This is a genomic window from Mongoliimonas terrestris, from assembly GCF_001927285.1.
Classification (GTDB): Bacteria; Pseudomonadota; Alphaproteobacteria; order Rhizobiales; family Pleomorphomonadaceae; genus Chthonobacter; species Chthonobacter terrestris.
This window is the reverse complement of the sequence record NZ_MSIG01000013.1, coordinates 57,672-115,342: the sequence shown is the minus strand read 5'-3', so window position 1 is coordinate 115,342 and position 57,671 is coordinate 57,672. Positions and strand designations below refer to the sequence as shown.

Below are 57,671 nucleotides of genomic sequence, written 5' to 3'. Positions count from 1 at the left end.
GCGCCTTGCCGCGCTCCTCCATGCGCAGGCGACGCTCCTCGGCGACGCGGATCTGCTCGTCCTTGCGGGCGGCGATCATGATGGCGCGCTCCTCGGCGGCCTTCTTCTCGCCCTCCAGGCGGGCGGCGATCACCACCGCCTTCTGCTCGTCCTCGGCGGCTTTCCGCTCGGCAGCGACGCGCAGCGCCTCGGGCACCTCCAGCACGGGGCAGTCGGCCACCGGGCTCATCTCCACGCCTTCCTTCGGCTTGGCGTTGAACACGTAGCGGCGGCCGCACACGTCCACCTTGGGCTCGGCCCGGGTCAGCTCGAAGTGGTCGTAGCCCACCTTCAGCATCTTCCAGAAGCCCATATTCGGGTCGTTCCAGTGCCGGGCCATGTTCTCGGGCGTCGGCCGGAACGGAAAGGCTTGCAACTGGAAGGACTTCTGCCCGCCGCGGAAGGCGTCGCGGGCGATCGCGTAGATCTCCTGGATCTGCTCGTCCGTCATGGCGTAGCAGCCGCGCGAGGAGCAGGCGCCGTGCACCATCAGGGCCGTGCCGGTGCGCCCGTGCGCCCGGTCGAAGGCGTTCGGGAAGCCGGTGTTGAAGGCGAGGTAGTACTGGGAATTCGGGTTCATCAGGGCGGGCGTGATGGTGTAGTAGCCCTCCGGCGCCTGCCGGTCGCCTTCCTTGATCTTGGGGCCGAGGTTGCCCGACCACTTGCAGATCTCGTAGGACTTCACCAGCACGTAGCGGCCGCTGCGGTCCTTGCGCCAGACCTCGAAGGCGTTCTCCTCCTTGAAGATGCGCATCAGGACCGGCGCCGTGGTGGCGACGTCGAGCTTGACCATCTCGGCCTTGGTTTCGGCCGAGACCTGCCTCAGGTGCTTCGGCCCGTAGCCGAGTTCGTCCGCCTGGCATCCGGCCAGGAGGGCCGAGACCAGAACCGCGCCGAGAAGACGGGTCGCTGCCCGCGAGAAGTTCGTGGAAGCCATCGTATTCCTGCCTGATCGCCCGGTCGCCGAAAACAGAGCGTCGCCCCCGCGCCCTCGGACAAGCCTGAAGTCATCCTTGACGGATACCGTTACCGAACCGTTACCAGAAAAGCTCGTATGCGGCTTCACGTAGAGGACGTCACCCACCCTGGAAGCATCGACCGAAACGGCCGCTCCACGCAACCCCGGATTTCCGCAGTGCGGTCGTCACTCGCTCACGGCTTGAGGTCGCGGCCGATCGCCAGGAACTTGTCGCGCCGGGCCTTCTTCACGTCGGCCGGCGACAGGATCAGCAGTTCCTCCAGCGCGCTATCGAGCATGTCGCCGGCAGCCGCCATCACGGTGTCCGGGTCCCGGTGGGCGCCGCCGGTCGGTTCCTTGACGATGCCGTCGATGATGCCGAAGCGCATCAGGTCCTGGGCGGTGATCTTCATGCCGGTGGCCGCGTCCTGGGCCTTGGCGCTGTCCTTCCAAAGGATGGAGGCGGCGCCTTCCGGCGAGATCACGCTGTAGATGGAGTGCTCCAGCATGTAGACGCGGTTGCAGGTGGCGACCGCGATGGCGCCGCCCGAGCCGCCCTCGCCGATGACGAGGGCAAGGTTCGGCACCGTCAGCTTCAGGCAGGCCTCGGTGGAGCGGGCGATGGCCTCAGCCTGGCCGCGCTCCTCCGCGTCGACGCCCGGATAGGCGCCGGCGGTGTCGACGAAGGAGATCACCGGCAGGCGGAAGCGCTCGGCAAGGTCCATCAGGCGGATCGCCTTGCGGTAGCCTTCCGGGCGCGCCATGCCGAAATTATGCTTGATGCGGCTCTGCGTGTCGTGGCCCTTCTCCTGGCCGAGCACGGCCACGGGCCGCCCCCGGAAGGTGCCGAGCCCCGCCAGGATGGCGGCGTCCTCGCCGAACGAGCGGTCGCCGGCCAGCGGCGTCCAGTCGCCGATCAGGCTGGCGATGTAGTTGGCGGCGTGGGGCCGGTCCGGATGGCGGGCGACCTGCGTCTTCTGCCACGGCGTCAGCTTGGCATAGATGTCGACGAGAGCCTGGGCGGCCTTGGCCTCCAGCTTGGCCACGTCGTCGTCGATGGCCACCGCCTCGCCGGACTGGGAGAGCGCCTTCAGCTCCTGGACCTTGCCTTCCAGGTCGGCCACGGGCTTTTCAAATTCGAGATAGCTGCGCATCCGTCTTCCAAAATGGTCACGCGCCGGCCGACGCGACGTCGGCTTCGGGCCCGCCGGCCACCGGAGGCGGCCGTCGCCCGGGCGGGGGGATCGCGACGGCGCGGACACTGGCGTCTGACCCTGCCGCTGTCAAGCCGAGGCGAAGCGGGGCTGCCCACAACCGGGCGCCGTGCTCGGCAGCCACCAAGCGCTTGGCCTGGCAGCCACCGGGCGTCCCGCCCCGGCAGGGGCGGCGGATCAACTGCGGGCGAGCGGGTGGTGGTCGGCGACGAGGCGCGCGAGGCGCTCGTCCTGCACGTGGGTGTAGATCTGCGTCGTGGCGATGTCCGCATGGCCGAGCAGTTCCTGCACCACCCGAAGGTCCGCGCCGCCGGCAAGCAGGTGGCTGGCGAAGGCGTGGCGGAGCACGTGCGGCGACACCTTGGCGGCCGGAATGCCGAGCCGGGCCGCGCAGTCCTTCAGGTCGCGGGCGAAGGCCTGCCGCGTCACGTGCCCGGCCTCGCTCGACGCCGGGAAGGCATAGGGGCTACCCGCGTGCCGGCCGGCCGCCTTCTGCAGCGCCCGGTGGTGCAAGACGGCGGTCCGGGCCCTGGGCCCCAGCGGTACCAGCCGCTCCTTGCGGCCCTTGCCGCGCACGGTCATGGCGCGGGTGTCGGCCCGGATGGCGTTCGCCGGCAGGCTCACCAGTTCGGAGACGCGCAGGCCCGAGGCGTAAAGCACCTCCAGCATGGCGGCGAAGCGGGCGGCGCGAAGCGTGTCGGCGGGCTTCTCGGCCGGTGCCGCCGCGGCCGCGTGGGCGGCTTCCAGCATGCGGTCCACCTCCGCCACGGTCAGCACCTTGGGCAAGGGGCGCGACGCCTTCGGCCGGTCGACCGTGGTGGTCGGGTCGTCGGCGCGGTGGCCCTCCGCGTAGAGGAACTTGTGGTACTGGCGCACCGCCGACAGGCGCCTTGCCTGCGACGAGCGGGCAAAGCCGCGGCCGGCCAGATGCGCCATGTAGGCGGTCACGTCGTCCCGGCCGGCGGACAGCCCGTCACGGCCGCGGCCGGCTAGGTGGTCGCGATAGTCCTCAAGGTCGCGCGCATAGGCGGACAGCGTGTTGAGGGCCGCCGCGCGCTCCACGCTCATCGCCTCCAGGAAGGCCTCCACCAGATGTCCGTCAGCCATTTCGACCCAATTCCTCCGCCCGTTCCGCCGGCGCCCGGCCCGCGTCCCGCAGGATGCGGCTCTCCACCGGTTCGCTCATCGGCCGCGGGCGCGGCTCCACCAGGGTCGCCAGCGACCACAGCACCGCGTAGACGAAGCCCACGGCGAGAACGATGGTGCGAACGAAACGGGTGAGCGTCGGCATGAGGGCGAGGATGTCGGCCAAGGGTTAAGGATCCGGCAAGGATGATGCGCCGGCCGCGCGGCGCTCGCCAAGTGCGAACTTCGCGCCCGCCAAGCCCGACCGCGCAACCGGCCCGCAACCCGGCGCCTCGCTTGACAGAGCGCGCGGATCCGCCTCAAGAACAGCCCATGACGGACAACCACGACGGCCTCGACGCCGATCCGATGCCGGCGGACCCGGCCCATCCGCCGTCGCCCCCGGATCCGCGGCGGGCAGCGCATATCCTGACGACGCTCCGGCGCCGGTCGATCGTGCTCGTCGGCATGATGGGCGCGGGCAAGACCAGCGTCGGCAAGCGCCTGGCGATCCGCCTCGGCCTGCCCTTCGTGGACGCCGACCACGCCATCGAGGCGGCCGCCAACAAGACCATCCCGGAGATCTTCGCCGAGCACGGCGAGGCCTATTTCCGCGCCGGCGAGCGGCGGGTGATCGCCCGGCTGCTGCGCGAGCGCCAGCAGGTGATCGCCACCGGCGGCGGCGCCTTCATGGACCCGGAGACGCGCCGCGCCATCGCGGCCGCCGGCGTGTCGGTGTGGCTGAAGGCCGACGTGGCGGTGCTGTTCGAGCGGGTGAAGCGCCGCTCCAACCGGCCGCTGCTGCAGACCGCGGACCCGGAAGGCACGCTGCGCCGGCTGGTGGAGGACCGCTACCCGGTCTATGCCCTCGCCGACCTGACGGTCCCGTCCCACGACGTTCCCCACGACCAGGTTGTCGAGGCCGTGCTGGAGGCGCTGGAGGGCCGCGCCGCCACCGCCTCGGCGGAGGAGAGCCGATGACCCCGACCCCCGTTCCGCCCGCCTCGGCCACTGCCGCCGCCGGCACCGCCGACGACCCGGTCCGGGTGCCCGTCGCCCTCGGCGACCGGTCCTACGACATCCTGATCGGCGCCGGCCTGATCGGCGCGGCCGGCGGGCTGATCGCCGGGGTGCTGCCGAAGGCGCGGGTCTGCGTCGTCACCGACGCCACGGTCGCCGGCCGGCACCTCGACGCCCTCGACGCCAGCCTCGCCGAGGCGGGCATCTCGGCTTCCGCGGTCATCATCCCGCCGGGGGAGGGGTCGAAGTCCTTCGATGTCCTGGAACAGGTGGTCGATCAGGTGATCGGCGGCCGCTTCGAGCGGGGCGACGCGGTGGTCGCCCTCGGCGGCGGCGTCGTCGGCGATCTCTCCGGCTTTGCCGCCGGCATCGTCCGGCGCGGCATGCGCTTCGTCCAGGTGCCGACGTCGCTGCTTGCCCAGGTGGACAGTTCCGTCGGCGGCAAGACCGGCATCAACGTCAGCCACGGCAAGAACCTCGTCGGCGTCTTCCACCAGCCCGACCTGGTCCTCGCCGACACCGACGTCCTCGACACCCTGTCGGAGCGCCACTTCCGCGCCGGCTACGCCGAGGTCGCCAAGTACGGCCTGATCGACGACGCGCCCTTCTTCGCCTGGCTGGAGGACAACTGGCCGGCCGTGTTCGCCGGCGGCCCGGCCCGCACTCACGCCATCGCCACCTCGTGCCGGTCCAAGGCCGCCATCGTCGCCCGCGACGAGAAGGAGACCGGCGACCGGGCCCTCCTCAACCTCGGCCACACCTTCGGCCATGCGCTGGAAGCCGCCACCGCCTATTCCGACCGCCTTGTGCACGGCGAGGCCATCGCCATCGGCATGGTGCTCGCGCACGATTTCTCGGTGCGCATGAACCTGATGGGGCCGGAGGACGCCGCGCGCGTGCGCCGTCATTTCGACGCCGTGGGCCTGCCCACCCGCCTCGACCAGGTGCCCGGCGGCCTGCCCGACGCCGGCGGCCTCCTCGCCCTCATCGCCCAGGACAAGAAGGTGAGCCGCGGCGCCCTCACCTTCATCCTCACCCGCGGCATCGGCCAGAGCTTCATCGCCAAGGACGTGCCCGGCGAGGCGGTGAAGAGCTTCCTGGCGGACGAACTGGCGGCGGGGTAGGGGTACTTCTTACCCACCACCCCCGTCATGGTTCGCGCAGGCGGACCACCCACGCTTAGGTCCACTGGACCCGCTCTCGTCGTCCCGTTCGACCGCCCACCGCCGCAAGGCGTGGCTGGTCCGCCTGAAGCGGACCATGACGATCAGAGCGCGGTCGTGCCCTCGTCACCTGACGGCAATCCATCCTCACGCACCGCGCCGCATGCCCTCAGGGCGCGCGCGCCTCGATCGCCAGCGCGTGGAGGCCGGTGCCGAATTCCTCCGCCAGGGCCTCGTTCACCAGGCGGTGGCGGGCGAGCGCCGTCTTGCCGGCGAAGGCCTCGGCCACGATGCGCACGGTATAGTGGGTCTCGCCGCCGGGCGCGGCGCCGGCGTGGCCGTGGTGGCGGGCGCTGTCGTCCTCCACCTCCAGGCGGATCGGCGTGAAGGCGTCGGTGAGGGCGCGGGCGATCCGGTCCTTGCGGGTCGTCATCGGTCGGGTCTCCGGGTGAATAGCGACAGGGTTCTGGAATGACGGGAATGCCATGTGACGGGCTCGAGCGGTCCGGTGTCTCTGGCCGCTTGCCGCGGGGGGTGTGCCACCCCATACTCCACCGACCATGAAAATGAACTCCAAGCTGTTCGACAAGATCCGGATCAGGCCCGACGCGGCCGACGAGGCGCGGGAGCAATTTCCGCGCTGCGAATGGGAGGGGTGCGATCTGCCGGGCGAGCACAAGGCGCCGAAGGGGCGCGGCCGCGAGGGCCAGTACCACCGCTTCTGCATCGACCACGTGCGCCTCTACAACAAGTCCTACAACTATTTCGCCGGCATGGGCGACGACGCCATCCAGGCCTACCAGAAGGACGCCCTCACCGGGCACCGGCCGACCTGGAACATGGGCGTCAACCGCTGGGGCCAGACCACCGATGGCCCGCGTGCCGCCGGCCCGTCGCCGGAGGCGGCGGTGCACGACCCGTTCGGCATCTTCCACGGCGCCCGCCCGTCCGGCGCCCACGCGCGGGTGGAGACGCCCAAGCGCAAGGTCTCGTCGGCCACCCAGAAGGCGTTCGACACCCTCGGGCTCGACCTGGAGGCCGACAAGGCCGACATCAAGGCCCAGTTCAAGGTGCTGGTGAAACGCCACCACCCGGATGCCAACGGCGGCGATCGTTCGTCCGAGGAACGGTTGCGGCAAATCATCCAAGCCTATAACTACCTCAAGGCGGCCGGCTTCTGCTAACGTCGCCGCGATCCCGACCAGCCCCGCCGTCCGACGGCGGCGTTGATCGGGCACGGAATTTGCCTGTCCGATCGGGCTTTCACCGGTTCGGCGGGAAAGGCGGGCGGCCACCCTCTGCGGTGCCGTCCGATCGTCGCCCACCCGGGGTCCCGCATCCCGCGATCCGCGTTCGGCGCGCGCCCTCTACGCCTGTGGCGCGCCTCCTGGAGGTTCCATGGTTCAGTCTGCGATCGACGCCGCACCCCTTCCGGACCTGAAGATCTCGGTCCGTCAGGTGTTCGGCATCGACAGCGATATCGAGGTTCCGGCCTACTCGGAAGCCAACGAGTACGTGCCCGACTACGACCCCGACTATCTCTTTGACCGCAACACCACGCTCGCCATCCTGGCCGGCTTCGCCCACAACCGGCGCGTCATGGTGTCCGGCTATCACGGCACCGGCAAGTCGACGCACATCGAGCAGGTGGCGGCGCGGCTGAACTGGCCGCTGGTGCGCGTCAACCTCGACAGCCACATCAGCCGCATCGATCTCGTCGGCAAGGACGCCATCGTGATCCGCGACGGCAAGCAGGTCACCGAGTTCCGCGACGGCATCCTGCCCTGGGCGCTCCAGAACAACGTGGCCCTGGTCTTCGACGAGTATGACGCCGGCCGGCCCGACGTGATGTTCGTCATCCAGCGCGTGCTGGAGGTGGCCGGCAAGCTGACACTGCTCGACCAGAACCGCGTGATCCGCCCGCACCCGGCCTTTCGCCTGTTCGCCACCGCCAACACGGTCGGCCTCGGCGACACGTCGGGCCTCTACCACGGCACCCAGCAGATCAACCAGGGCCAGATGGACCGCTGGTCGATCGTCACCACGCTGAACTATCTGCCGCACGACAAGGAAGTCGACATCATCCTGGCCAAGGCCAAGCAGTACAAGGGCGAGGAGGGGCGCCAGACCGTCGGCAAGATGGTCCGCGTCGCCGACATGACCCGCTCGGCCTTCGTCAACGGCGATCTCTCCACGGTGATGAGCCCGCGCACGGTGCTCACCTGGGCGGAGAACGCCGCCATCTTCGGCGACCTCGGCTTCGCCTTCCGCGTCACCTTCCTCAACAAGTGCGACGAGATGGAGCGCACCCTGGTGGCCGAGTTCTACCAGCGCTGCTTCGGCAAGGACCTGCCGGAGAGCGCGGTGAACATGGTGCTGGCCTGAGGGGGAGCGGACGATCGTTCCCGGTCACCCGTCACCCGTCATCCCGGCGGAAGCCGGGATCCAGCCGACGGCGGCATGCTTGATCGCGGCGGACAGGGTTCCGCCGATTGGATCCCGGCCTTCGCCGGGATGACGGCTCGGGACAACACGCCGCCGTCACTCCCTCAGGACCGAACCGACCCATGGCACGCGACCCGAATCCCGCCCGCACCCAGCCCCAGACCGAACCGCTGAAGAAGGCGGTGGGCGTCGCCATGCGGGCGATCTCGGGCGATCACGAGTTGGAGGTGGTCTACGCCACCGACCGGCCGTCCCTCTCCGGCCATCGGGCGCGGTTACCGGAGCCGCCCCGCAAGCCGACGGCCCACGACGTGGCGGTCACCCGCGGGCTCGGCGATTCCATGGCCCTCCGGCTCGCCTGCCACGACGCGACCGTGCACCGCGACTACGTGCCCGAGGGCAAGACCGCCCGGGCGGTGTTCGACGCCGTCGAGCAGGCGCGCTGCGAGAGCCTTGGCGCGCGCGCCATGCCCGGCGTTGCCCAGAATCTCACCACCATGCTGGAAGACCGCTATTTCCGCGGCAACTACCACGAGGTCACCGACCGCGCCGATGCGCCGCTGGAGGACGCGGTGGCGCTTCTCGTGCGCGAGCGGCTCGCCGGCCTCCCGCCGCCGCCGAGCGCCGCGCCGGTGCTCGCCCAGTGGCGCGACTGGATCGAGGAGAAGGCCGGACCGGACCTTGCCAACCTGGAGACGGTGATCGGCCGGCAGAAGGACTTCGCCAAGGCCGTCCGCCACCTCCTCGCCTCCCTCGACATGGCCGACGAGCTCGGCGGCGAGCCGGAGGAGCCGGAGGACGACGGCGAGGGCAAGGAGAACGAGGCGACGTCCGAGGAGAACGCGGGCGACGCCGCGGACGAGACCGCCTCCGACCAGGCCGCCCCCCAGGAGCAGGAGGCCGAAGGCGAGGAGCAGGAGGCCGGCGAGACGGAGGTGGACGCCGATGCCGCCGAGGAGACGCTCGACGAGGACGCCGCCGACCAGGCGCGCGACGCCGGCGAGAGCAAGCGCCCGGAGCTGCCCTTCACCAACCAGCCGCCGGAGAACGACTACAAGGTCTACTCCCTGAAGTACGACGAGGTGACCCGCCCGGAGGATCTCTGCGACCCGGCCGAGCTCGATCGCCTGCGCGCCTATCTGGACAAGCAGCTCCTCCACCTCCAGGGCGTCGTCTCGCGCCTCGCCAACCGGCTGCAGCGCCGCCTGATGGCGCAGCAGAACCGCGGTTGGGACTTCGACCTGGAGGAGGGCTTGCTCGACACCGCCCGCATCACCCGGGTGGTGACCGACCCCATGCAGCCGCTCGCCTTCAAGATGGAGCGGGACACCACCTTCCGCGATACGGTGGTGACGCTCCTCCTCGACAATTCCGGGTCCATGCGCGGCCGGCCGATCACCGTTGCGGCCGCTTGCGCGGACATCCTCGCCCGCACCCTGGAACGCTGCGGCGTGAAGGTGGAGATCCTCGGCTTCACCACCAAGGCCTGGAAGGGCGGACAGGCGCGCGAGGCGTGGCTCGCCGCCGGCAAGCCGGCGCAGCCCGGCCGGCTCAACGATCTCCGACACATCGTCTACAAGGCGGCCGACGCGCCCTGGCGGCGGGCCCGGCGCAACCTCGGCCTGATGATGCGCGAGGGGCTCCTGAAGGAGAACATCGACGGCGAGGCGCTCGACTGGGCGCACCAGCGTCTGCTCGCCCGGCCGGAGAACCGCAAGATCCTGATGATGATCTCCGACGGTGCGCCGGTCGACGACTCGACCCTGTCGGTGAACCCGGGCAACTACCTGGAGCGGCACCTGCGCGCCGTCATCAAGGAGATCGAGACCCGCTCGCCGGTGGAGCTGATCGCCATCGGCATCGGCCACGACGTCACCCGCTACTATCGCCGCGCGGTCACCATCGTGGACGCGGAGGAGCTGGCCGGCGCCATGACCGAGCAGCTCGCCTCGCTCTTCGAGGAGGAGCGCGCCCGCGACCGGGCCGGCCGGGCCACGGTGAGCCGTCCGGCCGGCGGCGGACGGCCGGCGGTGCGGGTCGGGGTCCGGTGAGAGGCCGGACCAGGCTCGCCGTCGTCTCCGGCCTCCTGGCGCTTCTGGCCGCCGGCACCGTGCTCGGCCTCTCCGCCGGGGCCGCCACCCTGTCGCCGTCGGTGCCGGTCACGGTCCAGCGCATCGCCGCCTTCCAGATCGGGGACCCGGAGGTCACCCGGTTCGGGGCGCTGGAGTTCGTCGGCGGCCTGCAGCTCTCCAGTCGCCACCGGGCCATCGGCGGTCTCTCCGGCCTCGTCATGACCGAGGCGGACGGATCCGCCTTCCTGGCAATCACCGACGACGGCCTCGCCTTTCAGGCCCGCATCCTCAGGGACGCCGCCGGCCGGCCTGTCGATCTCGCCGAAGGCCGGGCGGCCCCGCTGCGGGACCGGCGCGGCAAGCCTTTCCGCGGCAAGCTCGAGGCCGACACCGAGGCCCTCGACGTCCGCGACGGCGCCGTTGTGATCAGCGTGGAAGGCCGTCCCCGGATTCTCGCCGGCCGTTTGGAGCCGGACGGGTTTCCCGGTCCGCTGACGGAGATGCGCCTGCCGCCCGCCACAGCGGCGCTGAAGGGCGGCAAGGGATTGGAGACGGTCGTCATCGGCCGCCCGGGCGGGCCGTTCGCCGGCGCCGTGGTCACCATCGGCGAGGACGCGCCGCGCAACGCCAAGTCCCGGGACAATCCGGGCTGGCTCATCGGCGGGCCGGCGCCCGGCGCCTTCCGGGTGGCGAACGACGGGACCTACAGCATCACCGACGCGAAGTTCGGGCCGGGTGACGACCTCTTCATCCTGGAGCGCGCCTATTCGTGGCGCGACGGGGTCCGCTGCCGCATCCGCCGCATCCGGGCGGCGGACCTGAAGCCCGGCGCCCGCATCGACGGGCCGGTTCTGATGGAGGCGAACCTCTCGCACCAGATCGACAACATGGAGGCGCTCGCCCTCTGGACAGACGGTGAGGGGCGGACCCGGCTGTCGCTTCTGTCCGACGACAACCGGTCGTTCCTGCAGCGCACCGTCTATCTGGAGTTCACCCTCACAGGCCCTTGAGGGCCGCGGGCGTCAGCGGGCGAGGGCGCCGCTCGGCTTCATGGCGTTCATCAGGCCGGCGTAGGGCACCAGACTAACGAGGGCCATCGCCATCTTCACGGCGAAGTCGCCGAGCGCCAGGGTCACCCAGGGCACGTCGGTGCCGACGAAGGCGAGCGAGAAGAAGACGGCCGTGTCGAGGGCGGAGCCGAGCGAGGAGGAGACCAGCGGCGCGCGCCACCAGGAGCCTTCGCGCAGGCGGTTGAACACCGTCACGTCCACCAGTTGGGCCGTCAGGAAGGCGGTGCCGGAGGCGAGCGCGATCCGCGCGTCGGCGAGCACGAGCGACAGCACCACCGCCACCGCGAAGCCCACGTAGACCACCTGCCGGGTCTTCGCGGGGCCGTACCAGCGGTTGGTGAGGTCGGTCACCAGGAAGGCGAACGGATAGGTGAAGGCCCCATAGGTCAGCACGTCGCCGAGCCCGAACGGCGTGAACGGCACCTGGACCAGGATGTTGGAGGCGATCACGATCACCGCCATGGCGGTGATCGACGGCAGCAGGCGGGTGCTGAGGAGGGTCATGGGGCGAAACCCTTCGCGGACGGTGCGGACCGCCTCGCTCGAAGGCGGCCCCAACGGGTGGGACGCATTCAGAAATGGCAAGGCCGCCGAAAGCCGAAACCCGAAGGGACGGCGTTCGGCGGCCGATGATCGGGCCGGTCTGTCCGGCCGGCAGGCGTCAGGCCGTGGCGGCTTCGCTCTGCTTCTTCTCGATCTGCTTCTTCAGGAGGCGCGCCCGGGTGGACAGCTCCTCGCCGGCGGACTTCGCCAGGAAAGCGTCGAGGCCCCCGCGATGCTCGACCGAGCGCAGCGCGTTCGCCGAGATGCGCAGGCGCACGCTCTGCCCGAGCGCGTCGCTGAGCAGCGTCACGTTCAGGAGGTTCGGCAGGAAGCGCCGCTTGGTCTTGTTGTTCGCGTGGCTGACGTTGTTACCGGTCAGGACGGCCTTACCGGTCAGTTCGCACCGCCGAGCCATGGTGATCTTCCTTCTGTTCTTCATCGACGGGAGGTCTCGCGCCAGGGCGGACCGTCCCGTACAAGCACCAGCGCCCGCTCCCTTCAGGAACGGCGCGCCCTGTCTCAAAAGTCGCTCGTCTATAATGAGCCGGTCGTGCCGCGTCAACCCTGGTGGTCGGTTCCGGCGGGCGGCCGGCCGGATCCGCCATGCGGTTGATGGCAGGGTGACGGGCGTTAACGAAGCGGTTACCATATCGGCACGAAGATTGTCGAAGCGGGCCGGGATCGAACGAAACGGATTCCGGATCGCCGCACGAAAGATCGCACGCCGCCATGGAACCGCCGCACGTCCGGGATCGTCTCCCGGGACGACGCTTCGGATTCCGCTTCGGGCGGAGTGCATCGTTCTGGCGGCCCGCCCGGCGTCCTGGAGGCAATGCCCGTGTACCTGCTCGGTAGATCCCCTGTCACCAAGGCCGCACGGACGGCCTTCGCGGCCGTCTGCGCCGCTGTCCTCGCGTCGGCGCCGGTCGCCGGCGCCGCTCCGTCCGCCGCCGGAGAGAGCCGGGCGCTCTACGACGTCTCCTTCATGGGGCTCGGAATCGCCAAGGGATCCCTCGCCGTGAAGGTCGAGCGCGGGTCCTACGCGGCTAAGCTGCACATCTCCACGTCGGGTCTTGCCCGTATCGTCTCCTCGGAGGAGAGCATCGCCACCGCCAAGGGGCGGATCGGCCGCGGCCTCACCCCGGCGGCCTACGAGCTGATGTCGCGCGGCGACAAGGTCACCCAGGTGTCCATGGGCCTTGGCGGCGGCGCCATCAAGTCGCTGCGGGCCATCCCCGAACTGATGCAGCGGGACGACCGGGTGCCGGTCACGGCCGCCCACAAGCGCAACGTGGTGGACCCCCTGTCGGCCGCCCTCCTTCCCATCCCGAATCGGGACAAGGGCAGCGTCGGCCGCGAGGTCTGCGACCGCACCCTGCCGATCTTCGACGGCTGGACGCGGTACGACATCAAGCTCAGCTACAAGTCCACCGAATCCGTGAAGGTGCCCGGCTACACCGGGGAGGCGGTCGTCTGCGGCGCCCGCTGGGTGCCGGTGGCCGGCCACCGCGAGGGCAAGGAGAGCACCCGCTTCATGGAGGACAACAAGGACCTGGAAGCCTGGTTCGTGCCGAGCGAGGACGGCGCCCTGGCGCTGCCCTACAAGATCGCCGTTCGTACCATGCGCGGCATGCTGGTCGTGCAGGCCCGCCAGTTCGGCGACGGCACTTCCGTGGCGAACGCCTCCAACTGATCGAAACCGGGCGGCGCTCTCCGCCCTCCGCGACGATCCAACATCGAGGGCGCCCGGCCGACGGGCGCCTTTGTCGTTAGAAGAAAGCGCCGTCTTCGTCCCGCGACGGGACGATCCGGTTAACGGCGCGCCGACGCCCGGCCGCTCGGGCTGCCGAAACTTGTGTCCCGCCGCGCGGCCGTCCCCACCGGTGGTGGAGGCCGAAACCGGAACACGCCCTGATCCGCGATTCGTACCGCGTCCGTTCGGGCTCCGTTGAACCCGTTAACGCGACAGTCCTATGGAGGCCTCGCCCGAGTAACGGGTCGTGAACCACTTGGCCTGCCGAGTCGAAGGTAAGAATCACCTTGACAACGACTCGGCCGCTTGAGTCGAGAGACTCGCCGTCCGAGTCGAACGATTCAACAGGCTGCGTCCAAGACTCTCCGATCCACAAGATGATGTGAGAACGAATCCTGAATCTCTTGCCTCGTTCGATTCGGTCTTGCTCTGTTCATGGTTGATTCCCATATGCGTGCGGTCGGTCCGGATCCGCGGATCCAGGCCGCAGCCGCCGGGGCGGTCCCTCAGAAAAGGCAAGCACGCCTCAGGACCCTGTGTTACAGACGGGGTCCTGTTCGGCCCCTGATGGCGGGTCGGCATCCGCCCCCGTGCCCCTCGAGACGACGTTTTCCAAAAGCGCCGGCCGAAGTCCCCAGAATGACCTTTTCGCCCCACGCGCCGACGCCGGCGACCGCCCGCAGCCGCTCCGTGACGGCGGTGCTCGGTCCCACCAACACCGGCAAGACCCATCTGGCCATCGAGCGCATGCTCGGCCACGACACCGGGGCCATCGGCCTGCCGCTTCGCCTTCTCGCCCGCGAGGTCTACACCCGCGTCGCCGCCCGCGCCGGCATCGGTCAGGTTGCCCTCATCACCGGCGAAGAGAAGATCGTGCCGCCCGGCGCGCGCTATTTCGTCTCCACCGTGGAGGCCATGCCGCGCGACCTGGTGGTCTCCTTCGTGGCGATCGACGAGGTCCAGCTTGCCGGCGACCTGGAGCGCGGCCACGTCTTCACCGACCGCATCCTCAACGTGCGCGGCCGGTCCGAGACCCTGCTCCTCGGCTCCGCCACCGCCCGCCCGCTGATCGAGAAGCTTCTCCCCGGCGTCACCGTCACCAGCCGGCCGCGGCTCAGCCAACTCGTCTACACCGGATCGAAGAAGATCACCCGCCTGCCGGCGCGCTCGGCCGTGGTGGCCTTCTCCGCCGACGAGGTGTACGCCATCGCCGAGCTCATCCGCCGCCAGCGCGGCGGTGCGGCCGTGGTGATGGGCGCCTTGAGCCCGCGCACCCGCAACGCCCAGGTGCGCCTCTTCCAAGACGGCGACGTGGACTTCCTGGTGGCGACCGACGCCATCGGCATGGGGCTCAATCTCGACGTGGACCACGTGGCCTTCGCCCAGGCCCGCAAGTTCGACGGCTACCAGTACCGGGGCCTCACCCCGTCCGAGCTCGGCCAGATCGCCGGCCGTGCCGGGCGCCACCTCAACGACGGTACCTTCGGCGTCACCGGCCGCGTGCAGCCGTTCGACGAGGATCTGGTCCAGGCGATCGAGAGCCACCAGTTCGAGCCGGTGCGCACCTTCCAGTGGCGCAACACCGCCCTCGACTTCGCCTCCGTCGACGCGCTCCGCGCCTCGCTCGACAAGCCGCCGGGCCTGGAAGGCCTCGCCCGCGCGCTGCCGTCCGACGACCTCCGCGCGCTCGAATACGCGCTCCGCGATTCCGCCGTAAAGGATGCCGCCGTCGGCGCGCTGAACGTGCAGCTTCTCTGGGATGCATGCATGGTGCCGGACTTCCGGAAGATCTCGCCGGCCCATCATGGCGACCTCATCGTCGCACTCTACCGTTTCCTCACCGGCCGCGGAGTGATACCGGACGAGTGGTTCGGGCGGCAGGTTTCCAATTGCGACCGGGCGGACGGCGACATCGACGCCCTCTCGGCGCGGCTCGCCGACATCCGTACCTGGACGTACGTGGCCAATCGTCCGAACTGGCTCGCCGATCCTGTCCATTGGCAGGAGCGCGCGCGCCAGATAGAGGACCGTCTGTCGGATGCGCTCCATGAACGGTTGACGCAGCGCTTCGTAGACCGTCGTACTTCCGTCCTGATGAAACGCCTGAGAGAGAACGCCATGCTCGAAGCCGAAATCACAGAGACCGGCGCCGTGCTCGTCGAGGGCCAGCACGTCGGCGAGCTCCACGGGTTCCGGTTCGCACCCGACCAGTCCGCCAGCGCGGAAGGGCCGGACGGCAAGGCCGTGCGCGGTGCCGCCGCCAAGGCGCTCGCCAGCGAGTTCGAGAAGCGCGCCGAGCGCCTCTCCAAGGCGCCCAACGACGACATCGTGCTGGCCTCCGACGGCGCCATGCGCTGGCTCGGCCAGCCGGTCGCCAAGCTGGCGGCGGGCGACGACGCCCTGGCGCCCCGGGTCATGCTGCTCGCCGACGAACAGCTCACCGGTCCGGCGCGCGACAAGGCGCAGGCCCGGCTCGACCTGTGGATCGGCGCGCACATCCAGACGCTGCTGAAGCCGCTCCTGGACCTGAAGACCGCGCCGGACCTGGAAGGCATCGCCCGCGGCGTCGCCTTCCGCCTGGTGGAGGCGCTCGGCACCCTGGAGCGCCAGGAGGTGGCCGAGGACGTGAAGGCCCTCGACCAGACCGCCCGCGCCGCCATGCGCAAGTACGGCGTCCGCTTCGGCGCCTACCACATCTACGTGCCGGCCCTCCTGAAGCCGGCTCCGGCGGCCCTCGTCGCGCATCTCTGGGCGTTGAAGCACGGTTCCATGGACATGCCGGGCCTTGCGGAACTGCCGCAGCTCTCCGCGTCCGGCCGGACCTCCATCAAGCTGGACCCGGCCTTCGACCGCACGCTCTACAGGCTTGTCGGCTTCCGCGTCGCCGGCGAGCGGGCGGTGCGGCTCGACATCCTGGAGCGTCTCGCCGACATCATCCGCCCGCTGATCGCCTGGAAGCCGGTGGGTGACGCCACCCCGCCGGACGGCGCCATCCCGCAAGGGGGCGGCTTCACCGTCACGGTGGCAATGACCTCGCTCCTCGGCTGCTCGGGCGAGGACTTCGCCTCCATCCTGCGCGGCCTCGGCTACCGCATGGAAAAGCGCACCGTCCGCGTCCCGGTCCGGACCGCGCCTGCACCGCTCGAGGCGACAGCCGCCGTGACCGGCGCCGACGCGGCGGTCGAGGCGATCGCCGCCCCGCCGGCGGACGCGGCCCCGCTCGGCGCCGACCCGCTGGTGACCGTCGACACCGACCGCACCGTCCCGGAGCCTGTCCTCACCGATGCGCCCCTCAGCGACGTGGAGCCGGCCGTGGCTGCCGCCGCGGACGCGGCGGCGCAGCCGGACGCTCCCGAGCCTGCAGTCGTCGAGAGCGAGCCCGTGGACGCCGAGGTGGCCCTCGCCGGTGCCCCGGAAACCGCGCCGGTGGACCCGGAGTCCGAGACCGCCGCCAGTCTGGCCGACGCGGTCGCGGAGACGGCGGATGCAGCCGCGGAAACATCGGAGGACGCCGCATCCGTGGCGGACGCGCCGACCACCGAAGCACCGGCGTCCGACGAACAGCCGGCCGACACGGACGCGACGGCTGCCGTCGCGGCCACCGCCGAACCGGCGGTGGAGGAGCGCGAGGTCGAGGTCTGGCGGCCGGGCCGTTTCGACCGGCATCGTCGTCCGGAGGCCCGTGGCGGCCGCGAGCAGCGTGGCAACCGTCCCGAGGGCCAGCAGCGCTCGGAAGGCAACCAGCGCTTCGAGCGCCGCCACGGCGGTGGCGGTCAGGGCGCGGGTGCCCAGGGCGGCGGACAGGGCGCTGGCGGGCCGGGAGCCGGTGGGCAGGGTGGCGGCGGGGCCGGCGGTGGCCAGGGCCAGCGCGGACCCCGCGGTCCGCAGCAAAGCCCGCGCGAGGACCGTGGTCCCCGTCGGGACGATCAGCGTCCCGAACGCCGCGACGACCGCCGGCCGCCCCAGGCCGACCGGCCGCGCCGCCCGGAGAAGCCGGTGGATCCCGATTCGCCGTTCGCCGCGCTCCTCGCCCTCAAGGCGGACCTGGAGCAGAAGCAGAAGAAGAAGTGATCGACCTCGCCGGCCGCGTCCCCCGGGCGCGGCCGTGCGTCGACCGGGGAGGCCGGCATCGGTGGCCGACGACCGCCAGCGCATCGACAAGTGGCTGTGGTTCGCCCGCATGGCGAAGACCCGGCCGGTGGCCCAGACCCTCGCGGAATCCGGGCACGTGCGGGTCAACGGCCGCAAGATCGACGCGTCCGCCCACCCGGTCCGGATCGGCGACGTGCTCACCATCGGCCTTCGCGGCGAGGTCCGGGTGCTGAAGGTGCTCAGCTTCGCGGCCCGGCGCGGCGCCTATCCGGAGGCGCGCCTGCTCTACAAGGACCTGGCGCCCCGTCCGGACGCCACGCCGGCGGGCGACGCGCCTGACCTTGAATCCGACGATGACGGCGGGCCGGCCGGCTCTCCGTCTCCCGTTGCGCCGATCGCGGCCGGCGGCGAGAAACCGCGCCCGGTACGAGGCGAGGGCCGCCCCACCAAGCGCGACCGCCGTCGGTTCGACAGGTTCGACCCGGACGGGTCGTCCTGAGACATCCCCTCCACAGGATCCTGTCCCCCGCGTCCCGTCCGGATGTTCCCGGCCCGTGGCGCCGTGTTCGGCGCTGCGGCATCTGCCTCTTGCGCCGCCTTGCGAAGTCCGCTACCCACCACTTCGCTTGTCGCCGCCCGCCGCCGCGGGTCGTCATCCAAGAGTTCGACCATGACCTATGTCGTCACCGACAACTGCATTCGCTGCAAGTACATGGACTGCGTGGAAGTCTGCCCGGTGGACTGCTTCTACGAGGGCGAGAACATGCTCGTCATCCATCCGGACGAATGCATCGACTGCGGGGTCTGCGAACCGGAATGCCCGGCGGAAGCCATCAAGCCGGACACCGAGTCGGGGCTCGACACCTGGCTGAAGCTCAACGCCGACTACGCGTCGCAGTGGCCCAACATCACCACGAAGGGCACGCCGCCGGCGGACGCCAAGGCGATGGACGGGGTCGGCGACAAGCTGGCCCAGTTCTTCTCGCCGAACCCGGGGAAGGGCGACTGACGCCGCCCGGATTGCGACGCTGACCATTGGCCCCTGACGACCATGTCGTTTCGGGATGGTTGTCATGTCGGCTTCGCACAAGAGCCTGTGAATAACGCGGACGGACCGTGCAAATTCGGCACGCCGGCCGTCGAAGGCTTTGAACTTGCGCTCTTATGTGCTATATAAGCAAACGACAGTCGACATATAGTCCCGATCGCGCGAAAGGTCCCCTCCGGGGGCTTTTTTGTGAATGGCCTCGTTCCGGATCCTCCCCCGGAACCTGTTCACCGGCCTCGTTTCCCGGTCTCACGCGCCCTTGGGTCATCACCCGGATCGACTGAAACAACGCGAGAGCGTGCCGGCAGGACGGACCGTCCGGTCCGTCGACCAAGACGCATTTTTGGCGGGACAGGCCGGTCGTGGAGCCGGAATGCCCCTTGCGTCTGGCGCTCTGCCGTCACCAGGAGTGGATGGACCGAATGGCCACTGCGAAGAAATCCGCCGTCCGCAATGGGTTCAAGACCAGCGAATACATCGTCTACCCGGCCCATGGTGTGGGCCAGATCGTTTCGATCGAAGAGCAGGAAATCGCGGGCCTCAAGCTCGACCTGTTCGTGATCGTCTTCGAGAAGGACAAGATGACGCTCCGCGTCCCGACCGCCAAAGCCGAGACGGTGGGCATGCGCAAACTCGCCGACGGCGAGACGGTGGATAAGGCGCTCGAGATCATCAAGGGCCGCGCCCGCGTCAAGCGCACCATGTGGAGCCGCCGGGCGCAGGAATACGAGGCCAAGATCAACTCCGGCGACCTGATCGCGATCTCCGAGGTGGTGCGCGACCTTCACCGGGCCTCCAGCCAGCCCGAGCAGTCCTATTCGGAGCGCCAGCTCTACGAGGCGGCCCTCGACCGCATGGCCCGCGAGATCTCGGCGGTGAACCGCACCACCGAGACCGAGGCGATCCGCAAGATCGAGGACAGCCTGAACAAGAGCCCGCGCCGCATGGCCGCGCGCGGCGACGCCGCCGACGAGACCGAGGACGACGAGGACGAAGCCGAGGCGGCCTGATCGGCCCCGACCGGCGGCCGGCAAACCCGTTCGCCGCATCCTCTTCCCGCGTCGTGACGAAACCACGGCCCGGTACGCCAGATGACCAACCGCCCGGCTGCTCGCAGCCGGGCGGTTTTCGTTTCCGGACACAAAACCCGATCCGACCTGGTCCGATCCGACTAGGTCCCCCCCGACTAGGTCCGCCCCGACCTGGTCCGATCCGACCTAGTCCGATCCGACCTGGTCCGATCCGACCTGGTCCGACCCAGCATGCCCCCGCGGGTTTCGGCTTCTTTGCGGTGCGCGCAGCCAAAACGCCCCGCTCGGCCGTTCTGCCTTTGGCCGCCGTCGCTCACAACCGCGTCAGCACGGCCGATCCTGCCGAAAGAAAAGGAACTTCGCCGGATCGGACGTGTTCAATCGTTGGACGCCTCACTGTCCCGCGTGGGTTGTCCGGCGCCGCGGACGGATGCGCTCGACGCTTGCCTGCGACGGATGCGGGCGATCAACGAGCCGTGACTTGCCGGCGGCCGGGTCGGTCTGATCCGACGCCGATCGCGATCCGTAAGCCAGATGAAAGACGGGGTTGATCGGAAACGTGCCCCAGGGAGGCCATCGGATGCCACGGAGACCAGCTGCCAATCGCTCGTTCGTGCGTGCCGCCATGCAGGCGCCCTACCTCGCCCGCGAGGAGGAACACGACCTGGCCGTCCGCTGGAAAGAACGCCAGGATCAACAGGCGCTGCATCTCCTCACCCAATCGCATATGCGCCTCGTCATCGCCGTGGCCGCCCGGTTCCGCACCTTCGGCCTGCCGATGCCGGACCTTATCCAGGAAGGCCACGTGGGCCTTCTGGAGGCGGCCGCCCGGTTCGAGCCGGACCGCAACGTGCGCTTCTCCACCTACGCCACCTGGTGGATCCGCGCCTCCATCCAGGACTACATCCTGCGCAACTGGTCGATCGTCCGCGGCGGCACCTCGTCCGCCCAGAAAGCGCTCTTCTTCAACCTGCGCCGCCTGCGGGCCAAGCTCTCCGGCACCGGCACGGTGAAGACGGACGACGAGATCCACCGGGAGATCGCGCTTGCCATCGGCGTCTCGGCCGACGACGTGGCCACCATGGCGGCCCGCCTGTCCGGCCCGGACACGTCCCTCAACGCCCCCGTCGGCGAGAGCGAGGGCAACGGCTCCGACCGGATGGATTTCCTCGTCTGCAGCCAGCCCCTGCCGGACGAGGCGGTGGGCAGCGCCATTGACGGCGAGCGGCGCATCCGCTGGCTGCGTCAGGCCATGGAAGTCCTCAACGAGCGCGAGATGCGCATCCTGAAGGAGCGCCGCCTCAAGGAAGAGGGCGCCACCCTGGAGGCGATCGGCGAGCGCCTTGGCATCTCCAAGGAGCGCGTCCGCCAGATCGAGAACCGGGCGCTCGAAAAGCTGAAGAGCGCTCTCCTCGACGCCCATCCGGAAATGAGTGCCTCCGCCTGAGCGCGGTCCGCGCGATCCCGACCAAGGATAGACCCGACCGCCTGGACGGATCGGTCTGAAAACGGATAAGACCGGCCGCCACAGGCGCGCCGGTCTTTTGCGTTTCGGGTCTGTCTGTGAGTTCGGTCTCGTCCAACGGCGGCAGCCGGACGGCCGTTACCGGCTCCCGCCGTCAGCCGTCGGTGATCAGCTTGACCTTCCGCCCCACCACCGGCTGCTCGCGCGGGCCAAGGCCGTTGAACACCCGGAAGAGGTCCACGGGCCGGTCGACCGGCGCCATCCGGGACGCGAGCGATTCCGCCGTGTCCCCCGGCTGCACCGTGGTGACGCGGATGCGGAGTGGCTGCAGCCGCGACTGTTCGCCCGGGCCGAGCGGCCGGAAGGTCGCGATCGTCTGGCGGAAAGCCCGGTCGAAGGCCGGCGTCTCGGCGCGCGTGGCGAACAGGAAGCGGAAGGTCTGGTCGCCGAAGCGGACCACCGCCACCCGGTAGCTGTAGCCGCGCGCCGCCGCCGAGGCGATCGCCGCCGGCATGCCGTTGATGGAGAGCGTCTGGATGGAGCCCGGGTCGAGCCCGTTGATCCAACCGGACGTCAGATAGTCGATGAGGTCGTCGCCCTTCTTCACGTCCGCACCGTCGAACCGCATGGCGGTGCCGTTGCGGTCGGTCGCCAGCACGGCGCGGGCGGTGTTCTCCAGGTTGAAGCCGGCCGGCACCGCGAAGGCGAGCCCGAGCTTGGCGTGCAGGAACTCCCGGCCGCGGACGAAGCCCTCCACTGGGTCGTCGCCGAACATCAGCCCGTCCACTCGCCTCAGATAGGCGTCCTGGTCCCGGTCGCCGGCCGTGCCGGCGGTGCGCACCGCGGCCTCGGCGGCAGTGTTCGCCTGGACGATGCGCTCGGGCGTCGACGGGTGGGAGGACAGGAAGTCCGCGCTGCCGTCGTCCATGGGCGAGGCGGTCTTGTAGGCGGCGAAGCGGGCCATGGAGGTGAGGAAGCGCGCCGCCGCGAAGGGGTCGTAGCCGGCCTTGGTGAGGGTGCGGATGCCGACGGCGTCCGCGTCGAGTTCCTGGATCTGCGAGAACCGCGCCAGCGACAGTTGCGTGGAGGCGAGCGCCAGCCGGGCGACGGCCGGGTCCTGCACCACATCCTGCACCACCCGGCTCGCCACGGCGGCGGCCTCCGCGCGCTCGGCGCGGGCGAAGGCGTGGCGCGCCGTCACGTGGGCCATCTCGTGGGCGATCACCGCCGCCACCTCCGAGGTGTCGTTGGCGAGCGCCAGGAGGCCGCGCGTCACGTAGACGTAGCCGCCCGGCAGCGCGAAGGCGTTGATGGCCGGAGAGTTGAGGATGGTCACCCGATAGCTGCGCCAGGGTTCGTCGCTCGCCCGCACGAGCCGGCCGACCGCGCGGGCGATCGCCACCTCGGCCTCCTGGTCCTCGTAGGTGCCGCCGAAGGAGGCGAGGATTTTCGGGTGCTCGCGCTCCGCGATGGCCACCTCGCGGGCGTCCACCTCCGGGGAGCGCTGGGCCGGCGACGGCGTCGCCGCCAGCTGGTTGGCCTGCACGGCCTCGTCGATCGAACGGCCGCCGAGCCCGGCGACGCAGCCGCCGAGGAGCATGGCGAGCGCCAGCGCCACGCCTGCGCGCGCGGGGCGTCCCGTCGTCGTCCGGCTGTCGTCGCGTCCAAGACCCATGCCCATGACCGTCGTCCCCGGACCCGAAAGCCCGCCCTTCGTCATTTGTCGTCCACCAGCGGAACGCGGTTCCGCTCGAATTCGTCCCCGTCCGACGGCGGATCGCCATCGAGCAGTTCCAGCGCGTGCGGACTGGCGAGCCGGATCTCGCCGCCCGAACCAGCCGTGGCCCAGCCTCGCGCCCGCACCAGGCGTCCGGCCCATCCGGCCGGTCCGCCGGCGGGCAACCGGTTGTCCGCATCAAACCGGGCCAAAGTTCGGCCGTCGATTACGATCGTCACGTCACGGGCAAAGTCCGCCCCGAAGTTCAGATAGGTGGTCCGCCCGGCATTTCCCACTGTCCGCACGCGGCCTTCCACCACCACGAAGTCCACCGGCAGTCTCGCCCGTCCGTCCGGACCGATCCGCACCGGGACATCGTCCGCCGCCCAGATGCCCTGGCGGGCGCGCCGGGCCGCGGCTTCCGCGGCGATTAGGGCGGCCGCGCAGTCGCCCTCCGCATCCGCAACCGCCAAACCCGCTTCCACTAGATCCGCCTGCACCCACGTCCCGGCGGCGTCGATCAGGTGCCCGGACCACCGGCCGTGCCGGTCGGGCCGCCGATCGGCCAGCCGCACCGTTCCGGCACCCCGTCGCGCCACCGCGTTGAGCCGCGCCGCCAGCGCCTCGCGGAGCGCCGGGCCGGCGATCGCCGGCAGCACGACCCCCTCGAGCCGCACCCCGACCACGCTGCTCGCCGGTTGCGCCGCCGTCTCGACCGCCAGCACCGGAACCACGGTTCCGATCGCCCCGATTGCCGCCCCATGGAGCGCGACGACGACGCGATCGCCCTCTGTGCAGGGCGCGCTCCCTGGCGCGGCCCCGGCCACCGTCGCAAAGGCGGCGACGACGAGCCCCGCCAGCGTGGCCAGAAGGGCACCCTTGATGCTCATCGAAACTAGCATGGATCAATCCCGCGTGCAGCGCATCATGCCGGTTTGCACGCGCGGCGGCGAGCGACCGTTGCGCCGGTGCCGCATGGACGGCCCGCCCCTTGGGCGGCTTGAAGGCCGGCCAGGCGCCGCTATGGCTTGCCCTTTCGGGGCGAAATGGCTAGGTAGAAGGCAGTGTTCGTGTAGCTCAGCAGGATAGAGCACAGGATTCCTATTCAATTGGGCGTTGCGGATGGAAACACCGCAACGGATCCGCTCAAAGTCGGGGAACGCTTCGCCTGCTCGGGCGGTGCCGATCCCGAGCCAAGCTTCGCGGCGGATCCCGGTCCGTGCGAAGAAGGTGTAGAGACTGGACGGGCGGTGCCTAAGGGTTCTCCGGAACCGAGGGTGAAGGGACAGTCCAGACCACGAACGCCGGTTCCGCAGGCTGATGCCGACGGGCGGGCGGCGGCGAAAGCCGAAGTGGTATGAATCCTGGGGTCGTGGGTTCGAATCCCGCCACGAACACCATCATCTCCTCCGTCCGCCGGCTCCTCTGTCGTCGCCGCCGGTCATCGGTGGCTATCGCGGCGACCTGAGCCAGGCTCTTCCGCCTTCCTGCTTCCCGATGGACGCTCCGTGCCGGAACGGGCCGTTCCGTCGGGGCGTCACGATCCGGCGCCGACCGCCGCACCGCTTGAATCCGCAGCGTCGGCGCGGCGATCGGCGTCAGCCGGGTTGGCCATTTTCTCCCTTGTCCTAAATACGAATTTTCAACAGGTTGCTGACTAGACTCCGGAAAGAATGCTCCGCGCGAGCCGACCCGGAAAGCTCTCAGTCGGATGACCCAGGTGCCGATCTCGGGTGATAGCAAGCGCAGGTATGCACCGGCGGCGCCCCTGTCGGCACCGCAGGACCAGCTGATCGTCAAGATCGTCTCCGTGCTGGTCGGATTATCCGCATTGATCGTCGCCGCAACGATTCCGGCCGCCTACTATTACGCGGCGGATTCAAGGTTGCGCGGGCTGGTCGAGGTGCAGGCGCACAGGCTGGCCAGCGACATCAACCTTGCGGCCCGCCAGGATCCCAACCTTTGGAACGCGCTCGCCAGCGACCTGCCGGTGGATCCGGCGGACACGGAGCGGTTCGTCCGCGCCGGCCTCGAAGACGGGGAGGGAGCCGCCGGACCCGGTCTCCATGCTGTTCAATGGCGGCTCTACGGCAGCGCCGGCAATCCGGTGGCCGAGGCAGGCGGCGACCATCGGCTCGCCTGGCCCGTGCTGTCCGCCACGGCCGCGCTTCGCAACGGTCTCGGCCGCGTGGAGGTTGCGGCATCCGAAGCGGAGGTGATCCGCTACACCCTCCTCGTCAGCATCGGCTCCATCCTTCTCGGCGTCATCATCCACTGTTCGCTCCGCCGCCTGCCGATCGCGCTTCTTTCCCGCGCGCTCCAGCAGGTGAGCTACATGGCCGAACACGACGCCCTGACCGGGTTGCCGAACCGCCGGGCGCTCCTCCATCACCTGCAGGCGGCGATCGGAGCCTCGGATGCCGGCAAGGGCGGTTCGGTCGCCGTCCTCTTCCTCGACCTCGACAACTTCAAGGAGGTCAACGACACCTTCGGCCACGACGGCGGCGACGAACTGATCGCCACCGTGGCGGTGCGCCTCCGCCGCGCGCTCAGGGCCGAGGATCTGATCGCCCGGATCGGCGGCGACGAGTTCGCCATCGTGATCCGCGACGCGTCGTCGGCCGACGAGATGCTGGACATCTGCGCCCGCCTTCTCGGCGCCATGGCGTCGCGCGAGCCCGGCCAGTCCGGCTCCTGGGACGTCATCGGCCTGAGCATCGGCGTGTGTCTTCGGGAGAAGGACGAGCCGGTCTGCGCGCCGGAGATGCTGAAACGGGCGGACCTGGCGCTCTACCAGGCCAAGGCGAACGGCCGCGGCCGCGCCTGCCTGTTCGAGCATCGCCTGGAGGCGGCGGTCCGCGCCCGTCGAGGGCTGGAATCGGACCTTCGGCTCGCCCTTGCCCGAGGCGATCTCTACCTCAACTTCCAGATCCAGGCCGACATCGCCACCTTCCGGGTGGTCGGCGCCGAGGCGCTGCTGCGCTGGAACCGGCCCGGGCACGGTCTGGTGTCGCCGGCCGTCTTCATTCCGGTCGCCGAACAGCTCGGCCTAATGGATGCCATCGGCGCCTTTGTGCTCCGGCAGGCCTGCCACGCGGCCGTCGGCTGGCCGTCCACCCGGATGGTCGCGGTGAACGTGTCGCCTGTCCAGTTCCGCGATCCAGGCTTCGTGGAGACGGTCCGGGCCATACTGGCGGAGTCCGGGCTCGCTCCCTCCCGTCTGGAGCTGGAGATCACCGAGTCCCTCTTCCTGAAGGACACGGCCGACATCGTCGCGACCATCGGCCGGTTGCGCGAGCTGGGGGTGCGGATCGCCGTCGACGACTTCGGCGCCGGCTATTCCAGCCTCAACTATCTCAGCCGTTTCACCTTCGACACCCTCAAGATCGACCGCGACTTCGTGCGGAGCGCCACCAGCACGTCCACCGCCCTGGCGGTGCTGCGGTCGATGATCGAGCTCGGGCGCGCCCTCGGGGTGCGTGTCATCGCCGAGGGCATCGAAACCCGCGAGCAACTCGACATGTTGCGCCAGACCGGATGCCGGGAAGGCCAGGGCTATCTCCTCGGGCTTCCCGTCGGCCCGGAGGCGCTCATGGCGGGGCTTGCCGCCGACCCTTCCTAACCGTCATGAGGATTGCCGTGCCCACCGCCGCCTGCCGTCTCCTGATCCTCGCGCTTGGCGCCCGGTCGGTCCGGACCATCCTCGCGCTCCTGGCAATCCTCGCGGCCCTGGTCGGGTCGCCGTCCGCCGGTCTCGCCCAGACGGTGGGTTTCGCCCAGGTGGGAAGCGAAAGCGATTGGCGCCGCACTTTCACCGCCAGCGTCATGCACGAGGCCGCGGCGCGGGCCATCGATCTCATGCTCTTCAACGCCGAAGGCGACCCGGGCCGGCAGGTCGCCGCCGTCCGCGACTTCATCCGGCAGGGGGTGGATGCCATCGTGATCGCCCCCGTGGTGCTTTCCGGCTGGACCGACGTGCTCGAGGAGGCCAAGACCGCCGCCATTCCGGTCTTCATCGTCGACCGCGCCGTGGACGCGGACCCAAGCCTCTACGTCGCCCGCATCGCCGCCAACTTCAACCTGGAGGGCAAGCTCGCCGCCGCCTGGCTCGCCCAGGAAAGCCGCGGCCGCTGCAGCATCCTGGAACTGGAGGGCACGGCCGGTTCCGCCGCGGCGGTGGAACGCAAGCGTGGGTTCGCGGCGATCATCGCCGAGTTCCCGGACATGCGGGTGGTCGGCGCGACCGCCGGCAACTTCACCCGCGCGGGCGGCCGGGCCGCCATGGAGCGGCTGCTGGCGGATCGCGGCCAAGGCCCGCCGCTCTGTGCGGTTTTCGCCCACAACGACGACATGATGTTCGGCGCCATCGAGGCCATGACGGCCGTCGGCCTGGAGCCGGGCCGACGGCCCCTGACGGTGTCGGTCGACGCGGTCGAACCGGCCCGCCAGGCCGTCGAGGCCGGCATTCTCAATGCCACCGTGGAGCTCAAGGCCGACATCGGCGGCGAGATCTTCGACGTGGTGCAGGCTTATCTGAAGGGGCGCCGCGACTTCCCCAAGTGGATCGTCATCGCCAGCGACCTCCACGTGAAGCGGCCCTGACCGACCCTTCCGCCCGGTCCAAAGCCGGCGTCATTCCGCCGCCGCCGCAAAGCCGCGCGGGCGGCGCCCCGCCAGCCGCTCGATCCCGCCCGTGAGCCGGGCGAGCGAGGTGGCGAGATCGGCCCGTGCCTGCACCGTCCGGCGCGCCTCGGCCCTTAGGCCGTCGAACGCCGCCGGCCGGGCGAGCACCTCCATCAGCTGGTCGGCGAGGGCGTCCGGGTCGAAGAAGCCGGCGAGCAGGCCGTTCCGACCGTCCGCCACAAACTCCTCCACCGGAGCCGTCGCCGAACCGACCACGAGCGCGCCCGTCGCCATCGCCTCCAGCATCGACCAGGAGAGCACGAACGGATAGGTGAAGTAGACGTGGGCGGTCGTCACCTGGAAGAGGCGGATCAGGTCCGCGTGGGGGAGGGTGCCGACGAAGTGGATGCGGGACGGATCGATGCCCGTCTCCTCCAGCATCACCGCGCGCCACGATCGGCCGTCCGGCGCCTTGCGGCCATAGCTCACCCCGTCGCCGCCGGCCACCACGAAGGTCGCCGCCGGATGGCGCGCCGCCACCTTCGCCGCCGCCCGCATGAACTGCGGAAAGCCCCGGTAGGGCTCCAGGTCGCGGGCCGCGAAGGTCACCACCGGGGCCGTGCGGTCCAGCACCCGCCCGTCCGGCAGGGTGAAGCGCGCGGTCGGGTCGGGTCGGCAGACGTCGGTATCGATCCCGTCGTGGCAGAGGCCGATCTTCGGGCGGTATTCGGCCGGGTAGAGGTCGCGCTGCCAGCGGGTCGGGCTCAATCCCGCTTCCACAGCCGAGAGCGTGGCGGTCTGGGCGAGGTTGCGCGCCCGCAGCCGCCGGCGATCCTCCGCCGTCACCGGGTCGGCCGGGTCGAAGCCCATGTCGGCGCCGCTCGGCCGGTAGTAGTATTCGCAATAGGCGAGCGCCGGGGTCGCCGGTAGCACGTCCTTGACGAAGAGCAGGCTGCCCCAGCCCGCGTGCCCCACCACCACGTCCGGCGGTCCCTCCCTGCGCACCATCCGGTCGATGGCGACGGCCACCCGCTCGCCGAGCCGCACGTGATAGTCCACCGCCGCGCCCGTCGCCGTCCTCGCCCGGGCAGGCGCCTCGGTCCCGTGCAGCAGCACCCGCACGTCGCCGAGCGGCCGGTCCACGCGCTCGCAGAGCAGCGTCACCCCGTCGCCGCGGTCTGCCAAGTGGCGGGCCAGATGCAGGAACTGGCCGGGTCCCGACCGATGGATGAACAGCACTCTCATGCCGGAATTAGCCCGAAAACCGCGGACGTCAGCCCGCAACCGTCCGCGATGCGTCCACCCGTGCAGTGTATTCTTTCAAATTTTACAGGCATTCTTTCTTTAAACCAGCCGCGTTGGTTTCGTCACAGATGATTGCCTATGCCGTCTGCTTAGTCCATAAATGAATTGTTCAGTGCGTACTCTGGTTAAGAGAGCTTTTTTGCTCAATTTAGCGAAAATCCTATTCAGTTCTACTGGTCGCGCTGGACACGTGGACAGACAGAACGAGGCGCATCCGGATGGCGAATGACACGGCCGTGGCGATCACCGAGGGGCGCCGCGTGTTCATGCGCGGGCTCCTGTGGGCGGGCGTTCTCAGCGCCTTCATCAACATCCTGCAGCTGGCGGTGCCGCTCTACATGCTGCAGACCCACGACCGGGTGATCAACAGCCGCAGCTACGACACCCTCACCATGCTGACGCTGCTCGCCATGGGCGCGCTCGTCACCTACGGCCTTCTGGAATACATCCGCTCCAGCACCTTCCTGGTGCTCGGCAACCGGCTGATCCGCCAGCTCAACCTGCCGACCCTGGAGGCCGCCCTCGGCGCCGCCCAGCAGGACGGGCTCGGCAAGGCCAGCCAGGCGCTCCGCGACCTTTCCGAGGTGCGCGGCTTCATCACCGGCAATGCGGTGGGCGCGCCCATGGAGGCCATCTGGTCGCCCATCTTCATGGGCGTCCTCACCCTCCTTCACCCGCTCTACGGCCTCGTCGCCTTCCTGTCGGCGGTGGCCGTGATGGCGCTCAGCATCGTGGCGGATCTTCTCTCCAAGCAGACCCTCAAGGAAGCCAACGAGGCCCAGGTGGAGGCCACCGGCCGCATCGCCGGCGCCCTTCGTCAGGCCGAGGTGATCGACGCCATGGGCATGCTGCCCGCCGTCGCCCGCCGCTGGGAGCGGGCCCAGCGCGCCGCCATGCTGCTCCTTGACAGCGGCACGCGCCGTTCGAAGGCGGTGTCGGCTCTTTCGCGATCCGTGCGCTACGGCATGCAGATCGCTACCATCGCGCTCGGCGCCATCCTGGTGATCGAGGGCCTCGTCTCCCCCGGCACCATGGTGGCGGCCAGCATCATCATGGGCCGGGTGCTGCAGCCGTTCGACAGCATGATCGAGAACTGGCGCCAGTGGCGCTCCGCCGACGCCGCCTGGGGCCGCATCCGCGAGACCATCGAGGCCTGGCGTCCGGTCCGCGAGACCACCCCGCTGCCGCTGCCCGACGGGCCGCTCGTGGTGGAGGGCCTCGTCTACGGCGTGCCCGGCAGCCCGGTCGCCCTCCTCAAAGGCGTGGAGTTCCGCCTGGAGCCCGGCCAGGTGCTCGGCGTCATCGGCCCGTCCGCGGCCGGCAAGTCCACCTTCGCCCGCCTGCTGGTCGGCACCCTGAAGCCTGCCTCCGGCGGAGTCTTCCTCGGCGGCCACAACGTCTACGGCTGGGAGCGCGGCTCGTTCGGTCGGGCGGTCGGCTACCTGCCCCAGTCCATCTCGCTCCTCGACGGCACCATCCGGGAGAACATCGCCCGCATGCGCGACGAGGACCCGGCCCTCGTCATCCGCGCCGCCCGGCTTGCCGGCGTGCACGAGATGATCGGCCGCCTGCCGCTCGGCTACGACACGCCGGTCGGCGACGGCCGGCTCACCCTTTCCGGCGGCCAGAAGCAGCGCATCGCGCTCGCCCGCGCGCTCTACGGCGACCCGCGCCTGATCGTCCTCGACGAGCCGAACGCCAATCTGGACGCCGAGGGCGAGGCGGCGCTGATCCGCGCGATCACCGAGATGAAGGCGCTCGGCTCCATCGTGGTGATGATCGCCCACCGCCCGTCCATTATGCAGGCGGCCGACACGCTCCTGGTGCTCGACAAGGGCCAGCGCTGGCAGTTCGGCCCGCGCGCCGCCATCGCCGGCGCCGTCGACCGGGACGGCAAGGTGCAGCCCCTGCGCCCGGCCGCCGCCGTCCCCGCCCTCAAGGAGGCCTGATCCGCCATGAGCGCCAGCACCCTTCCGGCCGCCGCGGCGGACGTCTTCACCCTGCGCCCGGACCCGGTCGACCCGCTGCCGTCCCTGCGCGGCCCGATCCTCGCCGGCTCGCTCGTCATCGGAATCGCCTTCGGCGGCTTCCTCGCCTGGGGCTTCGGCGCCAGCCTCGACAGCGCGTCGCTCGCCGGCGGCACCGTGATCGTCGACACCAAGCGCAAGACCGTCAGCCACCTGGAAGGTGGCATCCTGCACGAGCTTCTCGTCAAGGAGGGCGACGTGGTAAAGGCCGGCCAGCCGCTGGTGCTTCTCGACGACACCCGCCCGCGCACCGAGCTCAGCCAGCTCACCGCCCAGATGATCGCCCTGGAGGCCCGGGTGGCGCGGCTGCGCGCCGAGCAGCGCGACGCGCCCGTCATCGACTTCCCGCCCGCTCTTCGTTCCGCCACCGATCCGTTCACCGCCGACGTCATGGAGACCGAGCGCCGGCTGTTCGAGCGCCGCCGCGAGAGCAAGGAGGGGCGGATCGACGTGCAGCGCAAGCGCATCGACGAGTTCTCCGCCGAGGCCGAGGCGGCCGCCGCCCGCAGCGCGGCGGCACGGCGCCAGCAGGCTTTGTTCGAGGAGCAGATCGGCTCCATCCGCTCGCTCGTCGACAAGGGTTTTGCCACCCGCAGCCAGCTCTCCGAACTGGAGACCCGGGCGAGCGCCGTCGTCGGCGACGCCGGCGAGTACGACGCCAACCGGGCCCGCGCCGAACAGGCGAAGGCCGGCGCCGAACTGGAGATCATCGGCATCGAGACCGAATGGCAGAGCGAGGTCGCCCGCGAGCTCCAGGACAACCGGCTCCAGCTCCAGGCCTTCCGCGACAAGATCGAACAGGCGAGCGACGTGCTCGGCCGCGTGCAGGTGCGCGCCCCCCAGGACGGCGTGGTGGCGGACATCCAGATGCGCACGGTCGGCAGCGTGGTGGCCCCGGGCCAGCCCATCCTCGACATCGTGCCGGAAAACGAGAAGATGATGGTGGAGGCCATGGTCGACCCGCGCGACATCGACATGGTGAAGCCCGGACAGGCCGTGCAGGTGCGGCTGACCAGCTACGCCTACACCAAGGTGCCGCCCGTCGACGGCACGCTCACCTTCGTGGCCGCCGACCGCACGGTCGACGAGGCGAGCCGGTCGTCCTACTACGTGGTGCGCGCGGAAATCTCCGAGGACGCCCTCGCGGCCCTGCCCAAGGTCACCCTCTATCCGGGCATGCCGGCCGAACTCACCATCCGCAACTCCTCCCGCAAGGCCATCGACTACCTTCTCTCTCCCCTCACCGAAAGCCTCGGCAAGGCCTTCAAGGAAGAGTGAAGACAAGCGCCTGCGGCAGAAACCCGCCACCTCGATCGTCATGGCCCGCTTGAGGCGGATCACCCACGCATGCGTCACGGGGCGATGTATTGGAATGCGTGGCTGGTCCGGCTGAACCGAACCATGACGATGGGCGAGGATGCGACTCCGGCCTCGCACCACCGACCGCCCGCCGCCGGGCACCCGCCCCGCCGCTGGCCAACCACGCCCGGTCCCGCCGCACGACCTCACCCCACCCTCGGCCGTCATCCCGTCGCACGCCGGGATCCAACCGACTGCGCCTTACCCGCGCCGTTGTGGCCCGCCTCCGCGCTCAGTGCATCCATAACTGTTACAGTGCCGCCTAATTTTCTGGTAAACAAACCCCTAATACCCACACGCAAAAGCAATTAAAACACATCTCTTGTTCCAATCATCTTTATCAATATCTATCATATATTCTATCGAGAATGATTTTTGTTGCTTGTTACTTTCGGGTTCCTATTATCGCGAACAAGAGCGGTGATCAAAACCGCCGGATAAGGGACGAACGCCCGAGAGACCAGTGAGACGCTGGTCAGCGCAACAAAGGAGCATGACATGGCAACTCTCGAAGGCGGTGCCTTTGACGACACCCTCCTCGGGTCCCAGTTCACGGACGCGATCTTCGCGCGTGCTGGATCGGACATCGTGTTCGGTGGCGAAGGGGCGGACGCCCTTTTCGGCAATGCCGGAGACGACATGCTGTTCGGTGAGGACGGAAACGACGTTCTCAGCGGCGGCGACGGAAGCGACTTCCTGTCGGGTGACGGCGGCGACGACACCCTGATGGGTGGCGCCGGCGACGATTTCCTGGCTGGCGGCGACGGCAAGGACACGCTCACCGGTGGTACCGGCAACGACCTGCTCTATGGCGGAAATGGCGCCGACATCCTGCAGGGCGGCCTCGGCAACGACATCATCGACGGCGGTGCCGGCAATGACATCGTCTCCGGCGGCGCCGGCCAGGACGTGTTCGTCTTCTCCGGCGGCGGCGGCAACGACGTCATCATCGACTTCACCGTCGGTGACGACCTGCTGCAGATCGACAGCGACATCAACGGCACCGGCATCGCGTCGGCCGACGACATCGCGGCTCGCGCCGTCGGCGTCAACGGCAGCACCGTGATCGATCTCGGCAACGGCGACAGCATCGTTCTCAAGAACGTCGACGTGGACGACGTGCAGAGCAATCCGAGCGCCTACTTCATCGTCTCCTGACGCTGAACCGAACGGGCGTCTCCCTCACGAGGGAGCGCCACCCAGCCGCATGCCTGACGGGGAGAGTTCATGGCCGACAGGGACCTGATCGCAGCCGAAACCGACCAGCCCGTGCTGGGTCTCCTCTGCGCCGAAGTGGCGCTCGTCGTCTGGACCCTGCCGGCACAGCCGGAAGAGTCGACGGCTGTCGAAGGCAGCTTCGGCGAGCCGATCGGCCGGTCCGCCTCCGTGCGCCTGCCGCTCGCCGACGGCCGCGTCCGCGTGGTGGTGGCGCTGCCGCGCCCGGCCGAGGCGCAAGCCTCGCTGATCGTGCGCACCGGCATGGCCGGCGCCCGGGTGGAGGTGCAGGCGGTGCGCGCCGAGAGCCGCGTCGTCGATCCCGTCGCGCTCTTCCGCGACCTCGCGCCGCCCGCCCGCCTGTCGCTGGCCGCAGCCCTCCTGGACAGCTGGCCGAGCCTCTTCCGCCTGAAGACGAGCCGCAGCTACGCGGCCTTTGCCGCGCGCCTCGCCCGCACGCTCGCTGGCGAGCGGGCCAACGCCCCGGTGGTCGCCCGCACCGGCGGCATGGCCCTCGTCGAGGTCGCCGCCTCCGCGCCGATCGAAAAGCTGAAGGCCTGCCATCTGGTCTCCGCCGCCGGCGTCCAAGCGCTGAAGGCCGACATCACCGTCGACCGCCGCGCGGTCGAGGGCCGCCGCACCCATCGACTTCTCGTCGACCTGCCGGATGCGCCCGGCGGCGACGAATGGCTGGTGCTCCGGGCCGACCAGGGCCTTCTCGTGCGCCGCCTGGTGCGCGGTGATCGCGATGCCGCCCTGGAGACCTGGTGGCGCAACCGGCCGGACCGCGACCCCGGCCTTCGCGAATGGATCATCGCCGCCCTCGACCGGCGCTCCGCCCCCGCCCGGGCCGCGGCCGTGGAGTTCCAGCTCCGCTGCCCGATCGAGCCGCGCCGCGTGGTCGGCGGCCAGGGCCTGCCGGCCGCCCAGGTGGAACTCGCCGTTTCGTCGTCGGCCGGGCTGCTCGCCTCCGGCTGGTTCCGCGATCCGGGCCGCTTTGTGTCGCGGCTCTACCTGCTCGACGCCGGCGAGACCCCGCGCCCGCTCGACGACACCCTCCACACCTATCCGGGCTTCATGGAGACCGCCGCCGGCGACCGCCAGCCCGCCACCGGCTTCACGGCCTTCGTGCCGGGCGCCCGCGCGCCGCTTCTCCAGCCGCGCTTTCTCCTGGAGCTGAAGTCCGGCGCCCGTCACCTGCTGGTGCCGGAGCCGCAGCCGGTCGACGTCGGCGAGGCGCGCGCCCTGGCGCTCCGCGCCGTGCCGCCGCAAGCCCTCGACGACCAGGTGCTCGCCGGCTGCCTCGCCCCGGTCCTCGGGGACCTGCAGCGCCGCCTCGTGGCGGACATCGGCACGCCCACGGTCCGGCGCATCGGCACCCCGGTGGAGCGGCCCCTCGCCTCGCTGGTGATCCCGCTCTACAAGGTCATGGACTTCCTCAAGTTCCAGGTCGCGGCCTTCGCCTCCGACCCGCAGATCGCCGCCAAGGCGGAGATCATCTACGTGCTCGACAGCCCCGAGCAGGCCGAGGAGGTGGATCATCTCCTCACCGGCCTCCACCTCGTCTACGGTCTGCCGCTGACGCTGGTGGTGATGCCCCGCAACGGCGGCTACGCGCCCGCCTGCAATCGCGGCGCCGCAGTCGCGCGCGGCGCCCTCCTGGCGCTCCTCAACTCCGACGTGATCCCGATCGAGCCCGGCTGGCTCGGCATGCTGGCCCAGCGGCTCGGCCGCAGCGGCGTCGGCGCGGTCGGGCCGAAGCTCCTCTTCGAGGACGACAGCATCCAGCACGCTGGCATGTATTTCGCCCGCGACCACCGCGGCCGCTGGCACAACCACCACTTCCACAAGGGCATGCCGCGCCACTACGCGCCGGCCGACGCGGAGCGCGACGTGCCGGCCATCACCGGCGCCTGCGTGGTCACCACCCGCGCCCTCTTCGAGCGCGTCGGCGGCTTCACGGAGGACTATGTGATCGGCGATTACGAGGACAGCGACCTCTGCCTGAAGATGCGCGCCGAAGGCCAGGCCATCCGCTACGTGCCGGCGGCCGAGCTCTACCACCTGGAGCGGCGGTCCATCAAGGCGAGCACCGACTACATGCGGGGCGTCACGTCCCAGTACAATTCCTGGCTGCATGCCTGTCGCTGGGGCGACACCATGCAGGCCCTGATGGTCCCGACCGGGACCCGACCCAGCGTTGAAGAGGTGGCGGCATGACCATGGCGGCTCTTTCGGCCCTCCTGCGCGGCGACGTGTCCGTGCGCGAGGAGGCTCGTCTCGACATTCTCGCCGATAGCATCCGCCGCAACCGCTTCCTGCCGGAGCCGGATCCGGAGAGCGTGTTCGTCGGCGACGGCGACTACCGGGCGATCGGCACGGAATTCCTGAAGCATTTCGTCCGCCTCGGCGGTCTGAAGCCGTCCGACCGGGTGCTCGACATCGGCTCCGGCATCGGCCGCATGGCCATGCCGCTCACCCAGTTTCTCGACGAGGAGGCGAGCTACGACGGGCTCGACCCGGTGGCCGAGGGCGTCGCCTGGTGCGCCGAGGTGATCACGCCCTTCTACCCGAACTTCCGCTTCGCCCGCCTCGACGTCGCCCACCCGATCTACAACCCGAAGGGTCGGCTGAAGGGCGCCGAGATGGCGCTGCCCTTCCCGGACCGGCGCTTCGACTTCTGCTTCCTCACCTCCGTCGCCACCCACCTGCCGCCCGACGAGGTGAAGGCCTATGCGGCCGAGATCGCCCGCGTGCTCGCGCCCGGCGGCCGGCTCTTCCTCACCGCCTTCGTGATGGACGACATCGCCCGCGCCGGCGAGGGCCGCGATCCCCGCTGCGCCTTCCAGCGCACCGCCGCCGGCCCCGACTGGCACGCCGACCCGGCCGCGCCCTTCGGCGCCGTTGCCTTCGACGAGGGCTTCGTCGAGGGCGTGCTGCAGGACGCCGGCCTCGTCGCCGTCCGCACTCGCCTCGGTCGCTGGCGCGGCATCGAGGCCGCCCACTACCAGGACATCCTCCTCGCCGAAAAGCCCGGGACCGCCGCCTGATGACCCGCATCCTCGTCGTCGCCCACAACCACCCGGACTTCCATCCGGGCGGCACCGAGATCTTCGCCCGCGACCTCTTCATGGCCTACAAGGCCGCGGGCGCGGAGGCGCTTTTCCTGGCCGCCACCAACACGGTGCACCGCGAGCAGCGTCCCGGCACCAGCTTCCAGGCGGTCGGCCCGTCCGGCGACGAGGTGGTGCTGTGGGCCGGCCACTTCGACCGGCTGAATCTTTCCCAGGTGGACAGCTACGGCGTGGTCCAGGACCTGATCCGCCTCCTGGAGGACTATCGGCCGGACGTGGTGCACCTGCACCATCTGCTGCTGGTCGGCGCCGAGTTTCCCTTCGTGGTGCGCCGGGTGCTGCCGGAGGCGCGCATCGTCCTCACCCTCCACGACTACTATCCGATCTGCCACCGGGATGGCCTGATGGTCCGCACCACCGGCGAGGAGCGCTGCGATCGGGCGACGCCGAGCCGATGCCACGCCTGCTTCCCGGAGATCACCGCCGACAAGTTCCTGCTCCGCGAGCGTCACCTGAAGACGCTCCTGCGCGCCGTCGATCGTTTCGTGGCGCCGAGCGCCTTCCTGCGTCGGCGCTATATCGACTGGGGCCTGCCCGCCGACCGCATCGATGTGATCGCCAACGCCCGCCCGCCCGTCACCCCGGCGCCGACCCGGCTGGTGCCAGCCAACGCGCCGGTCACCTTCGGCTATTTCGGCAACCTCAGCCGCTGGAAGGGCGTGCCGGTCCTCCTCAAGGCGGCCGAGCGCCTGCGCGAGCAGGGCGTGCCGTTCGAACTGCGCCTCCACGGTGGCATGCCCTTCCAGACCGACGTCTTCAAGGCGGAGATCGACCGGCTTGCCGCCCTTCTCGGCCCGGACCTCGTCCGCCTCGGCGCCTACACCCCCGACCAGGTGCCGGCGCTGATGACCGCCGTCGACTGGGTGGTTGTGCCCTCCATCTGGTGGGAGAACGCGCCGCTCGTCATCCAGGAGGCCTTCCAGCACCGCCGACCGGTGATCACCAGTGGCATCGGCGGCATGGCCGAAATGGTGGACGACGGCGTCACCGGCCTTCACGCCGCTGCCAACGACCCGTCGGACCTTGCCCGCGTCATGCGCCGGGCCGCCGAGGACCGCAGCCTGCAGCGCAGCCTCGCCGCCGCCATCCCGCCGGCCCGCACCATGGAAGCCTGCGCCGCCGAACACCTGGCCCTCTTCGACCGGGCCGGCCTGATCGAGGAAGTCGCCTGATGAGCGCCGTCGAGACCCCCGCCGCCCCGTCCACATCGGCCGCCCCGCCGCCGCCCGCGACCGCGCCCGAGGCGACGGCCGCCAACGACGCCGGCCGGTCCGTCCCCGCCGTCGCCAGCCGTCTGCAGGGTCGGCTCGACGCCCTGGAGGGCGCGCGCCTGTTCGGCTGGGCGTTCGACCCGGACACCCCGACCGCCCGCCTGACCATTACGGTGGCGCTCGGCGAGCGTGTGCTCGCCACCGTGACCGCCGACCGGCCGCGCGTGGACCTTCGCCGCAACGGCGTCGGCGACGGCGGCCATGCGTTCGACGTGGACCTGCCGCCCGAGGCGCTCGACCGGCTCGACGCGCTCCGCGTCACCGCCCGCAACGGCGACGGCCCGCCGCTCGTCCTCGCCCTGCCGCGCCCGGCCGAACGGGCCGCGGAGGCCGCCATCGCGGCGCCGGTGAACCGTCTCTTCGAAAAGGTGGATGCGGTCGTCGGCGCCCAGCGCCAGCTGCAGCTCGCCCAGCGCGACGCGGCGCTCGCCATCGGCCGCATGACCGAGCGGGTGGACGCCATCGCGGCCGAAGGCGGGGCCCTCGAAGCGGCGGTGCGCGGCGTTGAGACCATGCAGCGGGAGATCGCCGAGCGCATCGGCGACATCGAGGTCTTCCTCGTCCGCTTCGACGGCACGCTCGCCAGCTTCGACCAGCGCATCCTCGCCCTCCAGGCGAGCGGCAACCACCACGCCCGGCCGCTGCTCCTCGTCGCCGCCACCCTCGCCGGCGTGGTGGCCGGCGCCGTCCTGGCGCTCGCCGCCCTCTGACCCTCATTTCGCCCGAGGCGCCGCCCATGCCCTCCGACCCGACCGAGAGCGAGATCGCCCGGCGTCTGGTGGCCGCCCTCGTGGACCGCCGCCTCGTGCTGGCGATCGGCCGCGCCGCCGTCCCCGCCGGCCGCGTGCCCGTCCGCCTCGGCGGCGTCGACGGCCCGGCCGCGACGGCGATCGTCGCCGGCTGGACCGGCGAGGCCGGACCCGGCGCACTTCTCCTCATCCCGGTGCCACGCGGCCTTCGCGGCGGCCTCACCGCCGTCGCCGTTCCTCCGCCAACGCCGAACGCCGTTCCGCCCCATGCGGGCGAACCCGTCCCGTCCGACATCACCCCGGTGCTCCACCCGGTACAGCCGAAGGCGGTCGCCGTCGAAGCGGTGCTGAAGCTTGCCGCCGCTGCCGCCGGCCCGGCTTTCCTGGCGGTGGCCGGCGCGCTCGCGAGCGCACTCCTCACCCTGGAGGCGACGGCGGAGCGCACCCGCCTCGCCGCCGTCCTCGCCCACGCCGCCGCCCGCCCGTCCGGCCTTGTCGAGGCCGTCGGCCGCTTTGCCGAAGGTGACCTCCTGGTGTCCGGCTGGGCCGGCGACCTGCCGGCCGACGCCGGGCCCGTCCTGGTGCTCGGGCCCGAGCCCGCGCGCGGCCACCTCGCCGCGCTCCGCTTTCCCCGCCCGGACCTCGGCGATGGCCGGCGCGCCTTCGCGGGCGTGGTGGCGCCGTCCGACCCCGCCGCCGTCCTGCCGCCGGCCGAAGCCGTCACCGGCGTTCTGGTGGAGACCGCCGCCGGCTGGTCCGCCCTCGACCTCTACGCCGACCGCCGCCTGGTGCCGCCGGACGCCTGTCCCGGCCACCTCGCCGCCCTCCGTCCGCCCGCCTCCGTCCTGCCGGCCGCGCCCGAACCCGTCCGCCGGCAGATCGCCGAAGCCGCCTGCCGGTTCACCGGCGCCGACACGCTCGCCGGCCTTGCCGCCCCCGTCCGCCTCGGCCTCGACCGGGCGGTGCACGTGCCGGGCGGCGGCGTGATGCTCGCCGGCTGGCTGTTCGATCCTGAGGCGCGCGTCGCCGCCGTGGAGGCGGCGGGCGGCGGCACCGCCGTGCGTCTCGACGACCGCTGGACCCGCATCGCCCGGCCGGACGTGCCGGAGGGTCTGGCCGCCGATCCGGCCATCGCCGGCCGCCGCGAGCCGGACCCGTTCGCGGGCTTCCTCGTCCACGCACCGGGCCTCGGCCCCGCGCCCGACCTTCGCCTCACCCTCCGCTTGGCCGACGGCGAGGCCGTCCACCGGCCGGTCGCCGTGGAGGCCGGCACCCGGGCCGATCTCTTCGCCCTCCTTGATGTCGCCTGCCCCATTCCGGCGGTCGCCGCCGGCGCCGTGGAACGTCACCTGCTGCCGGCGCTTGAGGGTCTCGCCCGCGCGCTTGCCGGCACGGCCGCGCCGCGCCTGCAATCGACCCGAGACCTCGGCTTCGACGCCGCCGCCCGCTCCGTCATCGTCCTCGGCTGCGGCCCGGATCTCGCCGACCTTCCCGCGCGCCTGGCGCTTCTTGCCGCCGGCACCGGCCGCGACCGGCCGGCCGTCGTGGTGGCGGCCCCGTCCCGCCCGCTCGCCGCCCTGGAGCCGGAGATCGCCCGCGCGGCCGCCTACGCCGGCTGCCCGGTGCGGCTTGCCTTCTGCGCCGACGCCGCCGACGCCCTCGACTGCCTCGACGCCGCCGTGCCGGCGCTTCAGGCCGACTGGATCGCGCTCCTCCCCGACCATGTGGTGCCGGACGCCGACGCGCTCGCCCGCCTCTTCCGCGCCGCCCGCGCCGGCGGGCCGGACTGCGTCGTCGCGCCGACGCTTCTCCATGCGGACGGCACGCTCCGCGCCGCCGGCGCCGGCCGCCCGGGCCGCCCGCCCGAACCGGCCGGCCGGCAGGGCCGCGTCGCCGTCCCGCGGGTGTCGGCGGAGGCCTGCGTGCTGCCGCGCGCGGCCTTCGTCAGGGCCGGCGGCTTCCGGGGACCGTTCACCGGGCCGGCCGCCCGCGGCGAGGATCTCGGCCGTCGCCTGATGGCGCTCGGCCTTCGCGGCCTCTGGCTGCCCGACGCGGTGCTCCTCGCCGCGGACCCGCCGGAGGCGGTGCCGCGCATCGCCCGGCTTGCCGACCGTCTTCTCGCGCGGCGGACCGCCGGCGCCACCGAATGCCGGCCGGAGCGCGCCGCCTGATGCCCGGATCACTTCGCGTCGCCGTCCTCTCGCACGGCCATCCGCGTCTCTCCCCCGGCGGCGCGGAGATCGCCTCCCATGGCCTCGCCCGGGCGCTGCGGACCCTTCCCCGCGTGGAGAGCCTCTTCGTCGGCTGCGCGCCGGGACCGGGTCCGCACGCCGGGTCCGCGCTCTCCGGCCTTGCCGACGATCCGGGCGACGTCGTCTTCCACCCCGGCCCGCTCGACGGCCTCTTTCTCACCGCTACCGATCGCGACCCGGTGGAGGACGATCTCCTCCCCGTGCTCGCGGCGTTCCGGCCGGACGTGGTCCACCTCCACCACGGCCTCGGCTTCGGCATCGACCTGGTGCCTCGGCTTCGCCGTGCCCTGCCGGACGCCGCCCTGGTGGTGACCCTCCACGAGTACGTCGCCCTCTGCCACCAGCAGGGCCAGATGGTGAAGGCCGCCAGCCTGGATCTTTGCGACACCGCAACGCCCGCCGCCTGCCACGGCTGCTTTCCGTCCATCCCCGCCGGCCGCTTCGCCCTTCGCGCCGCCCTGGTCGGCGCCACGCTCGGCACCGCCGACCACTTGCTCGCCCCCAGCCGCTTCCTCGCCGACCGCTTCCTCGCCCACGGCTTTGCCGCCGACCGGTTCAGCGTGCTCCCCAACGGCCTCAGCGCCGGGCCGACGGCGCCCGCACGGGAGGGCGTCGCCACCGGGGCGACGCGGCCGGTGCGCTTCGGCTTTTTCGGCCAGATCAACCCCTACAAGGGCGTCGACGTCCTCCTCGACGCGGTGGCCCGCATTCCGGATGCCGACTGGCCGGCCGGCGCCGAACTGCTGGTCGCCGGCTGCCACCTGGAAAAGCATCCGCCTGCCTTCCAGGCGAAGGTCCAGGCGCTGCTTGCCGCCGCCGGGCCGCGCGTCCGCCTCCACGGCGCCTACGCCAACGCCGACCTGCCGGGCCTGATGGCCACAGTCGACTGGGTGGTGGTCCCGTCCATCTGGTGGGAGAACGCCCCGCTCGTCATCGAAGAGGCCTTCCTCCATGGCCGGCCGGTGATCGCCAGCGGCATCGGCGGCATGGCCGAGCGGGTGCGTGACGGCGTCGACGGCCTCCTGGTCCGCCCGCGCGATCCGGCGGCGCTTGCCGACGCCCTCGTCCGCGCCCTGTCGACGGACGGCCTCTGGCCGCGCCTTGCGGCCAACATCCGCCCGCCCGTGCCTCTCGAGGAGGCGGCCGCCCGGCACCTGGAGCTCTACCGCTCCGTCATCGCAAGGCGCGCCGGCGACGCGCTCGCCGCCACGGCGCACCCGCTCGCCGACGCGGTCTGAGCCGGGCCGGATCGCCATCGTGCTGAACCGGGGAGGGGCGGCGCGAAGGGGCGTGGGCCGGCGAGGCCGCCCGGCTTCTGGCGATCGGATGGGTCCGGATGTCGGACGGGATCAGAGCGCGCGGAACACCCGCACCCAGTCGAACCGCGTCGCCGCGCCCCGCACATCCCCGTCGGTCACGCCCGCGAAGGCGCCGACCGCGTTGGAGAGGCGGATCTCGGCCGGCGAGTGGGCGACCGGATTGTCCGTCTCCCACACCTGTCGGTCGTCGAAGAAGAAGGTCAGCCGCTCCGGCGTCCAGAGCAGCCCGTAGCGGTGCACGGCGTCGGCGAGCGGCACGCCGAGGCGCACCTGATGCCCCTCCGCCCACTTCGGACCGGGGCGCCAGCGGTGGACGGCAAGGTTCAGCTTGTCTGGCGCCTTTGCCTCTGCAATGTCCAGCTCATACATCACGCCATCGCGCTCGTTGTCCGGATGGGACACCAGCCAGAAGGCGTTGTTGACGCCCGGCTCGTCCGCGATGCGCATGGCGCATTCGAAATAGCCGTAGGTCTGGCGGAAGTGGCGCGTCTTGGCATAGCCGCCGGTGAACGGCCGGCGCGGGTGGTCCTGGTGGCCGAGCATGAGGTCCAGGTCGCAGGCCGCCGCCACCACGTTCTCCGGCAGCCGGTCGGTCACGTGCTGGTCGCCGCCCGCCGTCACCTTGATCCAGCGGCTGTCGAACCCGGCGCTGTCGCAGAAGTCCTCCGCGAACGACAGCCGCCACGCGCCGCCCGCTGTTGTCAGCGCACCCGGCAGGCCGCCCGGCGTGCCGGCGCGCGAAGGCCCGGCCCCCGCGAGCATCCCCGCGAGGCCGAGCCCTGCCGTCAGGCAGGCGCGGCGAGTCCATCCCCCCTGGAGGGAAGGGGCCCGCCGCACGGGTTTGCTCCGGCTCACGCCACCTTCGGCTGGCGCGCGTCCTTCAGCGCCAGCTCCAGCGACCAGGCCCGGTTGCGCAGGGCCTCCACCTCGCCGGACATCTTGTCCACCTCGCCGCGGAACCAGCCGATCACCTCGTCCATGGTCGGCTGCACGTCCACCCGGTTCGGCGTCGACAGCGCCTTCTCCGGCGGCTGGGCCACGGGCTTCACCAGCACGTGGTTAAGCCGGTTCTCGGTCAGGAAGCGGTGGTATTCGGCATAGTTCTGCCGGTAGATGTGCTCCACCTTGGAGAAGTCGGCCTTCTCCAGGATCTTCTCCAGGTTCACCGGCATGTAGTCCTCGATCTCCACCGCCGGCACCGCGAAGGTGTTGGCGAGCTCGCGGATGCGGGTGTCGTAGGTGAAGAAGACCGCCGGGATGCCCTGGTGGAGGGCGATGACGTTGCCGTGCAGGCGGAAGCCCACCATCACGTCCACGGTCTTGGCGGCGTCCTTGGCCCAGTCGTCCACGTCGAACCAGGCGCGCATGCGGTTGGCGAGCAGGTCCTCGGCCTCCTTGTGGCCGCTGAGGTCGAACTTCGCCAGGATGGAGCGCACGTGGGCGATCTTCTCCTCGCCGGTCGTATAGATGGCCAGCGTCTCCTCGCGCTCGCCCTGGGAGTAGAGCGTGCTCGATGCGCGCTTGGCCACCGCCTCGATGAGGGCGCGCTGCATGCGGTTGGTCTTGGTGGCGTTGGAGGCGTAGTCGGCCGCCAGATACTTGTTCAGCGTCAGGCCCACGCGGGCCGCCGCCGGGTCGACCTTACTGAGCGTGATGGACGGACGGAGCGAGCGGTAGAAGCTCGGGCAGCCGATCACCCGCACGTTCTTGATGCCGATGTCGTTGAACACCTCGGCGCTGTAGAAGCCGCGCACGCCGATCGTCTCGCACTTGTCGGCGATGATCTTCCAGGCGCGGACGCTGCCGGCCGGCATCTGCAGCTTCTTGTACTTGCCCGCCTGGGCGCCGACGCCGATCGGCACGATCGGCCCCTTCAGCTTCTCCAGGAGCGGCACCACGTGGCCGAGGTCCAGGGTCTCGGTCAGGTAGTTGGAGCCGCGGATGATGGTCGCGTCATAGCTGCCGTCCGCCGGCCACAGCGCCGGGTCCTTGGCATGGTTGAACTGGACGTTGCGGATCTCGTCATAAGCGAGCGCCTTCAGGGTGGCGTCGTAGACGAGCACGTCGCCCGTGTTGATGCCGCCCTTCATGAAGGCCGCGACCGGGTCCTGGAAGTCCAGGTAGGCCGACTTGTTTCCCGGCTTGACGGCGGCGCCGCCGTTCAGCACGAAAAGCTTCTTCATGGGATTGAACTCCTTGGGAAACGCTGAAAAATCGGTGACTGTGTTGGTGTCTGGACGATCAGGACGCGGCGGCGACGATCACCCGGTCGGGCGATGATGCCGTCTTGGCGGCCGGTCCCTGGACCGGCGGCGTGGGCACGAGGGCGGTCGACCGCTCCTCCCGCCGTTCTTCTCGCCGCTCCGGGGCGTTGGCGGTGAGGTCCATGGTGGGACCGTCCGCCCGCTCCGTGGCCGCGCCGGCGCTTGGCGCCGGGGCAAGCGCCGGATCCGCCTCGCCGCGCGGGCGACGGATCAGGCGCATGCCGCGCAGGCTCTCCACCCGCGGCGGGGCGGCGAGCCGGTCCGGGAACCAGCTCATCAGGAGGCGCACCAGCGGCTCGGCGGTGCGCTTCCAGGTGGCGGAGGCGCCGCGGCGGCTCGCCGCCTCGGAGAGCCGCTCCACCTCGCCGAGGTCGCCGGCGAGCCGGGTCAGCGTGGCGGTGAGCGAGCGCACGATGGTGCCGTCGTCGGTGCCGTCCAGCATCAGCCCGTCGGCGCCGTGGTCGATCAACTCGTGCACAGCCCCGACGTTCGTCGCCACCGGCACGCAGCCGAGGCGCTGCGCCTCCAGGATGGCGAGCGGCGCGCCTTCCCAGCGCGACGGCAGCACCAGCACGTCGGCCCAGCCGTAGGCGCGGTTGAGATCGCGGCTGGAATGGATCGGCGGCACCACCGGCACGCCGATGTCGCGGAAGCGCTCCTTCCACGAGCCGCCGGCGCCGGCCGAGATCACGTCGCTGCCGACCACCCGCCATTCGATCGGCACGCCCCGCCGCTTCAGGTCGCGGGCGGCGGCGTAGAGCCGCTCGATCCCCTTCTGCGGGTCGAGCCGTCCGAGGAAAAGCACGTTGAGCGGCCGGCTCTTCGGCTTGCGCCGACGCTCCGCCAGCACCTGGTCGCGCTCCTCCGGCTGCAGTGTGTAGCTGGCGGCGTTACGGATGTGCATGAGCTTTGCACTCGGCACGCCCATGCCGTGCAGCCAGCGGCCCATGTCGCGCGAGCAGGTCAGGATGGTGTCGTAGACGTGCTCGAAGGCGAGCGCCAGGTAGGGGTGGCCCGCGTCGCGGCCGACCGGCGTCTTGTCGAGCACGTGCACATAGTCGAGCACCTTCACGCCCTGCTGGCGAAGGGCTCCCAGCGCCGCGTTGGCGACGGCCACCTGGTTGTTGATCACCACGTCGAGCCCGGAGAGGAAGCCGATCAGGTCTTCCGTCCGCGACGACGGGTCGGTGGCGAGCGTCACGTCGTGGCCGGCGAAGGTGTTCGGCCCGCCCCAGAGCGGGTAGTCGTCGGCGAGGAAGTTGACCGTGGCGAACACGCCCTCCGCCTCCGGCGAGCGGGCGAACACCGGCTTTCCGAGGATGTAGAGGTGCACCTCGCACCCCGCCGCCTTCAGGCACCGGGCGACCGCGTAGGCGACCTTCTCCACCCCGCCGAAGCTGGCGATCGGCAACAGGAAGCCCACCCGCACCGGCCCGCCCTCCGGCGAGACGCGCGGCATCACCGCCCGCGAGCCCACCGCGTGGCGAAGCTGCGCATGATAGCGCGACCGGTCCGGCAGATAGGCCGACCGCCAGATCCAGCGCTTGCCGGCCTGGGAGCGGAAGCCGCTGTCGCGGAGCGCGCCGAGGGTCGCCAGCAGCGTGTTGGTGGCCGACAGGGCGCTGCCCTGCATCTCCTCGGCCGTGAACGGCGCCTTGATGGTGATCTCTGTGATGGTCGGCCCCGGCTGGCTGGTGCGCAGCGACCGCACCCAGCCGTCGGTCGGGTCGTCCACGCAGGCCCCCATGATGCCGCGTGTCGCCATCCAGGCCGCCGGCTGGTCGAAGCGGGTGCCTTCCGCGCCCACCTTGCGCACGGCGACCTCGATGGCGGTCGGGCAGACCTCCAGGCGCAGCGCCACGAAGTTGGCGCGGTCCGCCTCCCGCTCGCCGAGCCACAGCACCGTGTGGAGAAGCCCCAGCCGGCGCAACGCGTCCCGGTGGTTGGCGCTCATCCACACCCAGAAGGGCGGCACCCCGTAGGTCTCCGGCTCGATCTTGGCCGCCCAGAACCGGCGTACCAGCTCTTCCAGGCCGAGCTTGGCGTGCGGCAGCACCGGATCGGTGAAGGTCTCCACCTGATAGGTGCCGACGCCCACCGCGGCATAGCGCGGCGTCTCCTCGTGCTCGAAGGCGAGCAGCGTGTCGGTCTTGAACAGCCGTTTGTGCTTCTTGTGGATGTAGCCGAGGATGCTCTCCCGGGCGCGGTTGCTGTCGCGCAGCATGCTCTCGGCCCGCTGGCGATACTCGAAGCCGAAGAAGGGGTAGTTGGCCCCCTCGAAGCCCCGGTCGATCGCCTGCAGCCAGAAGTCCCAGTCTTCGAACCCCTGCCGCATGGTCTCGTCGAACCGCACGCCGGATTCCAGCATCTTGCGCGACACCATGCTGCCGGCTTCGCAGATGTTGTCGAACGTCAGGTGCAGCAAGCGCGAATAGTCGGCCGTGTAGTTGCCGTTCCAGCCGATGCCCACCTTGTCGATGTTGGGATAGACCCAGTCGACGTTCGGCTTCGACTTCATGAAGGCGAGCACGGAGGCGATGGTGGTCGGCGTGATGCGGTTGTCTGCGTCGAGGAAGTAGATGGCCTCCAGGTCCGGAAAGGTCCGGAGCGCATAGGCGATGCCGTGGTTGCGCGCCGACGACAGGCCGCCGTTCGGCTTGCGCAGATAGTGCACGCTCGGCTCGGCCAACGCGTAGGTGCGGCCGATCTCCTGGGTCTCCGGAAACGGGCAGCCGTCGTCCACGATCACCGTGGCGATCCCGAACGGCGCCACCTGGGCCAGCACCGCCTCCACTGCCTCGGTGAGGAGCACCGAGTGCTTGTAGGCGGGGATCACCACCGCCACGGTGGCGGTCGTCTCGCCGGGCCGGAAGGCGTTGGTCGGCGCGGGGCGGCCGGCGGGCGAAGGAACGCCCGGGCGGGCGGAGCGGTCGGTCATGAGGCGGCTCATTCGTTGACCATCAGGCTGATGTCGGAGAAGCGGGCCCAGGCGAACGAGTTGTCCCCGGGCTCGTGCATGCGCGTCGCCACGAAGATGCTCTGCCAGGCGTCGATCTGGTCGGTCATGAAGGCGCTCACCCGGCGGGCGTCCTCGCCGTCCGCCTTCATCCAGCCGGAGAAGGCCTCGCCCGGCATCGGCAGCCGCTGGCCGGCGAAGAGGGCCTTGGCGCGGCCGACGTCCGCCGCCACCACGATGGCGAAGTCCACCGGCCGGGCCTGCGGGTTCGCCACGCTCGCCGTCGCCGAGATGCGGATCACGTGCGGCGGGCAGACCGCCGGCAGGCGGCCGATGGTCATACCGGTCGCCGGCGGATGCACCTGCACGCCGCGCTCGTGCGGCACCGCCACCACGGCGGCGAAGTCGAACGACACCTCGTCCGGATTGGCGAGTTCGGCAAGGTCCACGATGCCGGGCGCCACCGGCTCGTCGCGGAAGCCGTCGCGCAGGCTGTCCGGCGACACCGCCGGGATCACCGTCGCCCAGCCGGGCAGGGAGACGCCGGGCAGCCCGCACCAGACCTGGAGCGCGAGGCTGTTCTTCAGGATGGCGGCGCCGGTGGCGGCGTTGCGGATGCGGAACATCTCGATCGGCTGCAGCCCGCCGAGGGATAGGCCCGGCAGGGAGTGCTCGTCGCCTTGCAGCTTCAGCCTGAGCTCCAGCGTGCGCCGCACGCCGGCGAGCGCCCGGGTGAGGCCGAGCACGGTCCAGCCCGTGGCGATGTCCGCCGCCGGCACGACCCAGCGGTCGAGGATGCGCTGGTCCTCCAGGCTCACGAGCTGGGCCACCAGCCGGGCGTCGCCGTCGAGGGGCGGGCGCTCGAAATGGATGCCGATGGCGCTCACCCCGTCGGAGGCGACCGGCAGGATCTGGGCGATGCCGTCGGCGGCGAACTCGGCCATCAGGTTCGGGTGGGACGGGTCGATCTCCGGATCGTTGGAGAAGACGAGGTCGTGCGGCTGCAGCCCGCGCCGGGCGAGAAAGCCCTCAAGAGCGGCGAAGCGGTTCTGCAGGTCCTCGTTCATCTGGCGGAGCGCCGACAGCTCGCGGAAGCCCTGCACCCGGCCGCGGGCGCTCACCGACACCAGCCGGGTGATCTCCTTCAGGATGCGGGCGATGCCGTCGGCCCGCCGCTCCAGGCACCATTCCATCACCGGCACCCGCGCCGTCACGCCCCGGTCGTCCAGCCAGCGTAACAGGCGCTTCTCGGCGAGCGACCCGCGCTCCTGCACCAGCACCGCGGCGGTGTAGAGCGGCGCCTCCAGAAGCGTGGAGACCACGCCGCGCGCGTCCGTGAAGGTGGCGGCCCCGTCCCGCACCCCTTCCAGCCACACCACCGTGGCGGCGTGGATGAGTTCGTCCCCGAGGGCGTCCCGGTCGAGCCCGATCGCGATCACAACCGGTTCAGATAGCAGTCCGCTCAGGTAGTCCGGATTGAGCTCGAATCTCTGCGCCGCCTGCCCCATGGATCACTCCTGATCGCTGTCCTGCAAGATGATCTCCCGAAGTCGTGCAAAAGCAACGATCCGAGATCGAAAAGTAAAAACTTCGTTATTCTGTTAGGTACTAGTCTGTCGGGCGTTCGGTCCCCATGCAACAATATCTTTTTTTGTAAAAATCGATCGACGGCCGGCCAATATGATTCAAATTGAACGCAAGCCGGGTTTCCGCCGCGCGCCGTTACGGTAAGCGTGCAGTGCAATATTAACTGTCCTTGAAACTCGTCAGCGAAAGGTCCTTAAGCGTCGGCCACGCTGATGCGCCGACCGTCGGCAAGCGCCCGGGCGTGAAAGGGCGCTTAAGACAGGCCCGACAATTCAAGAGGAAACAGGGAAGAAAGGACGGCCTACCGTCCCTCGGCACCGAGCGCCCGCAGGCGCGCGACCAGTGCCTCGGCCGCCGGCCGGCCGCCGCCGACACCGAAGAGGGTCCGGCGGATCGGCGCGACGCCGACGAAGGCCAGGATGTTGCGCTCGATGCCGCGCACCCCGTGGGCGCCGAACCACCAGCGGAAGATCAAGGGCGGCATGCCCATGGTGACGACGAGGCGCGCCGACTTGCCCTTGAAGCGCTTCACCGGCATGCCCTTGTCCTGGTAGGCGAAGGCGATGCCGGGCCGTGCCACCTGCTCCAGGAAGGCCTTCAGGAGGGCCGGCGCGGTGCCGAGCCAGAGCGGGAAGACCAGCACCAGATGGTCCGCCGCCACCACCGCGTCGGCCGCGGGCTTCAGGCTGTCCGGCACCGAGCCGTGCTCGAACGCCGCTTGGGTCCTGAGGAAAGGCACCTCCAGGTCGGCGAGCCGGACCACCGTCACCCCGTGGCCCGCCGTCCGGGCGCCCTTCGCGTAGGCGTCGGCGAGGGCGTGGCAGAGCCGCGCCGGGTCCGGATCCGGATGGCCGTCGATCACCACGATCCGCCGGCCACCGGAGGACGAGGACCGGGTCGGGGCGGGGGGCGGGTCGGTGTCGGTCGGATCGCGCGAAGCCATGGGCCGTGCCTCCGGTCACTGTCGACGGCATCCTGGCCGAACGCCGTCGCGGCGGCGTTGATCCACATCAGGGCCCGACGCTTGAATCCGGCGGCGCGCGGGGCGATATCTCGCGCGCCGGGCGGGCCGCTCGGGCCGCCCTCCAGTCAACAGCGCCCGACTAGAGCGCTTTCCGACCTGACGGAATCGTCAGCTCGATAAGAAATCGCTCCAGTTTCAATGAACTGGAGCACTCTCTCATCGATCAAGTCATGCAACTTGATCGGAGAATGCTCTAGGGGCTGCCAGGGGAGACAACGCATCGCCATGACCACCACCCTCAGCGACACGCCGGGCGCGGAACGCCACAGCTTCGAGGCGGAGGTCTCGCGCCTCCTGCACCTGATGGTCCACGCGGTCTATTCGGACAAGGACATCTTCCTGCGCGAGCTGGTCTCCAACGCCGCCGACGCCTGCGAGAAGCTGCGCTACCTGTCGATCGCCGACACCGGGCTTCTGGCCGGCGACGACGCCCCGCTCGCCATCACCATCGAGGGCGACGCCGAGGGCGGCCGCCTCGTGGTCGCCGACAACGGAATCGGCATGAGCCACGACGAGCTCAAGGACAATCTCGGCACCATCGCGCGCTCCGGCACCCGCGCCTTCCTGGACAGCCTGAAGGACGCCAAGGAGGGCAACCAGCTGATCGGCCAGTTCGGCGTCGGCTTCTACTCCGCCTTCATGGTGGCCGACCGGGTGCGCGTGGTCTCCCGCAAGGCCGGCACCGACTCAGCCTTCGCCTGGGAGAGCGACGGCAAGGGCACCTTCGAGCTCGCCCCGGTGCCGCTCGAGGAAGCGCCGGTGCGCGGCACCCGGGTGGAGCTCTTCCTCAACGACGAGGCGAAGACCTACGCGGAGCCCTACACGGTGGAGCGCATCGTGCGCGCCTATTCGGCCCACGTGCCGGTGCCGATCCGCTTCCGCGAGGCCGGCAAGGACGAGACCCGCGACCTCGCCGATGGCTCCGCGCTCTGGGTCAAGCCCAAGGCCTCTGTCACGCCGGAGGAGTACCGGGAGTTCTACGGCCACGTGGGCGGCATGTTCGACGAGCCGGCGCTGACGCTCCACTACCGGGCGGAGGGCCGGCACGAGTATGCGGTGCTCCTCTTCGTGCCGTCGCAGAAGCCGTTCGACCTGTTCGATCCGTCCCGCAAGGGCCGGGTGAAACTCTACGTCCGCCGCGTCTTCATCACCGACGAGGCGGAGATCCTGCCGGGCTGGCTGCGCTTCGTGCGCGGCGTCATCGACTCCGAAGACCTGCCGCTCAACCTCTCGCGCGAGATGCTGCAGAAGAACCCGGTGCTGGAGGCGATCGGCAAGGGCGTCACCGGCCGGGTGCTGTCCGAGCTCGCCAAGCTCGCCGAAGCCGACGTGGCCACGTTCGAGACGGTCTGGGGCGCGTTCGGCCCGGTCATCAAGGAGGGCCTCTACGAGGCGGCCGACCGGCGCGACGACCTCTTCAAGATCGCCCGCTTCCGCACCACCACCTCCGGCGAGGCCTGGCGCTCGCTCGCCGACGTTGTGAAGGACTTCAAGGAAAACCAGACGGCGCTCTACTACGCCCTCGGCGAGAACCCCGAGCAGGTGCTCGCCTCGCCGCATCTTGAGGGCTACCGGGCCCGCGGCATCGAGGTGCTGCTCCTCACCGATCCGGTCGACGCCTTCTGGGTGCGCACCGCCCTCGGCTTCGACGGCAAGCCCTTCAAGTCGGTCACGCAAGGCGCCGCCGACCTCGACGCCATCCCGCTCACCGATCCGGCCGCCGGCGAGGCGGCGGATGCCGGCGACGTGGCGGCCCTCATTGGCGCCCTGAAGACCGCGCTCGGCGATGCCGTCGCCGACGTGCGCACGTCGGCGCGCCTCGCCTCCAGCCCGGTCTGCCTCGTCGCCAGCGACTTCGGCCTCGACAAGATGACGGAGAAGCTGATGGCCCGCCACGAGGGTCGGGATGCCCTGACGGCACCGGTGTTGGAGATCAACCCGCGCCACGGCCTCATCAAGGCCCTCGCCGGCAAGGCCGCCGCCGACCCGTCGGCGGTCACCGACGCCGCGCCGCTTCTTCTCGGCCAGGCCCGCATCCTCGACGGCGAAGCCCCCGACAACCCCGCCGCCTTCGCCGCCGCCGTCGCCACCCTCATGGAAAAGGCCTTCGCCTGACGCCAGCCCCACGCGCCTTCACCCTCCCCCTTGCGGGGAGGGTCGGACGCGCAGCGTTCGGGTAAGGGCCGACGGCACCACCCTCCCCCTTGCGGGGAGGGTCGGACGCCAAGCGTCCGGAGTGGGGCCGCCGGCCAAAGCCGCGACCCAACCCCTCAGTTCATCGACAGATCGATCTTCGCCGCGCCGATGATGCGGCTCGGGGCGTGCTTCTTCTTCGTCTGCAGGATCACCGCGCAGCCGGCGGTCTCGTCCTGGACGATGTCGGCCAGCGGCAGTTCCACCGTCATGGCGGTGCCGTCCCAGATGCCCAGCACCTGCCAGCGCTCCACCACGTTGGTGTAGGTGAGGGTGCGGCCGGTATTCTCGCCCTTTTCGATGGTCACCGTGGTGGGCTTGCGGTAGGCGGCGATCCAGAGCGCCGAGCGCTCGCCCTCCGGCGGAATACCCGCCGGCACCTCCACCACCACCTTGTCGCCCTCCACCCGGGCGCGGATGGCCACGTCCGGGATCCGTCCCTCGGCCTTCACGGACGCGATGGCGGCGCGCACGGTGGCCTCGTCGGAGCCGATCACAGCGTCGGTGCCGTTGATCACCGCCTGGGGCGTATAGACCGCGTGGTCCCCGCGGGTCTTCGCATAGCCTTTCTGGCGCTTGGAGAAGTCCGGCCGGGCGAAGGTGTCCTGCCAGCCGAGATAGTCCCAGTAGTCCACCGGAAAGGTCAGCGCCACCACGTTCGGGTCGGCGGCAAGCCGCGCCATGGTCTCGTCGGCGGGCGGGCAGGACGAGCAGCCCTGGCTGGTGAAGAGCTCCACCACCGTCACCGGCTCCGCCGCGGCCGGGCCGATCGCCAGCGCGGCGAGCACGCAGCCCACGGCCAGCGGTCCGAGCCGCCTGCCTGTGATCCGTCCGTGTGCGCGCACCGTCATCGCTGGGTCCAGTATCCGCCGTCCGCAAGGCGATCGCCGCCCGCGTTCCATGCTTCCACTATGGAGCATGGCGGGGTCCGTGCCACTCAATTCTGGTTGACACGTGCGTCAACGCCCGCACGGACGCGCCGCTTCGCCGAAGCGCGCACCCGGCGCCCGTCGCCCCGCGGACGCCGTCTTCTCCGTCTCAGGCGCTCCGCTTCTCCGTCTCAGGCGCTCCGCTTCTCCGTCTCAGGCGCTCGTCTTCTCCGTCTCAGGCGCTCCGCTTCTCCGTCTCAGGCGCTCCGCTTCTCCGTCTCAGGCGCTCCGCTTCTCCGTCTCAGGCGCTCCGCTTCTCCGTCTCAGGCGCTCGTCTTCTCCGTCTCAGGCGCTCCGCTTCTCCGTCTCAGGCGCTCCGCTTCTCCGTCTCAGGCGCTCCGCTTCTCCGTCTCAGGCGCTCCGCTTCTCCGTCTCAGGCGCTCGTCTTCTCCGTCTCAGGCGCTCCGCTTCTCCGTCTCAGGCGCTCCGCTTCTCCGTCTCAGGCGCTCCGCTTCTCCGTCTCAGGCGCTCCGCTTCTCCGTCTCAGGCGCTCCGCTTCTTGGCGGTCACCTCGATCTCCACCTTCATCTCCGGCTTCACGAGCTGGCAGACCACCATCGCGGCGGCCGGGCGGATGTCGCGGAAGTAGCTGCCGACGATGGGGAAGACCACGTCCATCATGGCGGCGTCGGTGATGTAGTAGGTGGCCCTGACCACGTCGGCGAGCTCGAACCCGCCCTCCTTCAGCGCCTTGGCGATGGTCTCCATGGCGTTGCGGGTCTGGTCCTCCACGCTCTCCGGCATGGCCATGGCGGCGTAGTCGTAGCCGGTGGTGCCGGAGACGAAGGCCCAGTCGCCGTCGATCACGGCGCGAGAATAGCCGGCGATCGCCTCGAACGGCGATCCGGTGGAGATGAGGCGGCGGGTCATGGGCAGGTCCCTGATGGCGTCGGGCGGATGTGAAAACGGCGCCGGAATCGTCCCGGCGCCGGATCGGCGGAAAGGCAAAGCCAGGCGGTTCAGGCCCAGGGGCGGTCCACGGCCAGCTTGTCCTCGAAGGTCGCGATCGCCGGCGCCTTCTCCATGGTCAGGCCGATGTCGTCGAGGCCGTTCAGCAGGCAGTGCTTCTTGAACGGGTCGATCTCGAAGTGGATGGTACCGCCGTCCGGCCCGGTGATGGTCTGCGCGGCGAGGTCCACCGTCAGTGTCGCATTGGCGCCGCGCTCGGCGTCCTCCATCAGCAGCTTCTGCTGCTCCGGCGTGACGACGATCGGCAGGATGCCGTTCTTGAAGGTGTTGTTGTAGAAGATGTCCGCGAAGGACGTGGAGATCACGCAGCGGATGCCGAAGTCGAGCAGCGCCCACGGGGCGTGCTCGCGCGAGGAGCCGCAGCCGAAATTGTCGCCCGCCACCAGGATCTGGGCGTTGCGGTAGGCCGGCTTGTTCAGCACGAAGTCCGGGTTCTCGCTGCCGTCCTCGTTGTAGCGCATCTCCGAGAAGAGGCCGGTGCCGAGGCCCGTGCGCTTGATGGTCTTCAGGTACTGCTTGGGGATGATCATGTCGGTGTCGACATTGACGATCGGCAGCGGGGCCGCGACGCCGGTGAGCACGGTGAACTTCTGCATGGCATCCCTCGAGCGCATGGCCGGGCGCGCCCCGTCGGGCGGCCCGTGTGTGTCCCTGTCTCTAGGGAAGCCGCCCGGTCTCGGTCAAGGCGAAAACGGTGGCAGGCGCGCCGTCAGGCCGCCTGCACCAGCCCCATGGTGGCATCGCGGCCAAGCATCAGGTTGAGGTTCTGCACCGCCGCCCCGGACGCGCCCTTGCCGAGGTTGTCGTAGACGGCAATGAGCAGCGCCTGGCGCCGGTCGTCGTTGCCGAACACGTGCAGACGCATGCGGTTGGTGTCGTTGAAGAGCCGCGGGTCCAGCATCGGCAGCCGGTCCACCGTCTCCAGCGGCGCCACCGACACGAAAGCCTCGCCGTCGTAGCGCGCGGTCAGCACGTCGTGGATCGCCTTCACGCCCGGCGTGCCGGGGATGGACCAGAGCTGCAGCGGCACGAAGGTCAGCATGCCCTGGGCGAAGGCGCCCACCGCCGGCTGGAACAGCGGGTCGTGGGCAAGCCCGGCGTAGCGCTTCATCTCAGGCAGGTGCTTGTGCCGGAAGGTGAGGCCGTAGGGCAGGTAGGGGGCCGGATCCTCGGCCTTCTCGTAGTCGGCGATCATCGCCTTGCCGCCGCCCGAATAGCCGGAAAGGGCATTGAGGGTGATCGGCGTGTCGGCCGGCAACAGGCCGGCGTCCACCAGCGGGCGCACGGTGGCGATCAGGCCCTGCGGGTAGCAGCCCGGGTTGGAGACGCGCGTCGCCGCCGCGATCGCCGCCGCCTGGCCGGGCGCCATCTCGGCGAAGCCGTAGGTCCAGCCGTCGGCGACCCGGTAGGCCGAGGAGGCGTCGATCACCCGCGTCTGCGGGTTCTCGATCAGCGCCACCGCCTCCCGCGCCGCGTCGTCCGGCAGGCAGAGGATGGCCACGTCGGCGGCGTTCAGCAGGCGGCGGCGCTCGTCGGCGTCCTTGCGCTTCTCCGGCGCGATGGAGACCAGCGTCACGTCCGAGCGGCCCGCCAGGCGCTCGCGGATCTGCAGCCCGGTGGTGCCGGCTTCGCCGTCGATGAAGATGCGCTGAAGGGTCATGGCCTGCCGTCCGTCCGAAGAGCCGCCGGCCGGGCGCCACCGCCCGGATCCGACGCGCGCCTCCTAGCATTTTCGCCGCCCGCTGTCATGCCGCGCCGACGCGCACCAGCCCCGCTCAGGCGGTCGTCGCCTCCAGGGCGTCGATGTCGTCGTCCGAGAGGCCGAAGTGGTGGCCGATCTCGTGCACCAGCACGTGGGTGACCACCGCGCCGAGGGTCTCCTCGTGCTCGGCCCAATAGTCCAGGATCGGCCGGCGGTAGAGCCAGACCCGGTTGGGCAGGCGGCCGGTGTGGCCGACGGCGGCGTCGTGGGCGATCCCGACGCCCTGGAACAGGCCGAGGAGATCGAACGGGCTCTCAAGGCCCAGTTCCTTCAGCGCCTCCTCGTCCGGGAAGTCGTCGACCCGGATCTCCACGTCGCCGCAAAGGGCGCGGAAGGTCTCCGGCAGGTCCGCCAGGGCCCGTTCGCCGAGGGCCACGAAATCGTCCAGGTCCGGCGCCGCGGCGTCCTGCCAGCGGGCGATCCGATGCGAGCTGTCGTCCAGTCGGGCCATGGTCCTGTGGTTTCCTCCCGGTGATGGCGGATATTTTCTTAGAGATATGTCACCACCAGCCACGCCAGAAGACCCACCGTCGCCAAAAGCGACAGGGCGCGACCGATCCGCGCGGCGCGCCGCTCCACCGGATCCTCCGTGTCGGCGGCCCCGAAGTGGTCGCCCAGCCGGTCGCGCGTGCGCTCCAGGATGGGCCGGTCGAAGGCACCGGACTGGGCCGTGATGCGTTCCATCTCGCGTCGTGCCGCCGCGGCGCGCGCCGCGTCCGGATCCGGCTTCTTCTCTCGCGCCATGGCGCCGCCTCCCGTCGCGGTCTCTGTCGCCGGCGGGACGGTCCAGCCTCTTGCATCGCAGCGCCGCTTGTCCCCACACTCTAGAGCGCTTTCGAGCCGGACGGAATCGCCCCGTCCGCCGGAAGCCGCCCGGGGCCGCGGCTCCAGCCGGGTTTCGCGTCGGCCGGCCGACGCGCGGTCCGGTCCGGGGTTCCGGCATCCGCCGTTCGCGTTGTGGTCGGGCGCGGGGTTTCTGGCGTGGGGCGCATGGGCGCCCGTGTCCGGATCCGCCGTTGCCGACGGTCCATCGCCTATCCGGAGGTCGCCCATGACACGGCTCTTCACCGCCCTCGAAATCCCCGCCGCCGTGAAGACGCACCTCTCCCTTCTCAAGGGCGGCCTGCCCGGCGCGCGCTGGATCGACCCGGAGAACTATCATCTGACCCTCCGCTTCATCGGCGACATCGACGGCCGCATGGCCGACGAGGTGGCGGACGCCCTCGACCGGGTCTATCGGCCGCCCTTCGGGCTCACCCTGTCGGGGCTCGACTGCTTCTCCTCCGGCCGCGCGCCCCATTCGCTGATCGCCCGGGTGGAGCCGACACCCGCCCTCGTCGACCTGCAGGCCGAGCACGAGCGCATCCTGCAGCGCATCGGCCTGCCGGCGGAGGGCCGGCGCTATGTGCCGCACGTCACCATCGCCCGCCTGCGCGGCACCACTTCGGCGGACGTCGCCCTGTGGCTCGCCGCCCACGGCGACTTCCGCGTGCCGCGCTTCGACGTGGACCGCTTCGTGCTCTACTCCTCCCGCGCGTCGGTCGGCGGCGGCCCCTACCTGATCGAGGAGGCCTACCCGCTGGCGGCCTGATACCGGCTCGCACGGTCCCGATCCATCGGGACCGGCGGGTGTGGCCGAGGAGGGACTTCCCGCCGATCGATCCGACTGGTAAGCAACAGCCCGTACGGCGACGGGAGCCCTTTCATGCGGGACGCCCTGCGGGCGGCATTGCGCCTGTGGACGACGGTGGTGCTGGTCTGGGCCCTTTGGCTCCAGGCGGCGGCGCTCGCCCTGGCGCCGCCGGGCACGGGTCCGCACGCCGCCGCCGACGCCCACATCCTCTGCCTCGCCGATCCGGCCGCCAACCCGGCTCTCAGCCTCGGCGGTCCCGGTCCCGACCACGAAGCCCCCGCCGACCATCGGCTCTGCTGCCTCGCCTGCCAGATCGCCGGCGTCGCCGCCCTGCCGCCGCCGGAC

47 protein-coding genes (2 of these 47 cut by a window edge) are annotated in these 57,671 nt (G+C 70.6%); 26 read left to right on the top strand and 21 right to left on the bottom strand.

Annotated elements, in window-relative coordinates:
• The 4 genes from BUQ68_RS17570 to BUQ68_RS24320 form a co-directional block, all read right to left on the bottom strand.
• Positions 1-976, bottom strand: partial view of a L,D-transpeptidase family protein gene (locus BUQ68_RS17570; RefSeq protein ID WP_075217311.1) — the 5' portion only. The gene continues 494 nt to the left of window position 1, outside the view; only the first 976 of its 1,470 coding nucleotides appear in the window; its start codon is at positions 974-976; the stop codon falls past the left edge of the window.
• Between the two features lie 215 nt (positions 977-1,191).
• Positions 1,192-2,151: an acetyl-CoA carboxylase carboxyltransferase subunit alpha gene (locus BUQ68_RS17565; RefSeq protein WP_075217310.1), complete on the bottom strand. Its 960-nt coding sequence runs from the start codon at positions 2,149-2,151 to the stop codon at positions 1,192-1,194.
• Positions 2,152-2,388: 237 nt separating this feature from the next.
• The gene (locus BUQ68_RS17560; protein WP_075217309.1) at positions 2,389-3,318 is read right to left on the bottom strand and encodes a site-specific tyrosine recombinase XerD; all 930 of its coding nucleotides are present in this window, start codon (positions 3,316-3,318) and stop codon (positions 2,389-2,391) included.
• Positions 3,311-3,523, bottom strand: a complete 213-nt coding sequence (locus tag BUQ68_RS24320) for a hypothetical protein (protein WP_075217308.1) — start codon at positions 3,521-3,523, stop codon at positions 3,311-3,313. The genes BUQ68_RS17560 and BUQ68_RS24320 overlap by 8 nt, the downstream gene beginning before the upstream one ends.
• A gap of 146 nt (positions 3,524-3,669) precedes the next feature.
• On the opposite strand from BUQ68_RS24320, the gene BUQ68_RS17550 reads away from it, so the two are divergent.
• On the top strand, positions 3,670-4,317 hold the full coding sequence (locus BUQ68_RS17550) for a shikimate kinase (protein WP_245293299.1): 648 nt from the start codon (positions 3,670-3,672) through the stop codon (positions 4,315-4,317).
• The gene (aroB, locus tag BUQ68_RS17545; RefSeq protein WP_075217307.1) at positions 4,314-5,480 is read left to right on the top strand and encodes a 3-dehydroquinate synthase; all 1,167 of its coding nucleotides are present in this window, start codon (positions 4,314-4,316) and stop codon (positions 5,478-5,480) included. Before BUQ68_RS17550 ends, aroB begins: the two co-directional genes overlap by 4 nt.
• A gap of 208 nt (positions 5,481-5,688) precedes the next feature.
• On the opposite strand, the gene BUQ68_RS17540 is transcribed toward aroB, so the two are convergent.
• A complete protein-coding gene (locus tag BUQ68_RS17540) occupies positions 5,689-5,952 on the bottom strand; it encodes a BolA family protein (RefSeq protein ID WP_075217306.1) in 264 nt (87 codons plus the stop codon).
• Positions 5,953-6,079: 127 nt separating this feature from the next.
• On the opposite strand from BUQ68_RS17540, the gene BUQ68_RS17535 reads away from it, so the two are divergent.
• From BUQ68_RS17535 to BUQ68_RS17520, 4 genes are all read left to right on the top strand, one after another.
• A complete protein-coding gene (locus tag BUQ68_RS17535; RefSeq protein ID WP_075217305.1) occupies positions 6,080-6,703 on the top strand; it encodes a J domain-containing protein in 624 nt (207 codons plus the stop codon).
• A 214-nt stretch (positions 6,704-6,917) separates the two neighbouring features.
• Positions 6,918-7,904, top strand: a complete 987-nt coding sequence (gene cobS / locus BUQ68_RS17530) for a cobaltochelatase subunit CobS (RefSeq protein WP_075217304.1) — start codon at positions 6,918-6,920, stop codon at positions 7,902-7,904.
• 182 nt (positions 7,905-8,086) lie between these two features.
• Entirely contained in the window at positions 8,087-10,015 is a 1,929-nt protein-coding gene (cobT, locus tag BUQ68_RS17525) for a cobaltochelatase subunit CobT (protein WP_075217303.1), read from the top strand.
• The gene (locus BUQ68_RS17520; protein ID WP_075217302.1) at positions 10,012-11,046 is read left to right on the top strand and encodes an esterase-like activity of phytase family protein; all 1,035 of its coding nucleotides are present in this window, start codon (positions 10,012-10,014) and stop codon (positions 11,044-11,046) included. Before cobT ends, BUQ68_RS17520 begins: the two co-directional genes overlap by 4 nt.
• Before the next feature lie 12 nt (positions 11,047-11,058).
• On the opposite strand, the gene BUQ68_RS17515 is transcribed toward BUQ68_RS17520, so the two are convergent.
• The gene (locus tag BUQ68_RS17515; RefSeq protein ID WP_075217301.1) at positions 11,059-11,610 is read right to left on the bottom strand and encodes a queuosine precursor transporter; all 552 of its coding nucleotides are present in this window, start codon (positions 11,608-11,610) and stop codon (positions 11,059-11,061) included.
• 157 nt (positions 11,611-11,767) lie between these two features.
• Complete coding sequence (gene rpmB, locus BUQ68_RS17510; RefSeq protein WP_075217300.1) at positions 11,768-12,064, bottom strand: 50S ribosomal protein L28; 297 nt, start codon at positions 12,062-12,064, stop codon at positions 11,768-11,770.
• Positions 12,065-12,487: 423 nt separating this feature from the next.
• Here rpmB and BUQ68_RS17505 point away from each other — a divergent pair, with 423 nt between their 5' ends.
• The 6 genes from BUQ68_RS17505 to BUQ68_RS17480 all read left to right on the top strand — a co-directional run bounded on the left by BUQ68_RS17505 (position 12,488) and on the right by BUQ68_RS17480 (position 21,020).
• Complete coding sequence (locus BUQ68_RS17505; RefSeq protein ID WP_175577841.1) at positions 12,488-13,342, top strand: DUF3108 domain-containing protein; 855 nt, start codon at positions 12,488-12,490, stop codon at positions 13,340-13,342.
• Positions 13,343-14,041: 699 nt separating this feature from the next.
• The gene (locus tag BUQ68_RS17500) at positions 14,042-17,473 is read left to right on the top strand and encodes a helicase-related protein (RefSeq protein ID WP_075217298.1); all 3,432 of its coding nucleotides are present in this window, start codon (positions 14,042-14,044) and stop codon (positions 17,471-17,473) included.
• Positions 17,474-17,534: 61 nt separating this feature from the next.
• Positions 17,535-17,993, top strand: coding sequence for an RNA-binding S4 domain-containing protein (locus BUQ68_RS17495; protein ID WP_245293298.1), 459 nt, complete (start codon positions 17,535-17,537; stop codon positions 17,991-17,993).
• A gap of 171 nt (positions 17,994-18,164) precedes the next feature.
• Positions 18,165-18,503: a ferredoxin FdxA gene (fdxA, locus tag BUQ68_RS17490; protein ID WP_075217296.1), complete on the top strand. Its 339-nt coding sequence runs from the start codon at positions 18,165-18,167 to the stop codon at positions 18,501-18,503.
• Positions 18,504-18,964: 461 nt separating this feature from the next.
• Positions 18,965-19,552 (top strand): CarD family transcriptional regulator, encoded by a 588-nt coding sequence (locus BUQ68_RS17485; RefSeq protein WP_075217295.1) that lies wholly within the window; start codon positions 18,965-18,967, stop codon positions 19,550-19,552.
• 601 nt (positions 19,553-20,153) lie between these two features.
• The gene (locus tag BUQ68_RS17480; RefSeq protein WP_075217294.1) at positions 20,154-21,020 is read left to right on the top strand and encodes an RNA polymerase factor sigma-32; all 867 of its coding nucleotides are present in this window, start codon (positions 20,154-20,156) and stop codon (positions 21,018-21,020) included.
• A gap of 172 nt (positions 21,021-21,192) precedes the next feature.
• Here the strand turns inward: BUQ68_RS17480 and BUQ68_RS17475 are convergent, their stop codons facing one another.
• Together BUQ68_RS17475 and BUQ68_RS17470 are read right to left on the bottom strand one after the other, a co-directional pair.
• Positions 21,193-22,713, bottom strand: a complete 1,521-nt coding sequence (locus BUQ68_RS17475) for a M48 family metalloprotease (RefSeq protein WP_095407366.1) — start codon at positions 22,711-22,713, stop codon at positions 21,193-21,195.
• Between the two features lie 41 nt (positions 22,714-22,754).
• On the bottom strand, positions 22,755-23,657 hold the full coding sequence (locus BUQ68_RS17470) for a thermonuclease family protein (RefSeq protein ID WP_083656674.1): 903 nt from the start codon (positions 23,655-23,657) through the stop codon (positions 22,755-22,757).
• Positions 23,658-24,466: 809 nt separating this feature from the next.
• Here BUQ68_RS17470 and BUQ68_RS17465 point away from each other — a divergent pair.
• Complete coding sequence (locus BUQ68_RS17465; protein ID WP_075217291.1) at positions 24,467-26,377, top strand: putative bifunctional diguanylate cyclase/phosphodiesterase; 1,911 nt, start codon at positions 24,467-24,469, stop codon at positions 26,375-26,377.
• A gap of 17 nt (positions 26,378-26,394) precedes the next feature.
• The gene (locus tag BUQ68_RS17460) at positions 26,395-27,357 is read left to right on the top strand and encodes an ABC transporter substrate-binding protein (RefSeq protein ID WP_075217290.1); all 963 of its coding nucleotides are present in this window, start codon (positions 26,395-26,397) and stop codon (positions 27,355-27,357) included.
• A 30-nt stretch (positions 27,358-27,387) separates the two neighbouring features.
• Here the strand turns inward: BUQ68_RS17460 and BUQ68_RS17455 are convergent, their stop codons facing one another.
• Positions 27,388-28,623 (bottom strand): glycosyltransferase, encoded by a 1,236-nt coding sequence (locus tag BUQ68_RS17455; protein WP_075217289.1) that lies wholly within the window; start codon positions 28,621-28,623, stop codon positions 27,388-27,390.
• Positions 28,624-28,901: 278 nt separating this feature from the next.
• Here BUQ68_RS17455 and BUQ68_RS17450 point away from each other — a divergent pair, with 278 nt between their 5' ends.
• From BUQ68_RS17450 to BUQ68_RS17410, 9 genes are all read left to right on the top strand, one after another.
• Positions 28,902-30,632, top strand: coding sequence for a type I secretion system permease/ATPase (locus BUQ68_RS17450; RefSeq protein ID WP_075217288.1), 1,731 nt, complete (start codon positions 28,902-28,904; stop codon positions 30,630-30,632).
• A gap of 6 nt (positions 30,633-30,638) precedes the next feature.
• Complete coding sequence (locus BUQ68_RS17445; protein WP_075217287.1) at positions 30,639-31,988, top strand: HlyD family type I secretion periplasmic adaptor subunit; 1,350 nt, start codon at positions 30,639-30,641, stop codon at positions 31,986-31,988.
• Between the two features lie 579 nt (positions 31,989-32,567).
• Entirely contained in the window at positions 32,568-33,227 is a 660-nt protein-coding gene (locus BUQ68_RS24575; RefSeq protein WP_075217286.1) for a calcium-binding protein, read from the top strand.
• 69 nt (positions 33,228-33,296) lie between these two features.
• The gene (locus tag BUQ68_RS17435) at positions 33,297-35,504 is read left to right on the top strand and encodes a glycosyltransferase family 2 protein (protein ID WP_075217285.1); all 2,208 of its coding nucleotides are present in this window, start codon (positions 33,297-33,299) and stop codon (positions 35,502-35,504) included.
• Entirely contained in the window at positions 35,501-36,334 is an 834-nt protein-coding gene (locus tag BUQ68_RS17430; protein ID WP_075217284.1) for a class I SAM-dependent methyltransferase, read from the top strand. The genes BUQ68_RS17435 and BUQ68_RS17430 overlap by 4 nt, the downstream gene beginning before the upstream one ends.
• Complete coding sequence (locus tag BUQ68_RS17425; RefSeq protein ID WP_095407364.1) at positions 36,331-37,590, top strand: glycosyltransferase family 4 protein; 1,260 nt, start codon at positions 36,331-36,333, stop codon at positions 37,588-37,590. Before BUQ68_RS17430 ends, BUQ68_RS17425 begins: the two co-directional genes overlap by 4 nt.
• Positions 37,590-38,399, top strand: a complete 810-nt coding sequence (locus BUQ68_RS17420) for a hypothetical protein (protein ID WP_075217282.1) — start codon at positions 37,590-37,592, stop codon at positions 38,397-38,399. Before BUQ68_RS17425 ends, BUQ68_RS17420 begins: the two co-directional genes overlap by 1 nt.
• 26 nt (positions 38,400-38,425) lie before the next feature.
• Positions 38,426-40,609, top strand: a complete 2,184-nt coding sequence (locus BUQ68_RS17415; RefSeq protein ID WP_075217281.1) for a hypothetical protein — start codon at positions 38,426-38,428, stop codon at positions 40,607-40,609.
• Positions 40,609-41,928, top strand: coding sequence for a glycosyltransferase family 4 protein (locus BUQ68_RS17410; protein WP_075217331.1), 1,320 nt, complete (start codon positions 40,609-40,611; stop codon positions 41,926-41,928). The genes BUQ68_RS17415 and BUQ68_RS17410 overlap by 1 nt, the downstream gene beginning before the upstream one ends.
• 111 nt (positions 41,929-42,039) lie before the next feature.
• Here BUQ68_RS17410 and BUQ68_RS17405 read toward each other — a convergent pair whose 3' ends face one another.
• From BUQ68_RS17405 to BUQ68_RS17385, 5 genes are all read right to left on the bottom strand, one after another.
• Entirely contained in the window at positions 42,040-42,846 is an 807-nt protein-coding gene (locus BUQ68_RS17405; protein WP_075217280.1) for a glycoside hydrolase family 16 protein, read from the bottom strand.
• A gap of 14 nt (positions 42,847-42,860) precedes the next feature.
• On the bottom strand, positions 42,861-44,192 hold the full coding sequence (locus tag BUQ68_RS17400) for a polysaccharide pyruvyl transferase family protein (RefSeq protein WP_075217279.1): 1,332 nt from the start codon (positions 44,190-44,192) through the stop codon (positions 42,861-42,863).
• 58 nt (positions 44,193-44,250) lie between these two features.
• Positions 44,251-47,211 (bottom strand): glycosyltransferase, encoded by a 2,961-nt coding sequence (locus BUQ68_RS17395; protein WP_075217278.1) that lies wholly within the window; start codon positions 47,209-47,211, stop codon positions 44,251-44,253.
• An 8-nt stretch (positions 47,212-47,219) separates the two neighbouring features.
• Positions 47,220-48,668, bottom strand: coding sequence for a DUF6212 domain-containing protein (locus tag BUQ68_RS17390; protein WP_139315264.1), 1,449 nt, complete (start codon positions 48,666-48,668; stop codon positions 47,220-47,222).
• 449 nt (positions 48,669-49,117) lie between these two features.
• A complete protein-coding gene (locus BUQ68_RS17385; RefSeq protein WP_083656670.1) occupies positions 49,118-49,759 on the bottom strand; it encodes an NAD(P)H-dependent oxidoreductase in 642 nt (213 codons plus the stop codon).
• A 306-nt stretch (positions 49,760-50,065) separates the two neighbouring features.
• Between BUQ68_RS17385 and htpG the strand changes: the two genes are divergently transcribed.
• Positions 50,066-51,955, top strand: a complete 1,890-nt coding sequence (gene htpG / locus BUQ68_RS17380) for a molecular chaperone HtpG (protein ID WP_075217276.1) — start codon at positions 50,066-50,068, stop codon at positions 51,953-51,955.
• A 155-nt stretch (positions 51,956-52,110) separates the two neighbouring features.
• Here htpG and BUQ68_RS17375 read toward each other — a convergent pair whose 3' ends face one another.
• The 6 genes from BUQ68_RS17375 to BUQ68_RS17350 all read right to left on the bottom strand — a co-directional run bounded on the left by BUQ68_RS17375 (position 52,111) and on the right by BUQ68_RS17350 (position 56,437).
• Complete coding sequence (locus BUQ68_RS17375; RefSeq protein WP_075217275.1) at positions 52,111-52,884, bottom strand: DUF1223 domain-containing protein; 774 nt, start codon at positions 52,882-52,884, stop codon at positions 52,111-52,113.
• 561 nt (positions 52,885-53,445) lie between these two features.
• The gene (locus tag BUQ68_RS17370; protein WP_075217274.1) at positions 53,446-53,832 is read right to left on the bottom strand and encodes a RidA family protein; all 387 of its coding nucleotides are present in this window, start codon (positions 53,830-53,832) and stop codon (positions 53,446-53,448) included.
• 89 nt (positions 53,833-53,921) lie between these two features.
• The gene (gene leuD, locus BUQ68_RS17365) at positions 53,922-54,527 is read right to left on the bottom strand and encodes a 3-isopropylmalate dehydratase small subunit (protein ID WP_075217273.1); all 606 of its coding nucleotides are present in this window, start codon (positions 54,525-54,527) and stop codon (positions 53,922-53,924) included.
• A gap of 113 nt (positions 54,528-54,640) precedes the next feature.
• On the bottom strand, positions 54,641-55,591 hold the full coding sequence (gene argC / locus BUQ68_RS17360; RefSeq protein ID WP_075217272.1) for an N-acetyl-gamma-glutamyl-phosphate reductase: 951 nt from the start codon (positions 55,589-55,591) through the stop codon (positions 54,641-54,643).
• 115 nt (positions 55,592-55,706) lie between these two features.
• Entirely contained in the window at positions 55,707-56,144 is a 438-nt protein-coding gene (locus BUQ68_RS17355) for a metallopeptidase family protein (RefSeq protein ID WP_075217271.1), read from the bottom strand.
• A 38-nt stretch (positions 56,145-56,182) separates the two neighbouring features.
• Entirely contained in the window at positions 56,183-56,437 is a 255-nt protein-coding gene (locus BUQ68_RS17350; RefSeq protein ID WP_075217270.1) for a hypothetical protein, read from the bottom strand.
• 307 nt (positions 56,438-56,744) lie between these two features.
• Between BUQ68_RS17350 and thpR the strand changes: the two genes are divergently transcribed.
• Both thpR and BUQ68_RS17340 read left to right on the top strand, forming a co-directional pair.
• Entirely contained in the window at positions 56,745-57,284 is a 540-nt protein-coding gene (gene thpR / locus BUQ68_RS17345) for an RNA 2',3'-cyclic phosphodiesterase (RefSeq protein WP_075217269.1), read from the top strand.
• Between the two features lie 114 nt (positions 57,285-57,398).
• A protein-coding gene (locus tag BUQ68_RS17340; protein ID WP_075217268.1) for a hypothetical protein crosses the window boundary here: on the top strand, positions 57,399-57,671 show its 5' portion. The gene runs 129 nt beyond the window's last position; the window shows 273 of its 402 coding nt (coding positions 1-273); the start codon lies at positions 57,399-57,401; its stop codon lies beyond the right edge, outside the window.

Excerpts from the sequence above, each read along its gene's own strand:
- BUQ68_RS17420 (WP_075217282.1), top strand. The coding sequence starts at position 37,590 with ATGAGCGCCGTCGAGACCCCCGCCGCCCCGTCCACATCGGCCGCCCCG.
- BUQ68_RS17540 (WP_075217306.1), bottom strand. The coding sequence starts at position 5,952 with ATGACGACCCGCAAGGACCGGATCGCCCGCGCCCTCACCGACGCCTTC.
- cobS (WP_075217304.1), top strand. The coding sequence starts at position 6,918 with ATGGTTCAGTCTGCGATCGACGCCGCACCCCTTCCGGACCTGAAGATC.
- BUQ68_RS17515 (WP_075217301.1), bottom strand. The coding sequence starts at position 11,610 with ATGACCCTCCTCAGCACCCGCCTGCTGCCGTCGATCACCGCCATGGCG.
- BUQ68_RS17465 (WP_075217291.1), top strand. The coding sequence starts at position 24,467 with ATGACCCAGGTGCCGATCTCGGGTGATAGCAAGCGCAGGTATGCACCG.
- BUQ68_RS17550 (WP_245293299.1), top strand. The coding sequence starts at position 3,670 with ATGACGGACAACCACGACGGCCTCGACGCCGATCCGATGCCGGCGGAC.
- BUQ68_RS17350 (WP_075217270.1), bottom strand. The coding sequence starts at position 56,437 with ATGGCGCGAGAGAAGAAGCCGGATCCGGACGCGGCGCGCGCCGCGGCG.
- leuD (WP_075217273.1), bottom strand. The coding sequence starts at position 54,527 with ATGCAGAAGTTCACCGTGCTCACCGGCGTCGCGGCCCCGCTGCCGATC.
- BUQ68_RS17470 (WP_083656674.1), bottom strand. The coding sequence starts at position 23,657 with ATGCTAGTTTCGATGAGCATCAAGGGTGCCCTTCTGGCCACGCTGGCG.
- BUQ68_RS17485 (WP_075217295.1), top strand. The coding sequence starts at position 18,965 with ATGGCCACTGCGAAGAAATCCGCCGTCCGCAATGGGTTCAAGACCAGC.
- htpG (WP_075217276.1), top strand. The coding sequence starts at position 50,066 with ATGACCACCACCCTCAGCGACACGCCGGGCGCGGAACGCCACAGCTTC.
- BUQ68_RS17355 (WP_075217271.1), bottom strand. The coding sequence starts at position 56,144 with ATGGCCCGACTGGACGACAGCTCGCATCGGATCGCCCGCTGGCAGGAC.
- BUQ68_RS17430 (WP_075217284.1), top strand. The coding sequence starts at position 35,501 with ATGACCATGGCGGCTCTTTCGGCCCTCCTGCGCGGCGACGTGTCCGTG.
- BUQ68_RS17535 (WP_075217305.1), top strand. The coding sequence starts at position 6,080 with ATGAAAATGAACTCCAAGCTGTTCGACAAGATCCGGATCAGGCCCGAC.
- BUQ68_RS17445 (WP_075217287.1), top strand. The coding sequence starts at position 30,639 with ATGAGCGCCAGCACCCTTCCGGCCGCCGCGGCGGACGTCTTCACCCTG.
- BUQ68_RS17475 (WP_095407366.1), bottom strand. The coding sequence starts at position 22,713 with ATGGGTCTTGGACGCGACGACAGCCGGACGACGACGGGACGCCCCGCG.
- BUQ68_RS17455 (WP_075217289.1), bottom strand. The coding sequence starts at position 28,623 with ATGAGAGTGCTGTTCATCCATCGGTCGGGACCCGGCCAGTTCCTGCAT.
- thpR (WP_075217269.1), top strand. The coding sequence starts at position 56,745 with ATGACACGGCTCTTCACCGCCCTCGAAATCCCCGCCGCCGTGAAGACG.
- BUQ68_RS17400 (WP_075217279.1), bottom strand. The coding sequence starts at position 44,192 with ATGAAGAAGCTTTTCGTGCTGAACGGCGGCGCCGCCGTCAAGCCGGGA.
- BUQ68_RS17415 (WP_075217281.1), top strand. The coding sequence starts at position 38,426 with ATGCCCTCCGACCCGACCGAGAGCGAGATCGCCCGGCGTCTGGTGGCC.
- BUQ68_RS24575 (WP_075217286.1), top strand. The coding sequence starts at position 32,568 with ATGGCAACTCTCGAAGGCGGTGCCTTTGACGACACCCTCCTCGGGTCC.
- argC (WP_075217272.1), bottom strand. The coding sequence starts at position 55,591 with ATGACCCTTCAGCGCATCTTCATCGACGGCGAAGCCGGCACCACCGGG.
- BUQ68_RS17370 (WP_075217274.1), bottom strand. The coding sequence starts at position 53,832 with ATGACCCGCCGCCTCATCTCCACCGGATCGCCGTTCGAGGCGATCGCC.
- aroB (WP_075217307.1), top strand. The coding sequence starts at position 4,314 with ATGACCCCGACCCCCGTTCCGCCCGCCTCGGCCACTGCCGCCGCCGGC.
- fdxA (WP_075217296.1), top strand. The coding sequence starts at position 18,165 with ATGACCTATGTCGTCACCGACAACTGCATTCGCTGCAAGTACATGGAC.
- BUQ68_RS17395 (WP_075217278.1), bottom strand. The coding sequence starts at position 47,211 with ATGACCGACCGCTCCGCCCGCCCGGGCGTTCCTTCGCCCGCCGGCCGC.
- BUQ68_RS17565 (WP_075217310.1), bottom strand. The coding sequence starts at position 2,151 with ATGCGCAGCTATCTCGAATTTGAAAAGCCCGTGGCCGACCTGGAAGGC.
- BUQ68_RS17435 (WP_075217285.1), top strand. The coding sequence starts at position 33,297 with ATGGCCGACAGGGACCTGATCGCAGCCGAAACCGACCAGCCCGTGCTG.
- BUQ68_RS17480 (WP_075217294.1), top strand. The coding sequence starts at position 20,154 with ATGCCACGGAGACCAGCTGCCAATCGCTCGTTCGTGCGTGCCGCCATG.
- BUQ68_RS17500 (WP_075217298.1), top strand. The coding sequence starts at position 14,042 with ATGACCTTTTCGCCCCACGCGCCGACGCCGGCGACCGCCCGCAGCCGC.
- BUQ68_RS17410 (WP_075217331.1), top strand. The coding sequence starts at position 40,609 with ATGCCCGGATCACTTCGCGTCGCCGTCCTCTCGCACGGCCATCCGCGT.
- rpmB (WP_075217300.1), bottom strand. The coding sequence starts at position 12,064 with ATGGCTCGGCGGTGCGAACTGACCGGTAAGGCCGTCCTGACCGGTAAC.
- BUQ68_RS17375 (WP_075217275.1), bottom strand. The coding sequence starts at position 52,884 with ATGACGGTGCGCGCACACGGACGGATCACAGGCAGGCGGCTCGGACCG.
- BUQ68_RS17385 (WP_083656670.1), bottom strand. The coding sequence starts at position 49,759 with ATGGCTTCGCGCGATCCGACCGACACCGACCCGCCCCCCGCCCCGACC.
- cobT (WP_075217303.1), top strand. The coding sequence starts at position 8,087 with ATGGCACGCGACCCGAATCCCGCCCGCACCCAGCCCCAGACCGAACCG.
- BUQ68_RS17560 (WP_075217309.1), bottom strand. The coding sequence starts at position 3,318 with ATGGCTGACGGACATCTGGTGGAGGCCTTCCTGGAGGCGATGAGCGTG.
- BUQ68_RS17450 (WP_075217288.1), top strand. The coding sequence starts at position 28,902 with ATGGCGAATGACACGGCCGTGGCGATCACCGAGGGGCGCCGCGTGTTC.